Source organism: Roseomonas sp. KE0001 (genome assembly GCF_016107285.1).
Lineage (GTDB): Bacteria > Pseudomonadota > Alphaproteobacteria > Acetobacterales > Acetobacteraceae > Pseudoroseomonas.
Genome location: NZ_RCVQ01000004.1, coordinates 54,828 through 110,660 on the forward strand (window position 1 = coordinate 54,828; position 55,833 = coordinate 110,660).

Sequence of the window (55,833 nt, forward strand, 5' to 3'; positions counted from 1 at the left end):
CGCCATGCAGCGCGCCGACGGCGAAGCCATGCTTCGACAGGCTCTTGTAGAGCACGTCCACATCGCGCTTGCGATTGCAGAAGATCAGGGCGTTCTGCACGTCCTGCGAGCGGATCAGCCGCCGCAGCGCCTCGCGCTTGTCGTGCGGCTGCACGAAGGCGAGGCCGGCGGTGATGGTCGTCGCCACCGAGGCGGGGGCCGACACGGTGATGGTCTTCGGGTTCTGCAGGAAGGCGTCGGCCAGCTTGCGGATCTCGGGCGCCATGGTGGCCGAGAAGAACAGCGTCTGGCGCAGCGGCGGCAGCAGCGAGACGATGCGCTCGACATCGGGGATGAACCCCATGTCCAGCATGCGGTCGGCCTCGTCGATCACCAGCACCTTGCAATCGGCCAGCATGACGCGGCCGCGCTCGAACAGGTCGAGCAGCCGGCCCGGCGTCGCGATCAGCACGTCCACGCCCTTGTCGAGCACGTCGCGCTGGTCGGACATGCTCTCGCCGCCGATCAGCAGGGCATGGGTCAGCTTCATGTGCTGCCCGTACTTGACGAAGTTCTCGGCCACCTGGAGCGCCAGCTCGCGCGTCGGCTCCAGGATCAGGCTGCGCGGCATGCGGGCCTTGGCGCGGGAGCCGGCCAGGATGTCCATCATCGGCAGCACGAAGCTGGCGGTCTTGCCGGTGCCGGTCTGGGCGCAGCCGAGCACGTCACGGCCCATCAGCACGACCGGGATGGCCTGCTCCTGGATCGGGGTCGGGTGCACATAGCCCGCCTCGGCCACGCCGCGCAGCAGCGCCTCGGACAGGCCGAGATCGGCGAAGACGGCGCGCGGGCCGGCCTCCGGCGTCTCCCCTGGCTCCTCTCCCGGTCCATCCTCCGGGTCGGGCGGCTCGGCGGCGGCCACGGCCACGGACCCGTCCGGGTGCGGCGCGGCGGCATCCGCCGGCGCCGGGGCAACCGGGGCCGGGGTGGTCAGGGCGTCGGAATACTCATCTTCGGCCACGCGGTGCGCGGCCGCATCGGGCTGATCGCTCAAGGGCAGTCGGTTCCTTCGCCGGACATGCGGCGGGATGCGTGCCGGCGACCGCGCGGAGCCCGCGCAGCCCTCTCTCCGGCAATGGTCACGGGGATATGCGCCGACCGGCCCGGCTTGGCAAGGTTCTCGACGGCTTGCGGCCGCGCGGAGGGCGGGGTAGCGGAGGAGGGTGATGCCCGCGCGACACGATCTCCTCCTGCTGCCCGGCCTGCTCTGCGACGGGCGCCTCTGGCGCGACCAGGTCGCCGGCCTGGCCGGCCTCGCCGCCTGCCAGGTGGCGGACCTGACGCGCGACGACACGCTGCACGGCATGGCGGCACGGGCGCTGGCCGCCGCGCCGCCCCGCTTCGCCCTGGCCGGCCTGTCGATGGGCGGCTATGTCGCCTTCGAGATCCTGCGCCAGGCGCCGGAGCGGGTGACGCGGCTGGCGCTGTTCGACACCTCGGCCCGCCCGGACACCGAGGAGGCCTCGCGCCGCCGGCGTGGCCTGATGGCGCTGACCCGCACCGGCCAGTTCAGGGGCGTGACGCCACGCCTGCTGCCCAGCCTGCTGCATCCCGACCACGTCGCCGGACCGCTCGGCGCGGAGGTGCGGGCGATGGCCGACCGCGTCGGGCGCGACGCCTTCCTGCGCCAGCAGCTCGCCATCCTGCACCGGCCGGATTCGCGGCCCATGCTGCCCGGCATCGGCGTGCCGACGCTGGTGGCGGTGGGCGAACAGGACGTGCTGACGCCGCCCGAGCTGGCCGAGGAGATGGCCGCGGGCATTCTGGGCGCCCGGCTGGCCCGCCTGCCGGGGGCCGGCCACCTGCCCACCATGGAGCGGCCGGCCGAGAGCACCGCCCTGCTGCGCGACTGGCTGCTGGGCTGAGGCGGCCGGGCTGAAGCAGCTGGGCTGAGGCGGCGGGCCCCCGCCGATTCATGGTCTTGAAAGGCGGCCGGCCTAGCCTGCCGGCATGGTCCCGACCCCCACACGACGGCATTTGCTGAGTGGACTGACGCTGGCCGCGCTGCCGGAGCCGGCCCGGGCCACGCCGGGGATGCCCCGCGCCGGCACGGCGGCGCCGCCGGAAGGGCTCGCCGCCTGGGGGCAGTTCCGCCAGGCGCTGCTGCGGCCCGAGGGCCGGGTGGTGGACACCGGCAACCAGGGCATCTCGCATTCCGAGGGGCAGGGCTGGGCGATGTTCTGCGCCGAGCGCTGCGACGACCGCGCCAGCTTCGACCGGCTGTGGGACTGGACGCGCCGCACCCTGGCACGGCCGAACGACCGGCTGCTGGCCTGGCGCTTCCAGCCGGGCGCGCCGCAGCCGGTGGCCGACCGCAACAACGCCACGGACGGCGACATCTTCGCCGCCGCCGCCCTGCTGCTGGCCGCGCAGCGCTGGGCCGAGCCACGCTATGCCGAGGCCGGTGGCGCCATGGCGCAGGACGTGCTGCGGCTGCTGGTGCGGCAGGTCGCCGGTCGGGTGCTGCTGCTGCCCGGCCTGCACGGCTTCGAGGAAGCCGAGAGCATCATCGTCAACCCCTCCTACTACGCCTTCCCGCTGCTCGGCGTGCTGGCCCGCGCGGTGCCGGACCCGCTCTGGCTGCGGCTGGCGGCGGACGGGCTGGAACTGTTGCGGCAGGCGCGATTCGGCCGCTGGAACCTGGCGCCCGACTGGCTGCAGATCGACCGGCGCAGCGGCGCGCTCTGCCTGCCCGGACGCTGGCCGCCCCGCTTCTCCTACGATGCCCTGCGGGTTCCCTTCTATCTCTGCTGGGCGGGGCTGGCGGAGGAGCCGGTCTGCCGCGCGGCGGCCCGCTTCTGGACCGATCCCGCCCACCGGCATGTCCCGGTCTGGGCCGACCTGACCAGCGATGCCGTCTCGCCCTATCCGGCGCCGCCCGGCCTGCAGGCGGTGACGCGCTTCGTGGCGGTCCGCACCGGGCAGGGCTCCGGCGGCGGCCCCCCGCTCAAGGCGGAAAGGCCCTACCAGTACTACCCGGAAATCCTGCGGGTGATGGTCCTGCTGGCCGCTGCGGATTCACCGTCTGGTTGAATGATGCTGGAAATTCGCACGAAAACTCTAGCCCTCCTAGGGTTCATCACAATACATTCCCGCAACGGCTGTGTTAGAGGGGCTTATGAGCGCGAAACAGGACGCGGATGTGGATCGAATCGCGTCGATGTTGCATATGCCGTTCTGGCGCTACCGTTCCTATGGCAATCTGCCGGTGCGGCGGTCTCTCTCGCCCGCGCCCCTTCCGGATGCGCAGGTGCCGCCCGCCGGGACACCGGCTCCGGAGCCCCCGGCCCCGGCGGCTTCCCTTCCTCTCGCCGCCGCCACCGCCGAGACGCCTCCGCTGATGGCGCAACTGGCGCCTGTCCCCGCGAGACCGCCCGCCGGCGGTCCGCCGCCGTATCTGCAGGCGGTGCCGCCTGCCGTTCCGCTTCCTCCGCCCGCCTCCCAGGCCGTGTCCCCGCCCGCGGCCCTGCCGCTGCTGATCCGCCAGGGTCTGGCGGCACTGAGCGCCCCGCCGACGGCCCCGACCGAGCACCGCCGCGCCCCCGCCGGCGGCCCGGCCCTGCTGGCGCAGCTCCATGCCTCCCCGCCGCCGGCGCAGGGCGGCCTGCTGGCGGCGCTCGGCACGGGTCATGCCATCCCGGCGCCGCCCGAGACGGCGGTGCCGGCACCGCCCCGCGCCATGCCCAACGGTACACTCGAACTGCTCCGCGGGCTGCGCCAGCCCGGCCAGGCCTGAGGACAGAACATGCCTCTGATCATCTTCGCATCCCCCAAGGGCGGCGTCGGCAAGACCACGCTGGCGGCGAACCTGGCCGACATGCTGGCGCAGTCGGGCCGTCCCGTGCTGCTGCTCGACCTCGATCCGCAGAATGCCGCGCGGCTGCATTTCGGCCTGCCCCTGGCGGAGCCGGGCGGCTTCATGGCGGCGCTGGCGCGGCGCCCCGACTGGCGGCAGATGATCTGGCGCATGCCGAACGGCCTGATGCTGCTGCCGCATGGGGCGATGCCGCTGCGCGCCTCGCTCGAGCAGGCCCTGATGCTCGAGCAGGATCCCGGCCTGCTGCACCAGCCGCTGCGCGAGATGCTGGCGGATCCCAACCTGACGGTGATCGCCGACCTGCCGCCGGGGCCGAGCCAGGTGCTGGCCCTGACCGCGCCGCTGGCCGCCGTCATCGTGACCGTGCTGCGCAGCGAGGCGATCAGCGCCGCCATGCTGGGCGAGGTGGAGAGCGGGCGCTTCCTGGGGCATGGCACCGTCACCGCGCTCTTCGCCAACCGCCTGCACTTCGTCCTGAACGGCGTCGCCATGCAGTCCCGCCTGTCACGCACCGCCGCCGAGGCCGTGGCGCAGCATCTGGGGCCGCGCCTGCTGGGCGCGGTGAGTCAGGATGAGAGCCTGGCCGAGGCGCTGGCGCAGATGCGCCCGCTGCGCGAGGTGGCCCCGGCCTCCGCTGCCGCGCGGGACCTGCAGCATATCGCGCAGGCGCTGGCGGTGCTGTCGCAGGGGCCGGTGGCCGAGCCGGCGGTCCATCCCGCCGCCGCCTTCCCGCAGCCCCCCTTCGCGCAGCCCCCCTTCACGCCACCCTCCTTCGCCCAGCCCCAGCCGGCGCCGCCACCCTATGGCGGTCCGCCCTATCCCGCGCCGCCGCCCCATGAGGCACCGCCGGGACATGCCCTTCCGGCCCAGCCCTATGGTCCGCAGCCGCCCGCGCCGCACCAGGCGGCCCCGCAGGCGCCGGCCTGGGCCGGGTGGCGGGCATGAAATACTTCTTCCGGAGCACGCTGGCGCGCTCGCCCGCGCTCGGCATCCTGCTGGCCTCCCTCGGCGGCCTCCTGGGGCTGATCTTCATCGTCGCGCCGCTCGAGCCCGAGCAGCAGGCCTGGCTGGCCCTGGCCGGCTTCCTGGCCTTCCTCATCATCGGCCGGGCGCGCGGCCGGGGGGCGCTCTTCGTCCTGGTCGCGCTCTCGTGCCTGGTCTCGATGCGCTACGTCTACTGGCGCCTGACCGAGACGCTCGACTATTCCGGCTATATCGGCACCTTCCTCGGCACCGGCCTGCTGCTGGCCGAGATGTATGCCGTGATCGCCCTGCTGCTGTCCTACTTCCAGCAGCTCTGGCCGCTGGAGCGCAAGCCGGTGCCGCTGCCGGCCAACCCGGAGCAATGGCCCACCATCGACGTCTTCATCCCGAGCTACAACGAGCCGCTCGAGGTGGTGAAGCCCGCGGTCTTCGGCGCGCTGTCGATGGACTGGCCGCCGGAGAAGATGAACGTCTACATCCTCGATGACGGGCGGCGGGAGGATTTCCGCAAGTTCGCCGAGGAGATCGGCTGCGGCTACATGATCCGCCCCGACAACAAGGGCGCCAAGGCCGGCAACATCAACCACGCCCTGACCAAGACCTCGGGCGAGTACATCGTCATCTTCGACTGCGACCACGTCGCGACGCGGTCCTTCCTGCAGCTCTCGATCGGCTGGATGATGCGCGACCGCGGCATCGGCATGCTGCAGACGCCGCACCACTTCTACTCCTCGGACCCGTTCGAGCGGAACCTCGCCTCCGGCAAGCGCATCCCCAACGAGGGGCTGCTCTTCTACGGGCTGGTGCAGCAGGGCAACGATCTCTGGAACGCCACCTTCTTCTGCGGCTCCTGCGCCGTGCTGCGCCGCACCGCGCTGCTGCAGGTGGGCGGCGTGCCGACCGAGACGGTGACGGAGGACTGCCACTGCTCGCTGAAGATGCAGCGGCTGGGCTGGCGCACCGCCTATCTGCGCCTTCCCATGGCGGCCGGCCTGGCGACCGACCGCCTGCTCTCGCACATCGGCCAGCGCATGCGCTGGGCGCGCGGCATGGTGCAGATCTTCCGCGTCGACAACCCGCTGCTAGGCCCCGGGCTGAAGCTCTACCAGCGGCTCTGCTACCTGAACGCCCAGTGGCACTTCCTCTTCCCGCTGCCGCGCTTCGTCTTCCTCACCGCGCCGCTGGCCTTCCTGCTCTTCGGGCAGAGCATCATCGCCGCGTCGCCGCTCGCCATCTTGGCCTATGCGGGGCCGCATATCGTGCATTCGGTCGGCACCAACAGCCGCCTGCAGGGCAAGGTGCGGCACAGCTTCTGGTCGGAGATCTATGAGACGGTGCTGGCGCTCTACCTGCTGCCCGTCGTGCTGACCACGCTGTTCGACCCGAAGAAGGGCAAGTTCAACGTCACCGACAAGGGCGGCACGCTGCAGGAAGGCTATTTCGACTTCCGCGCCGTCTCGGCCAACTTCATCCTCGCCCTGGTGCTGATGCTCGGGCTGCTGTCCGGCGCCTATGGCATGCTCACCAATCCATGGGGCAGCCTGGAGTTCCAGGCCAACGCGCTGAACTCGATCTGGGTGGTGCTGTCGCTGGTCACGGTGGCCGCCGGCATCGCCGTCGGGCGCGAGCGGCGGCAGGTGCGCGAGCGCGCCCGCGTGCATGCGGTGGTGCCGGTGGTGGTGGTGCTGCCGGATGGCCGCCGCGTCGCCGGCCGCAGCGAGAACCTCTCGCTCGGCGGCGCCGCGCTGGCGGTGCCTCTGCCGGAGGATGGCGTGCCCGCCGGGCCGCTGGACATCGAGTTCGAACTGGGCGCCGACCGCGTCGCCATTCCGGCCGCGACGCTGCGCTGGGATGCCGGCCGGCTGCAGCTGCGCTTCACCCCGAGGGATCTGATGGACGAGGGCAATATCGTCCGCACGGTGCTTGGCCGCGCGGATGCCTGGCTGGACTGGGACCATGTGCGCCGGGACCGGCCGATGCGCGCGATGTTCGAGGTGGCGGTGAGCATCACCGGCCTGTTCCGCGGCGACAGCCAGATCTCGCTTCGCGGGCGGCGTGAGCGCCGCGCCCGGGCCCGCGCCGCCTCCGCCATCGCCAAGGCCGCGCCCGTGGCCGCCGCGCGCCCGGCGGAGCGGCTGGTGCCGCCGCCCACCGGCAAGGCGCGCCGCATCGCCGCGGTGGCCTGGCTGCTGGGCCTGGGCCTCGGCCTTGGCCTGGCGCCGCTCCCCGCCGCCGCGCAACGCCGGGCGCCACCCGCGCCCCCGGCCGCGGCCGCTCCCGAGCCCGCCCCCCAATCCCTGCTCCAATCCCCGGCCGCGCTCCAGTCGGCCCCCGAGACGGTCGCCGAGCCCGCCCTGGCGCCCGCCAGCCCGCCGGCCCTGGCCGCGACGGGCAGCGAGGCCCGGGTCGAGACGCGGACGCTGCGCCAGCTCGGCCTGACCGGGCCGATGCAGCTGCGCGGCACCAACGACCTGCAGGGCGTGCTCTTCGGCCTGCGCGCCAACGAGGTGGTGACCGGCGCCAAGCTGGTGCTGCAGGGCGCCAGCAGCCCGGCGCTGATCCCCGAGCTCAGTCAGATCGCCATCACGCTGAACGAGCAGTTCGTCGCCGCCGTCACCCCGGATCGGGCGCGGCCGAGCTTCGGCCCGCTCGAATTTCCCATCAATCCGGTGTTCTTCACCGATGCCAACCGGCTGAACTTCCGCTTCACCGGCCGTTACGCGGTGGAGTGCAACGACCCGCTCTCGGGTCTGCTCTGGGCAAATATCTCCGACCTTTCGGCGCTGCACCTGACGATCGAGCAACTGCCGCTGCGGCGGGATCTCGCCCGCCTGCCGGAACCCTTCTTCGACGCGCGGCTGCGCAACCAGGCGCTGAACCTGCCTGTGGTACTGCCGGAGGGCGCCGGCAACGAGCTGCTGCGCGCCGCCGCCATCGCCAGCTCCTGGTTCGCCGTGCAGGCCGATTACCGGGGCGCGAACTTCCCGGTCAGCAGCGCCGTGCCGCCGCGCGGGAACGCCATGGTACTGGTGGCGGGGCCGGAGGGCATTCCCGGCCTCGCCCTGCCCCGGCTGGACGGGCCGACGCTCGCCATCGTGCCGAACCCGGCCGATCCGGATGCCGTGCTGCTGGTGGTCGGCGGCCGTACCCCGGCCGAGGCGGTGGCCGCCGCCCAGGGCCTGACCGTCGGGCAGGAGGGGCTGGCCGGCGAGATCGCCCGCGTCGAGCCGCCGCAGCTCGCCCCGCGCAAGCCCTATGACGCGCCGCGCTGGATCCGCGACGACCGTCCGATGCGCTTCGGCGAACTGGTCGATCCCTCCGAGCTGCAGAGCTACGGCTTCTCCGGCGGCACCATCGCCGTGCCCTTCCGCACCGCGCCCGACATCTACACCTGGCGCGACCGGCCGTTGCCGGTGCAGCTGCGCTTCCGCGCGCCGCCGGGCCCGATCACCGACGTCTCGGTCTCTCGCCTCGACACCGCGCTGAACGGCAATTACCTGCGCTCGATCCCGCTGCGCGAGGCGGAGCCGACCTGGCCCTGGAGCTGGCTCGCGCGCCAGACCGGCCTCGGCCAGCCGGCCGAGGTGGGGGAGGGGCAGGTCGGCCTGCCGCCCTACCTGATCTTCGGCCAGAACGAGCTGCAGATGCGCTTCGACATGCGCCCGCTCAACCGGGGCGACTGCGTCGCCATCCCGAGCGACGTGCGTGCCGGCATCGATCCGGACAGCACCATCGACCTGGGCCGCGCGCACCGCTTCGCGGCCATGCCGAACCTTGCCTTCTTCGCCGGTTCGGGCTTTCCCTTCAGCACCATGGCGGACTTCTCCTCGACCGCCGCGGTGCTGCCCGACCGGCCGAACACGCTGGAGATCTCCTCCTTCCTGACGCTGCTCGGCAAGATGGCCGCCAATGTGGGCCATGCCGCGACCCGGATCGAGGTGGTGCGGCCGGGCGCGCTGAGCCAGGTGAGCGGGCGTGACCTGCTGGTGATCGGCGCCCTGGGGCGGCAGCCGGCCCTGTCCTCGCTGCTCGGCGGGCGGAGCCCGCTGCAGGTGGAGGGCAACCGCATCGCCGTCTCGCTGCCGACGGCGCTGGAGAACTTCCGCAACCTCTTCCTGGGCGACAGCCGCCCGGCCGAGCGGGAACGGCTGGAGGCCAGCCTGGCCTCGCCGGGCGAGGGCACCGGCATGCTGATCGGCTTCGAGAGCCCGCTCAGCGCCGGACGCTCCGTGGTGGCGCTGAGCGGCACCAATCCGCAAGGCATGGAGGCCATGCTGGCGGCGCTGCGCGATCCGCAGCAGCTCTCCGCGATCCAGGGCGACCTGGCGCTGGCGAGCGGCGGCCGCGTCACCTCCTACAAGATCGGCGCCACCTACACCCTCGGCCACCTGCCGCCCTATCTCTGGCCGCAGTACTGGCTGGGCAGCCGGCCGGACATGCTGCTGCTGCTGGCCCTGGTGGCGGCCGTGCTGGTCGCCATGCCCACCTACTGGCTGCTGCGCCGCCGCGCCGCGCTTCGCCTCAGGACCCGGACCCAATGAGCCGCCTCCGCGCCCGCCTGCTGGCGACTGCCCTGTCGGCCACGCTGCTGCCCCTGCTGCCGCCCGGGCCCGCCGCGGCGCAGGAGGGCGGCAATGCCCTCGCCGTCCTACTGGAGCAGGCGCGCTACTGGCGCAGCCAGAACCAGTCGGACCGGGCGCTGCAGGCGCTGGAGCGGCTGCTGCAGGCCGACCCGGACAATATCGACGCGCTGACCCTGGCCGCCGAGGCCGCCGCCGGGGCGGGAGACAGCGCCGGGGCGAACCGCTACCTCGCCCGGCTGCGGCAGCTGGCGCCCTCCGATCCGCGCCTGTCCGCCGCCTCGCGCCAGGTGCGCGGCGCCATGGCCGACCCGGCCGCCGTGGCCGAGGCGCGGCGCCTGGCCCAGTCGGGCCAGGCCGCGCAGGCCCTGGCGCGCTACCGTCAGATCTTCGGCGGCACCGTGCCGCCGGATTCCTACGCGATCGAGTACTATCAGACGCTGGCCGGCACGCCGGATGGCTATGCCGAGGCGCGCCAGGCCATGGAGCGGCTGACGCAGGAGCGGCCCAACGACACGCGCCTGGCCCTCGCCTATGCGCAGATCCTGACCTATCGCGAGGCCTCCCGCGCCGAGGGAGAGCGCCGCCTGCGCAACCTCGCGCAGCGGCCGGAGAGCGCCACCGCCGCCAATGCGGCGCTGCGCGACGCCCTGCTCTGGGAGGGGCCTAACCCGGAGGCGGTGCCGGCGCTGGAGGAGTATCTCCGGCGCAACCCCAACGATGCCGCCGTGCGGCAGCGGCTGGAGGAGGCACGCAACCCGCCCCCCGGCTCGGTGGACGAGGTGGGGGCGGCGCGGGTGCGCGGCTTCGCGGCGCTGAATGCCGGCCGGCTGGCCGAGGCGGCGCAGGCGTTCGAGGCGGTGCTGGCGGAGCGTCCCGGCGATGCCGATGCCACCGGCGGGCTGGGCCTGGTCCGGCAGCGCCAGGGCCGGACGGCGGATGCGCGGCGCCTGCTGGCCGAGGCCATCGCCGCCGATCCCGCGGAGGGCCGGCGGAAATGGGGCCGTGCCCTGGATGGCGCCAGCGCCGGGGTCGAGATGGCCCAGGCGCGGGCGTTGATCCAGCGGGGCCAGGTCGAGGAGGCCGAGGCGCTGCTGCAGCGCATGGCCCGCCGCGAGGGGGGCGACCGGCCGGATGCCGAGGTGCTGCTGGGCGATCTGGCGCTACGTCGCGACGATCCGGCGGGCGCCGAGCAGCGCTACCGCGCCGCGCTGTCGCGCCGCCCCGAGCTGGCGCCGGCCCTGGCCGGTCTCTACGAGGCGCTGCAACGTCAGGGCCGCTTCGCCGAGGCGGAGCAGCTGGCGCAGCAGCGCGGCGGCCGCTTCGCCGCCAGTCTCGCCACCCAGCGGGCCGAGGGGCTGCGCGCCGAGGCAAGCCGCGCCGGCGATCCGGCCTCCGCCGTCGCCCTGCTGCACGCGGCCGCGCAGGCCGATCCCGACAATCCCTGGATTCGCCTGGATCTGGCCAGGCTGCTGGCGCGGCAGGGCTCCGCCTATGAGGGCCGCGCCCTGGTTGACCAGCTGGCCGCCACCGGCAAGCCGGAGGCGGTGCACGCCGCGGCCCTGTTCGCCAGCGAGGAGGGGCGTTCGCAGGACGCCGCCGGCTGGATCGAGCGCATCCCCGCGCGGCTGCGCAGCGCCGACCAGAACCGGCTGTTGCAGCGCGTCCGCCTGCAGGAGCAGGTCGCGGCCGCCGCCGAGCCGGCGCGCTACGGCCGGCCGGACGAGGCGCGGCGCCGCCTGATGAGCCTCGCCGCGCGCCCCGACCCCTCGGGCGAGACGGCCGGGCTGGTGGTCGAGGCGCTGGCCGGGCTGGGCGATCGGGCCGCCGCGGCCGAGGCGGCGCGGGTGGCGCGCGCCGTCAATCGCGGCGCCCCGCCGGCCGGGCGGCTGGCGCTGGGCGAGGCCCTGCTCACCGCCGGGCTGGAGCAGGAGGCCGGGCTGGTCGTCGCCGACCTGGCGCAGGACAGCCGCCTGACCGCCGACGAGCGGCGCCGGGTCGCCGGCCTGCGGGGCGGCCTCGCCGTGCGCGCCAGCGACCGTCTGAACGAGGCCGGCGATCAGGCCGCCGCCTATGACCAGCTGGTTCCGGCGCTGCGCGAGAACCCGCAGGATCCCGGCGCCAACCTGGCCCTGGCCCGGCTCTACCAGGGCGCGCGCGAGCCGCGCGAGGCGCTGCGCATCGCCGAGGCGGTGCTCCGCCGCGACCCGGGCAACGCCGAGGCCAGGGCCGGGGCGCTGGATGCCGCCATCGCGCTGGGCGACCGCCGCCGCGCCGAGACCCTGCTGGCCGAGGCCCGTTCCCTCGCCCCGAACGATCCGCGCACCGCGATGATGGAGGCCCGGCTGGCCCGCGCCTCGGGCGATGCCCGCCGCGCCCGCCGGGCGCTCGAGCTGGCCGCCGAGCAGCGCCGGGCGCAGCTGGGCGGCGGCATGGCCGGGGCGGTCGCGCCGGCCGCCGCGGCGCCCGCCATGCCCTCCGGCGCGGAGAACCCGTTCCGCCGCGTGGCCCTGGCCGGGGCCGGCCTTTCCGTGGCCGGCGGCGGCTACACCATGCCGGCCACCGATCCGCTGCTGGAGCAGATCGACCGTGAGCTGGCGGTGGCCAGGGAGGAGGCGGGCACCCGCATCACCGCCGGGCCGGTGATCCGCAGCCGCACCGGCTCGGCCGGCCTCGACCGGCTGACCGAGTTCAGCGGCGAGGCCGAGGTCTCGACCGCGGTGGGCGGCATCGGCGGGCGCATCGCGCTGCGGGCTCGGCCGACCACCATCGACGCGGGCGACCTCGCGCTCGACACCGGCAGCCTGAAGCGCTTCGGCAGCAACGCGCTGACCGAGGCCGCCGCGGGCGAGGTCCTGCTCAACGCCGGGCTGCCGCGGGATTCGACCAATGCCCTGCCGGCCAGCCAGGCCCGGCAGTTCCTGCCGCGCGACACCTCGGCCTCGGGCGTGTCGGTCGGCCTCGCCTATACACGGGACAATCTCTCGGCCGATGTCGGCAGCACGCCGCTCGGTTTCCGCAAACAGAATGTCGTGGGTGGCGTGGAGTTCGCCCCGGCGCTGGGCGGCGGGGCGCGGCTGCGCGTCACCGGCGAGCGCCGGGCGATGACCGATTCGATGCTGTCCTGGGCCGGGATGCGCGACGCGACCACGGGCCGCGTCTGGGGTGGCGTGGTGCGCAACACCGCGCGCGGGCAGGTGGAGTTCGGCTCCGGCGACACGAACTTCTATGTCGGCGGCGGCTATTCGACGATCGAGGGCGATGGCGTGGCGGACAACAGCCGGGTCGAGGCGGGCGCCGGCCTCAGCCACGCCCTGTTCCGCCGCCCGGACGAGGAGCTGGTGACCGGGCTCGACCTGCTCTACCAGTCCTACGACAAGAACCTGCGCTTCTTCAGCATCGGCCATGGCGGCTACTACAGCCCGCAATCCTACATGGCGGCGACCATCCCCCTGGATTACCGCGCCCGTTCCGGCGCGCTCTCCTATCGCCTGGGCGGCACGGTCGGCTTCGCCTCCTGGCGGGAGGATCGCGCGCCGATCTTCCCGACCGAGGCGGGGGCGCAGGCCTATATGGAGGCGCGCGCCCGGGCGGACAGCCAGGTCAGCGCCTACTACCCCGGCCAGTCCCAGACCGGCTTCACGGGCGGGCTGCGGGCCGATGCCGAGTACCAGGTGACGCCGGTGCTGCGCCTCGGCGCGGCGCTGCGCTACGACCGCTCGGCCGACTGGAGCGAGGCGCGCGGGCTGATCTACGCGCGTTACCGTCTGGAGAACTGAGGCGCGGCGCGGCCCGGCGCCTTGCGGCGCCGCGGCCGCCCCGGCATGGTTCCCCTCCAAGAACAGTCTCGGAGGGTCCCGGATGCGCCTCGCGGTGCTCAAGGAACGGCGTGGCGGCGAAAGCCGTGTCGCCGCCACGCCGGAAACGGTGAAGAAGTTCAAGGCGCTCGGGTTGGAGGTCGTGGTGGAGAGCGGCGCCGGCCTGGCCGCCGGCCTGACCGACGGCGCCTATCGCGAGGCGGGTGCCGAGGTCGCGCCCGATGCCGCCGCGGCGCTGTCCGGCGCCGGAATCGTGCTCAAGGTGCGGGCGCCGCTCGGCACCGGCGAGGGGGAGGTGGACGAGCTCTCCCTGATCCCGCGCGGCGCGCTGCTGATCGGCGTGCTGGAGGCGCTGGGCGATCCGCAGCGGGCGCGGACCTATGCCGAACTCGGGCTGGATGCCTGCTCGATGGAGCTGCTGCCGCGCATCACGCGCGCGCAGAGCATGGACGTGCTCTCCTCCCAGGCCAATCTCGCCGGGTACCGCGCCGTGATCGAGGCCGCGGTCGCCTTCGACAAGGGTTTCCCCATGCTGATGACGGCGGCGGGCACCATCCCGGCGGCCAATGTCTTCATCATGGGCGCGGGCGTCGCCGGGCTGCAGGCCATCGCGACGGCGCGGCGGCTGGGCGGTCGCGTCTCGGCCACCGATGTCCGCCCGGCGGCGAAGGAGGAGATCCGTTCGCTCGGCGCCAGCTTCGTGGGCTATGAGGACGAGGAGAGCCAGGCCGCGCAGACGGCGGGCGGCTATGCCAAGCAGCTCTCCGCCGAGTTCTACCGCAAGCAGGCCGAGGTGGTGGCCGGGCATATCGCCAAGCAGGACGTGGTGGTGACCACGGCGCTGGTGCAGGGCCGCCGCGCGCCGACGCTGGTCACCGCCGAGATGGTGGCGAGCATGAAGCCCGGCAGCGTCATCGCCGACATCGCCGCCGATGCGGGTGGCAACTGCGCCCTGACCCGGCCGGGCGAGAGCATCGTGACGGAGAACGGGGTGCGGATCCTGGGCCACCGCAACTGGCCGGGCCGCATCGCCGGCGCCGCCAGCGCGCTCTATGCCCGCAACCTGCTGACCTTCCTGACCACCTTCTGGGACAAGGAGGCGGCGGCGCCGAAGCTGCCGCAGGAGGACGAGATCGTCCGCGGCGTGACGCTGACGCGCGGCGGGGCGGTGGTGCATCCGCAGCTCGCCCCGGCCCAGGCTGCCTGAGGAAACGGACCCGACCGATGAACCCCACCGAACTCGCCATCCAGGCGCAGGCCACCGCCGAGCGTGCCCTGGCGCTGGCCGCGCAGGCCCGCGCCGCCGCCGAGGCCGGGCTGGTCCAGGCCGCGCCGGTCGCCGCCGCCGCCGAGCCCTTCCTGATGCTGCTGACGATCTTCCTGCTGGCCTGCTTCGTCGGCTACTACGTCGTCTGGAACGTGACGCCGGCGCTGCATTCGCCGCTGATGGGCGTCACCAACGCCATCTCCTCGGTCATCATCGTCGGCGCCATCCTGGCCACCGGCCTGGGTGACAGCTGGATCGCCAAGGTCTTCGGCTTCCTGGCGGCGACGCTGGCGGCGGTGAACATCTTCGGCGGCTTCCTGGTGACACGGCGCATGCTCGCCATGTTCGCCGGCAAGAAGAAGGGCTGAGCCGATGGCGCAGACCCTCTCGACCCTGGCCTACCTGGTCGCCTCCGTCCTGTTCATCCTGGCGCTGCGCGGCCTGTCGCATCCGACGACGAGCCGGCGGGGCAATCTCTTCGGCATGGTCGGCATGGCGATCGCCATCCTCGCCACGCTGCTGCGGCCGGGGATGGAGTTCTCCGGCATCGTCATCGTGCTGGTCGGCCTCGTCATCGGCGGCGGCATCGGCACGGTGCTGGCGCGGCGGATCGACATGACGGCGCTGCCGCAGCTCGTCGCGGCCTTCCACTCGCTGGTGGGCCTGGCCGCCGTCTTCGTCGCGGCCGCCGCCTTCTACAATCCCGAGAGCTTCGGCATCGGCCACCCCGGCCACATCCATGGCGGCTCGCTGGTCGAGATGTCGCTCGGTGCCGCGATCGGCGCCATCACCTTCTCGGGTTCCGTCATCGCCTTCGCCAAGCTGCAGGCGCTGATGTCGGGCGCGCCGATCACCTTCCGCTTCCAGCACTGGCTCAATCTCGGCCTCGGCATCCTGCTGGTGGTGCTGGTCGTGGCCTTCGTCGCCACCGGCAGCGGCGTGCTGTTCTGGCTGATCGTGCTGCTGGCGCTGGCGCTCGGCTTCCTGCTGATCATCCCGATCGGCGGCGCCGACATGCCGGTCGTGGTCTCGATGCTGAACTCCTACTCCGGCTGGGCGGCGGCGGGCATCGGCTTCACGCTGCAGAACCTCCTGCTGGTGGTCACCGGCGCGCTGGTCGGCGCCTCGGGCGCCATCCTGTCCTACATCATGTGCAAGGGGATGAACCGCAGCATCGTCAACGTGCTGCTGGGCGGCTTCGGTTCTGAGGCTGGCGGCGCGGCGGCGGGCGGCGGCGCCGCGCAGCCGGCGCGGCCGGTGAAGTCCGGCAGCCCGGAGGACGCCGCCTACATCATGCGGAACGCGCAGAAGATCATCATCGTGCCGGGCTACGGCATGGCGGTGGCGCAGGCGCAGCAGGTGCTGCGCGAGATGGCGGACCTCCTGAAGAAGGAGGGCGCCACGGTGGAATACGCCATCCACCCCGTCGCCGGCCGCATGCCGGGCCACATGAACGTGCTGCTGGCCGAGGCCAATGTCCCCTATGACGAGGTGAAGGAGCTGGAGGAGATCAATCCCGAATTCGCCGAGGCCGACGTGGCCTATGTCATCGGCGCCAACGACGTGACCAATCCGGCGGCCAAGACCGACAAGGCCTCGCCGATCTACGGCATGCCGATCCTCGATGTGGAGCGGGCCAAGACGGTGTTCTTCGTCAAGCGCGGCATGTCCTCGGGCTATGCCGGCGTCGAGAACGAACTGTTCTTCCGCGACAACACCATGATGCTGTTCGGGGACGCGAAGAAGGTGACGCAGCAGATCGTGCAGGCGTTGCAGCACTAGGGCCGGGGATGGGCCGGGGCGAATGCCTCCGGCCCATCCCGGCCACCGATGCGGGGACAGCAGGGAGGGCATGATGCGCCTGACGCCACGGGATGCGGCCAACGGCATCGCCTGGCTCGGCATCCTCCTGCTGATCGGCCTGGCGGCTGTCCTGGTCTCGATCCTGGGTTTCCCCGGCGTTCTTCTCCTTGGACTGCTGACGACCCTGATCTGCGTGCGCGCCGAGCTCGCCGAAGCGGTGCCGACCTGGAGCCGCGCCATGTTCGAATCCCGCATGCGCGGCGCCTCGCCCAGGGGGGAGGCCGCGCTCCGGGAGGAACGAAGGCTTCATCGCGCGTCCCTGAGGTATTATCGGGGGTGCGGCCTGGTCCTGATCGCGGCGGGGCTGGCCGGGACCCTCTGGCAGATCTGGCGCTAGCCGCCCTGGCGGCCCCGACCGGCCGCCCGCCGCCACGTCCGGCGGGGGACGAGCACCCCGCCGCGGTGCGGCACCTTCCCCTGAACCTGCCGTCGCCGGAGCGGGGATCGCCTCCGGCCCCGATCGGGCGCGGCGCGCGGCGGCCCATCCCCGCTGGACAGGCGCGCCCCCGCCGCCGAGACTTCGCCGCCTCATGCGCGACCTGCGGACTCTCGAAACCTTCGTCTGGGTGGCGCGGCTCGGTGGCTTCCGGGCCGCCTCGGCGCGGCTGAACACCACCCAGCCCGCCATCTCCGCCCGCATCGATCAGCTGGAGCGGGATCTCGGCGTGACGCTGTTCCATCGCGGGCAGCGGCCGATCGGGCTGACGCCGGAGGGGGCGGTGCTGCTCGACCATGCCGAGCAGATGCTGGAGAAGCGGGCCGAGATGCTGCGCGCCGTGGCCAGCCCCGCGACCATGCGCGGCACGCTGCGCATGGGCCTGTCGGAGACGCTGGTGCACACCCTGCTGCCGCGCCTGGTGGAGCGGATCGGCGCGGCCTATCCGGCCATCGTGCTCGACATGGTGGTGGACATCACGCCGACGCTGCGCGCCGGGCTGCTGGCGGGGCAGATCGACATCGCCATGATGGCCGGCACGGTGGAGCCGGGGCAGGGGGTGAGCGAGCCGCTCTGCGACTATCCGCTCTGCTGGGTGGCGAGTCCGCGCCTCGGCCTGCCGGAGGGGCCGCTGCGCCTGGCCGAGCTGACGCGCTGGCCGATCCTGAGCTTCTCGCACGGCACCAATGTCTCGGCCGACCTGCGCCGCGCCTTCGCCGCCGCCCCGGCGCCCGGGCTGCGCCTCTGGGGCAGTGCCTCGATCACCGCCATGGCGCGGCTGGCCGAGCAGGGGATCGGCGTCTCGGTCATGCAGGAGGTGCTGGTGCGGCGGGAGCTCGCGGCGGGGACGCTGCGGCCGCTCACGGTCGCGGATGTCACCCTGCCGAGGGTCGGGTTCCACGTGGCCTATCTGCGGCGGCCCGACAGCCACCTCGCCGCCGCCGCGGCGCGGCTGGCGCATGAGGTGGCGGGGGAGCCGCTGCCCGACGAGGGGTGAAGGCCGGCTCCGATAAGAATTCCGGATCAGTCCGATCCAAAATGACAATTCGACAAGGCGCCATGGCTGGAGTGCGATGCGGCGATCATCCGGCGATATGGAGGGCTTCCGGCATGGACCACACCCCACCGCTGCGCGAGACCGGCTATGACCTGCGCCAGCGCATCCGGCGCAGCGCCTGGACCCGCACCACGGAGGGCCTGGCCCCCGGCTATGTCCAGGCCAACCTGGCCATCCTGCCGCGGGCCCTGGCGCCCGACTTCCAGCGCTTCTGCGCGCTGAACCCCAAGCCCTGCCCGCTGCTGGCGAGCTCCGAGCCGGGCGACCCCGCGCTGCCGGGCCTCGGCCGCGACATCGACATCCGCACCGACGTGCCGCGCTACCGGGTCTGGCGCGCCGGCGAGCTGGTCGAGGAGGTGGAGGACATCTCCGCCCTGTGGCGCGACGATCTGGTGACCTTCGCCATCGGCTGCTCGCATTCCTTCGAGGAACCGATGCTGGCCGACGGGCTGCGCCTGCGCCACATCGAGCGCGGCCATCCCGTCTCGGTCTACTACTCCTCGATCCCGTGCGTGCCCTCGGGGGTCTTCCACGGGCCGATGGCGGTCTCGATGCGGCCCTTCCGGCCGGCTGACGCGATCCGCGCCATCCAGATCACCTCGCGGTTCCCGGCTGTGCACGGCGCGCCGGTGCATCTGGGCCATCCGGAGCAGATCGGCATCCAGGACCTGGCGAAGGTCGATGACGGCCATCCGACCGAGGTGATGCCGGACGAGATTCCGCTGTTCTGGGGCTGCGGCGTGACGCCGCAGACGGTGGTGCGGGCCTCGCGGCCCGAGTTTTGCATCACGCATGCACCCGGCCATATGCTGGTGACCGACCTGCTGAACTCCCGCCTTTCCGTCTTCTGAGACCGACAAGGAGCACGACACGCTGATGCCTTCCGCACGTCTCGCCGCCGATATCGGCGGCACCTTCACCGACCTGGCGCTGGAGCGCGGGGCGGAGCGCTGGACCGCCAAGGTGCTGACCACGCCGGCGGCGCCGGAGCGGGGGGTGCTGGAAGGCATCCGCGTGGTGCTGGAGAAGGCGGGGATGACGCCCGCCGATGTCGAGATCTTCATCCATGGCACGACGCTCGCCACCAATGCGGTGATCGAGCGCAAGGGCGCCCGGACGGCCCTGCTGACCACCGAGGGCTTCCGCGACGTCCTCGCGCTCGGCAACGAGTCCCGCTACGACCAGTATGACCTCAACATCCAGCTCCCCCGTCCGCTGGTGCCGCGCCGCTGGCGCGTCGCCGTGCCGGAGCGGCTGGACAATGAGGGCCGCGTCCTGCTGGCGCTGGACGAGGCGGCGCTGCGCGAGCGGATCGCCTTCCTGAAGTCCGAGGGGGTGGAGAGCCTGGCCATCGGCTTCCTGCATGCCTTCGTCAATCCGGCGCATGAGCGGCGCGCCGCCGAGATCCTGGCCGAGGCATGGCCGGAGGTGCCGGTCTCGCTCTCCTCCGAGGTCTCGCCCGAGATGCGGGAGTGGGAGCGTTTCTCCACCACCGTCGCCAATGCCTATGTGCAGCCGCTGATGGCCAGCTACCTGCACCGGCTGCGCGACGGGGTGAAGGAGGCGGGCTTCGCCTGCCCGCTCTTCCTGATGCTCTCCGGCGGCGGGCTGACCACGCTCGACACCGCCGCGCGCTTCCCGATCCGGCTGGTGGAATCCGGCCCGGCGGGCGGCGCCATCTTCTCGGCCCATGTCGCGCGGCAGCGGGGCCTCGACAAGGTGCTCTCCTTCGACATGGGCGGCACCACCGCCAAGGTCTGCCTGATCGACGACTTCGCGCCGCAGGCCAGCCGCACCTTCGAGGTGGCCCGCGTCGGCCGCTTCAAGAAGGGCTCCGGTCTGCCGCTGCGCATCCCGGTGATCGAGATGGTGGAGATCGGCGCCGGTGGCGGCTCGATCGCGCAGCTCGACGCGCTGGGCCGCATCCAGGTCGGCCCCGAGAGCGCCGGCGCCGATCCCGGCCCGGCCTGCTACGGCCGCGGGGGCACCAGGCCGGCGGTGACCGACGCCAATCTGGCGCTCGGCCGCTACGAGCCGGCGCTCTTCGCCGGCGGGCAGTTCCCGCTGCGGACGGAGCCGGCGAAGGCGGCGCTCGCGGCGCATATCGGCGAGGCGCTCGGCCTCTCGCCGGAGATGGCGGCGCTCGGCGTGGTCGAGATGGTCGACGAGAACATGGCCAATGCCGCGCGCGTCCATGCCATCGAGAGCGGCAAGGGCTATGAGGGCCGTGCCGTGATCGCCTTCGGCGGCGGCGGGCCGGTGCATGGCTACCGCGTGGCCGAGAAGATCGGCGTGTCGCGGATGCTGGTGCCCTCCGGCGCCGGCGTCGGCAGCGCCATCGGTTTCCTGCGCGCGCCGGTGGGCTACGAGGTGGTCAAGAGCCTCTATCAGCGCTTCCGCAGCTTCGACGCCGTGGCGGTGAACGCGCTGCTCGCCGCCATGTCGGCCGAGGCGCGCGGCGTGGTCGAGCGGGGCAGCTTCGGCGCGGCGCTGGAGGAGAGCCGCATCGCCTATATGCGCTATGTCGGGCAGGGGCACGAGATCGCCGTCCGCCTGCCGACGCGGGACCTGGAGGGCGCCGATATCGCCGCCATCCGCGAGGCCTATGACACGGAATACGCCCGTTTCTACGACCGCCCGGTGCCGGGCAGCGATGTCGAGATCCTCTCCTTCGCCGTGACGGTGCAGACCGTGCTGCCGGAGGTGGCGCCCGCCGCCGGGGCCGCGCCGGCCGAGGCGCCGGCCCCGGTCCGCACCCAGGCCGTGCGCGACACCAGCAGCGGCGCCGTGGCCGAATGGCCGGTCTATGACCGCGAGGAGATCTCGCCCGGCGCCCGGCTCTCCGGCCCCTGCATCGTCGCGGAGGCGGAGACCAGCACCCTGGTCGGCCCCGGCTGGACCTGCCGGATGGATTCCCTCGGTTACCTCGAGCTGACGAAGGAGGCCGCGTGATGGACGCCCTCGAGACCATCCAGCGCCAGATCCAGTGGAACCGCCTGATCGCGGTGGTCGAGGAACAGGCGCAGACCATGATCCGCACCGCCTTCTCGACCACGGTGCGCGAGGCGGGCGATCTCTCGGCCGGCATCTTCGACCTCCAGGGGCGCATGCTGGCCCAGGCCGTCACCGGCACGCCGGGCCACGTCAATTCGATGATGGAATCCGTCGGCCACTTCCTCGTCAAGTTCCCGGCGGAGACGATGAAGCCGGGGGATCACTACATCACCAACGACCCCTGGCTCGGCACCGGTCACCTGCATGACCTGACCGTGGTCTCGCCCGCCTTCCGGGACGGGAAGATCGTCGGCCTCTTCGCCAACACCGCGCATGTCATCGATGTCGGCGGCCTCGGCATGGGGCCGGAGGGGCGCAGCGTCTTCGAGGAGGGGATGTACATCCCCATCGTCAAGTGCTTCGATCAGGGCGTCGCCAACGAGACCTTCTTCGACTTCATCCGCGCCGGCAGCCGCACCCCGGTCGAGCTGGAGGGCGATGTCTATTCGCTCTGCGCCTGCAATGACGCCGGCATCAAGCGGCTGGTCGAGATGCTGGACGAGTTCGGCATGGACAGCATCGACCCGCTGGCCGGCTACATCTTCGACAGTTCGCTGAAGGCGACGCTGGCCGAGATCGCGAAGCTGCCCGGCGGCACCTACCGCGCCGAGATCGCCTCCGACGGCTATGAGGCGCCGGTGACGCTGAAGGCGGCGATGACCATCCATGGCGATCGCATCGTGGTGGACTATGCCGGCACCTCGGGCCTCTCGGGGCGCGGCATCAACGTGCCGCCGGCCTATACGCGCGCCTATGCCTGCTTCGGCATCAAATGCGTCGTCGCGCCCGAGATCCCGAACAACTGGGCGAGCCTCGCCCCGTTCCAGATGCAGATCCCCGAAGGGTGCATCCTGAACGCGCCGCGGCCCTTCCCGGTCTCGGTCCGGCATGTGGTGGGCCAGCTCCTGCCGGACCTGATGATGGGCTGCCTGCACCAGGCGGTGCCCGATCGGGTGGTGGCGGAGGGCTCCTCCTGCCTGTGGAACCCGCCGCTGCGCGGCGGCGCCCAGGTCTCGGGCGGCGAGGCCGAGTTGCCGGACTTCGAGATCATCACCTTCAACTCCGGTGGCACCGGCGCGCGGCGCGGCTTCGACGGGCTGGACGGCACCGCCTTCCCCTCCGGCGTGCGCACCATGCCGGTGGAGGCGACCGAGAACGTGGCGCCGGTGATCTTCTGGAAGAAGGAGCTGCGGCCGGATTCCGCCGGGCCGGGCCGCACCCGCGGCGGCTTCGGGCAGGTGATGGAGATCGGCACCAAGGGCGAGGCCGAATTCGCCGTGAACGCCATCTTCGACCGCGTGGCCAACCCGCCGAAGGGCCGCGAGGGCGGCGGCGAGGGCGCGCCGGGCTGGGTCGGGCTGGCGGATGGCACGGTGCTGCGCACCAAGGGCTACCAGGTCATTCCGAAAGGGCGGCGCCTGTTGCTGAAGCTGCCCGGTGGCGGCGGCATGGGCAGCGCGCTGGAGCGCGACCGTGCCCTCGTCGCCGCCGATGTCGCGGACGGGCTGGTCAGCGAGGAGGCGGCGAAGCGCGACTACGGCGCCTGAGGCCGGCAGGGGCGGCCCCCTGTGTCAGGCGTGCCTGTCGGGGGGGCGGTGCGCGGCGGGGCCCCGGGCCCCGTCTCGAGACGATCGTCCCGGAGGAGTAGCGCGGCGCCTCAGCGCGGCCCGCGCTCGCGGTTGAGCGCCAGCTCCTCCGGCGTCAGCACGAAGCCGAGCCAGATGGTCTTGCCCGCCGCCTCCTGCGGATTGCCGGGCAGGCGGATCAGCAGTTCCTCGCCCTCGCTCCGCACCCGCGCGACATTGGGCGGGAACTCGACCTGCAGCACATAGGCCGCGCGGTCGCGGATGCTTTCACCCTCGGCCACGGCCACCATATAGGGGATCTGGGCGGTGCGGCCCTGGGCCGCCGGCCCGCGCTCGGCGGTGAAGGCCGGCGTCAGGGTGACGTCCAGCCCGGCATGCTTCGGGGCGTAGTCGCATTTCGCCTGGAAACCCGCGAGGGAGGCATTCAGCGTCATGGCCGTCAGATCGCGCCCGCCGCCCGGGCGGAACCGCGTCAGGTCCGCCGCGTCGGCCAGCACGGCCACATGCGGGCAGGGGGCGGTGGCCTCCGCCAGCAGTGGCGCCGGGCTGCCGCCGCACCCCGCCAGCAACAACAGCGCGCCTCCCGCCGCCGCCACGCCACCCCGGAGCTTCCATGCCTTGACCATGCCGCCTGTCTTCCCCTTAGTGCCGTTGAATCGCCGCCCGGCTTTCCGGCCGACCCTCGCCGCATGAATGACCACGCCCCCATCGAACAGGCTCGCATGACCGTCAAGCCCGCCCTCCACGTCCTGCTCGCCGGCCCGCGCGGCTTCTGCGCCGGCGTGGACCGCGCCATCCGGATCGTCGAGGAATCGATCCGCCGCTTCGGCGCGCCGGTCTATGTGCGCCACGAGATCGTGCACAACAAGTTCGTGGTGGAGAACCTGGAGGCCCAGGGCGCCATTTTCGTCGAGGAGCTGGACGAGGTCCCGGAGGACGCGCCCGTGGTGTTCAGCGCCCATGGCGTGCCCAAGGCGGTGCCGGCCGAGGCGCGGCGGCGGCAGATGATCTACCTGGACGCGACCTGCCCGCTGGTCAGCAAGGTGCACCGCGCCGCCGAGCACCAGGCGGCGGCCGGGCGTCATATCCTGCTGATCGGCCATGAGGGCCATCCGGAGGTGGTCGGCACCATGGGCCAGCTGCCGGAGGGCGCCTTCACCCTGATCGAATCGGTGGAGGATGCCGAGGCCAAGCCGGTGCCCGACCTGCCGCTGACCTACACCACCCAGACCACGCTCTCGGTCGAGGATACGGAGGGGATCGTGGCGGCGCTGCGCCGGCGCTTTCCCGACATGGCCGAGCCGACCAAGGACAGCATCTGCTACGCCACCACCAACCGCCAGGCGGCGGTCAAGGCGATCGCCGCCCGGTCCGAGCTGATGGTGGTGGTGGGCGCGCCCAATTCCTCCAACAGCGTCCGGCTGCGCGAGGTGGCGGAGCGGGCCGGCTGCCCGCGCGCCATCATGGTGCAGCGGGGCGCCGAGCTGGACCCCGGACTGGCCCGCGGCCTCTCCACCATCGGCATCAGCGCCGGCGCCAGCGCGCCGGAGGTGCTGGTGGAGGAGGTGCTGGACCGGCTGCGCGAGCACTTCGCCGTGACCACCGAGGAGGTGGTGGTGGCCGAGGAGACCATCACCTTCAAGCTGCCGCCCGCCCTGGTCAAATAGCCGCTTCCTGCGTACTGACACCTGCGGCGCGGTGCGGACCCCGCGCCGGGGCAACCAGCATGGGGCGCGGATGGCGGTCTATACCGAGGTCACGGACGAGGCGCTGCGCGCCTTCCTGGCCGATTATGCACTGGGCGAGCTGCTCGCCTTCCGCGGCATCGCGGAGGGTGTGGAGAACAGCAACTACGCGGTGAAGACCAGCCATGGCGACTTCATCCTGACGCTCTACGAGAAGCGCGTCGACGCGGCCGAGCTGCCCTGGTTCCTCGGGCTGATGCGCCATCTGGCCTCGCGCGGGGTGTCCTGCCCGCTGCCGGTGGCGGCGCGGGACGGGGTCGCGCTGCGCGACCTGGCCGGGCGGCCGGCGGCGATCTGCACCTTCCTCCCTGGCACCTGGCCGCGCCGGGTGCGGCAGCAGCACTGCGCGCCGCTGGGCGCCGCCCTGGCGCTGCTGCACGCGGCGGGGGAGGGCTTCCGCGCCGAGCGCCCGAACGGTCTCGGCCCCCGCGCCTGGGCACCGCTGCTCGACCGCTGCCGCGAGGCCGGTGACACGGTGCAGGCCGGCCTGATCGCCGAGCTCGACGGGCATCTGGCCGGCATCCAGCGCGACTGGCCGCACGACCTGCCGCGCGGCCACATCCACGCCGATCTCTTTCCCGACAACGTCTTCTTCTTGGAGGAGGAGCGCGGCACGCCGCGTGTCTCCGGCCTGATCGACTTCTACTTCGCCTGCACCGACTTCCTGGCCTATGACCTGGCGATCTGCCTCAATGCCTGGTGCTTCGAGCCGGACCTGTCCTTCAACGTGACCAAGGCGCGGGCGCTGCTCGGCGCCTACCGGGCGCTGCGGCCGCTGGGTGCGGCCGAGCTGGAGGCGCTGCCGGTGCTCTGCCGCGGCGCCGCCATCCGCTTCCTGCTGACCCGGCTCTACGACTGGACGCACACGCCGCCCGGCGCGCTGGTGACGCGCAAGGACCCGCTGGAATATCTGCGCCGCCTGCGCTTCCACGCCGAGGCCCGGGATGCCGCCGCCTATGGCCTCTGACGTCTTCGCGGAAGCCCCTTCCGAGGCCGCCGGCCGCATGGTCGAGATCTGGACCGACGGCGGCTGCAAGCCCAACCCCGGCCCCGGTGGCTGGGCCGCCATCCTGCGCTATGGCGAGGCCGAGAAGGAACTCTCCGGCCACGATCCCGCGACCACCAACAACCGCATGGAACTCACCGCCGCCATCATGGCGCTGGAGAGCCTGAAGCGGCCCTGCACCGTGCTGCTGCACACCGACAGCGAATACGTCCGCAACGGCATCAGCCGATGGATCAACGGCTGGGTGCGCAACAACTGGCGCAACGCCTCGCGCGACCCGGTGGCGAACATGGAGCTGTGGCAGCGCCTGCTGGCGGCGGCCAGGCCGCACCGGGTGGAATGGCGCTGGGTGCGCGGCCATGCGGGGGATGTGATGAACGAACGCGCCGACCGGCTGGCCACGGCGGCGCGGCAGAGCGGCGGGGCCTGAGCGGAACCGCAGCCGCCCGGGGCCGGTGCCGGAGCAGCTTCACCCGATCCGGTGCTTCCGCCTGATCGGGATCCGCTCTAGCTCCGCTTGCCGCGCTTGCGGGACGGGGCCTTGCCCTTGGGGCCGCCGGCCGCGCCGCCGGTCCAGAAGGCGGTCATCGCCTGCGCGGCGGTCCGCGCCGCCTGGGCCCGCTGCCGCCCGGCCTGGCCGGCCATGATGCCGCGCGCCGCGCCGGTCCAGGCATTGGCGCCGCTCAGCATCAGGCTCAGCAGCGGGTTCTTCTTCATCCAGGGATTCGGCACGGGACCTCCTGTCGCGGCGCCCCGGGACCCGGCCCGACGCCGCCGGACGGGAAGCGCCCGGGCGCGGGCAGGGTTGCGCCGCGCCGGTCACTTCCCCGTCGCCCGGCTCAGAGTGCGATGCGCGCCACGCTCTCCAGGTCCAGCGAGCCGCGCTTCGGCGCCGCCTTCACGGTGGCGAAGAGCGCCTTGCCCTGCTCGTCCAGCGCCAGGCTGTTGGGGTGCACCGGCAGCGGGACGCTGGCGCGCCGCTCGAGGCTGTCCAGCGCCAGCACGGTCACCGCCCCGCCGGCGCGGCTGCTGACATAGAGCTGGTTGCGCCCGGCATCCGCCAGAAGCGCCACCGGCCCCTCGGGCACCGGCCCCTCGGCCAGCAGCTTGCCGGTCTCCGGGTCCAGCGCCACCACCCGGTTGCCCGGATTGCGCGAGGTGAAGCCCGGCACGTTCTTCTCCTGCATCTTGCGGATGCCCTCGAGGCCCTGGTCGACCGCCAGCAGCCGCTGACGCGGCGCGTCCCAGGCGAGGTTCAGCGGCTGCTCGGCGCCGCCGGCGGCGAACTGCTTCACCACCGCCAGGCTCTCGGTGTTCACGGTGACGAGCTGGCCCGCCAGAGTGGAGACGAAGACGCGGTCGCCCGAGGGATGGAGGGCGATGCCGCTGGCGCCGGGCCCGATGCCGGAGACGGTCCTGGTCAGGCGCAGCGCCCTGGTGTCCACGACGTAGAGCACGCCCTCCTTGAGCGACAGGCCGGCGAGGTAGAGGCGGCCGCGGGCCGGGTCGAGCGCCAGGCGGCGCAGGCCATAGGGGGCCTCCTCCTTGCCGTCCTCGCCGCGCACCTTCGGCGCCAGGGTCAGCGTGCCGACCACGCTGTTCGCCGCGACGTCGATGGCGCTGACCGCGCCGTCGATCGCGTGGCTGACATAGAGCCGGCCGGCCGCGTCGTCGAGGATCACGCCGAAGCCCTTCAGCGGCAGCGGGATCTCGGCCTGCACCGCCAGCGTCTGCGGGTCCAGGCGGAAGACGCGGCTCGGCGGGGCGCCCTCGCTGAAGCCGCCGGCCGAGGCGACGAAGAGGGCGCGCTGGCGCGGGCTGTAGGCCAGCTCGTAGAGATGCGGGGCCAGCTCCTGCCGGGTGGCCAGGCGCTGCGCCAGGGCCGGGCGCGCACCCAGCAGCGGGGCCAGCAGGCCGGCCGCGCCCAGCCCGAGGGCGTGGCGGCGGGTCAGCGGGAACGGGTGGGAAGGCTGCGGCATGATGGGTCCTCCGGCGCCGGATGGCACGGTGTGCCTATACGATAATGATAATCATTTTCAAGCGGGAGCCGGCCTTACCCGCCTCGGCGGCAGACCAGCCTGGGCTGGCGCAGCGGCTGGTTCGGCGCCAGCCGCTTCGGCAGCGCGAGGGCCGGGCGCAGGCCGGGCGCGCAAAGCCCCTGGCCCAGCCGCGCCGGCAGCGGCACCTGCCCGCCGCGGCCCCAACCGGCGCCGAGCCGCGCCATGGCGACCCGGCGGCTATAGGCCAGGCCGCGCTCCGCCTCGCCCGAATGGTAGCGCGCGATGGCCCGGCCCCAGTCGCCATGCGCGGCATAGAGGCTGCGCAGGAAGCGGATGGCGTAGCGGACATTGGCGCGCGGCTCGAAACCCTCCTCCAGGCTGGCGAAGGCCTGGGGGTGGTGCATCAGGTTCACCTGCATGCAGCCGATGTCGATCGAGCGGGTGCCCCCGGCCAGCCGCGCGGCGACGGCGGCGATGGCGCTGTTCTTGCTCGGCGCGGTGAAGCCCTCACCGGCGGCGTTCCAGGTCCAGGGCCAGGAGGCCGGGCGGCCGGAAGGGTCGGTGCCGCCGCTTTCCACCAGGGCGATGGCGCCGAGCAGGCCGGGCGGCAGGCCGGAGCCCGGCTCCTCCGCCGCGATCGCCTGGCGGCAAAGCTGCCAGTCCGCGGCGGCGCGCTGCGCCCGGGCCGGGCCGGCGCTGAAAGCGAGGCAGAGCAACGGGGCCAGCAGGAGCGGCAGGAGGCGCATGGCCAGCAGATGCCTCGCGGCGCGCACCCGGGTCAAGCGTGGCGGGGGGGGCAGGTGTGGCGGGGGCCGGGCGTGGCCGGAGGGCGGCGCGGGCCGCCGTGCCGCGCGATCCCGCTTGCGCGGCGCTCCGCGCTCGGGCATGAGGGCCTGACCCGCTGATCCCACGCGGGAGAGAGTGGCGCATGCCATCGCCGAAGGCGCAACCGGCCCCCGGAAACGCTCAGGCACAAAGGGCCGCGTGGGGAAGGGGCCTCTGGAAAGCCCGGCGCCTGGCGACAGGCAATGGCACCGACGGAGTAAGGCGCGCAACGCCCGCGCTGAATCTCTCAGGTCATCGGACAGAGGGGGGCCACAACCCTGACCCGCCACGCGCGAGCGCGGCGCTGGAGGTTCCGTGGCCGAGACCCTGCTTGAAACGCCCCTGGCGTCCCTTCACCGTGAGCTCGGCGCCCGGATGGTGCCCTTCGCCGGCTATGCCATGCCGGTGCAGTACCCGGCGGGCATCCTGGCCGAGCATCTGGCGACGCGGCGCGGCGCCACGCTGTTCGATGTCTCGCATATGGGCCAGGCGGAGCTCCGGGGCGAGGGCGCGGCGGAGGCGCTGGAGCGGCTGACGCCCGCCGATGTGCGGATCCTGAAGCCGGGGCGGCAGAAGTACGGCCTGCTGACCACCGAGGCCGGCGGCATCCTCGACGATTTCATGGTCGCCAATCTCGGGGACCGGCTGTTCCTGGTGCTCAACGCCAGCCGCAAGGATGTGGACTGCGCCGCCATCGAGGCCGCGCTGCCCGCCGGCGTCACGCTGAACCGCCTGCCGGACCGTGCCCTGCTGGCCTTCCAGGGGCCGGCGGCGGTGCCCGCCCTGGCGGCGCTGGCGCCGGATGTGGCGGCGTTGCCCTTCATGGGCGTGGCCGCCACCCGCATCGGCGACATCCCCGTCCTGGTCAGCCGCAGCGGCTATACCGGCGAGGACGGCGTCGAGATCAGCGTTGCCGGCGACCGGGCCGAGATCCTGGCCCGCGCCCTGCTGGCCCTGACGGGAGCCGCCCCGGCCGGGCTGGGCGCGCGGGATTCGCTGCGGCTGGAGGCCGGGCTCTGCCTCTACGGCAACGACATCGACGAGACGACCAGCCCGGTCGAGGCCGGCCTGACCTGGACCATCGGCAAGCGCCGCCGCACGGAGTGGAACTTCCCCGGCGCCGCGCGCGTTCGCGAGGAACTGGAGAACGGTCCGGCGCGGCTGCGCGTCGGCATCCTGCCCGAGGGCCGCCAGCCGGCCCGCGCCCACACCGCCATCGCGGTTGGCGGCGAGACGGTGGGCGAGGTGACGAGCGGCACCTTCGGCCCCTCGCTGAACGGCCCCTGCGCCATGGGCTATGTGGCGCGCGGCCATGCCGCCGACGGCACGGCGCTCGAACTGATGGTGCGCGGCAGGGCGATTCCCGCCCGGGTCGCCGCCACCCCCTTCATCCCTCACCGTTACGCCCGATAAGGACCGCCACCATGGCCGAGCTGAAATTCTCCCGCGACCACGAATGGGTCCGGCTGGACGGCAATATCGCTACCATCGGCATCACCGACCACGCGCAGACCGCGCTGGGCGATGTGGTCTTCGTCGACCTGCCCGAGGCCGGGCGGCAGGTGGCGGCGGGCGACGCCGTCGCCGTGGTGGAGAGCGTGAAGGCGGCGTCCGACGTCTATGCCCCGGTCGGCGGCACCATCACCGAGAGCAACGCCGCGCTGGCCGACGACCCGGCCATGGTGAACAGCGCCGCGCAGTCGGAGGGCTGGTTCTTCAGGATGGAGGTGGCCGACCCCTCCGAGCTGGATGCGCTGATGGATGCCGAGGCCTACCAGGCCTTCGTCGACAGCGAAGCCTGAGCGGACGCGGAAGGGGAGCGGGCATGAGCAGCGCCATTGACGAGCTGAACCGGCTTGAGGACCATGCGGCCTTCGGCAGCCGCCATATCGGGCCCTCCGCGGCCGAGGTGGCGGAGATGCTGAAGCTGGTGGGCGCCGAGAGTCTCGAGGCGCTGGCCGAGCGGACCGTGCCCGCCGCCATCCGCGGCCAGGATTTTTCTCAGTTGCCTCCTCCGGTGTCGGAGGCGGAGGTCATCGCCGAGCTGCGTGGCCTGTCGGAGATGAACACGCCGCTGCGCTCGCTGATCGGCATGGGCTATCACGGGACGCATGTGCCGCCGGTGATCCTGCGCAACGTGCTGGAGAACCCCGGCTGGTACACGGCCTACACGCCCTATCAGGCGGAGATCGCCCAGGGGCGGCTGGAGGCGCTGGTCAACTTCCAGACCATGGTCTGCGACCTCACCGGCCTGCCGGTCGCCAATGCTTCGCTGCTGGACGAGGCGACGGCGGCGGCCGAGGCGATGGCGCTGGCGCTCGCCGCCACGCGCGGCCGCTCGCACACCCTGCTGGTCGCCGATGACGTGCACCCGCAGACGCTGGCGGTGATCCGCACCCGCGCCGAGCCGCTGGGGCTCACGGTCGAGGTCGTGCCGGTGAGCGGGCTCGCCGCCGCCTGCGGGGCGCGGAAGCCCTTCGCCCTGGTGCTGCAATATCCCGGCACGACCGGCGCGGTGCGCGACATCGCGCCCGAGATCGCCGCCGCGCAGCAGGTGGGCGGGCTCGCCATCGTCGCGGCCGATCCGCTGTCGCTCACGCTGCTGACGCCGCCGGGCGAGATGGGCGCCGATGTCGTCATCGGCTCCAGCCAGCGCTTCGGCGTGCCGATGGGCTATGGCGGGCCGCATGCCGCCTATATGGCGGTGAAGGATGCCTACAAGCGGCTGATGCCCGGGCGCCTTGTCGGCGTCTCGGTCGATGCCGCGGGGCGGCCGGCCATGCGCCTCGCCCTGCAGACGCGCGAGCAGCATATCCGCCGCGAGAAGGCGACCTCGAACATCTGCACCGCGCAGGTGCTGCTGGCGGTGATGGCCGGGATGTACGCCGTGTGGCACGGGCGCGAGGGGCTGACGCGCATCGCGCGGCGCGTGGCCCTGCAGGCGCGGCTGCTGGCCGATGCGGCGCGCCGCGCGGGCTTCACGCTCCGCCACGACGCCTTCTTCGACACCATCGCCATCGAGGCCGGTGACCGCGCCGATGCGCTGATGGCGGGCGCCCTGGCCGACGGCTTCAACCTGCGCCGCATCGACGCCACGGGCGTCGGCATCGCGCTGGACGAGACGGTGACGCGGCGCGAGCTGGAGACGCTGGTGGCGCTGCTTGGCGCCGTGGGCGGGGCGAAGCCGGCGATGGCGGAGCTCGAGGGGCAGGGCGGCATCCCGGATGCGCTGGCACGCCACTCGGCCTTCCTGACGGCCGCCGTGTTCAACACGCACCATTCGGAGCACGCCATGCTCCGCTACCTCAAGTCGCTCGAGGACAAGGACGTCGCGCTGAACCGCAGCATGATCCCGCTGGGGTCCTGCACGATGAAGCTGAACGCGACGGCGGAGATGATCCCGGTCACCTTTCCGGGCTTCGGCAGCATCCACCCCTTCGCGCCGGTCGATCAGGCGGCGGGCTATATCGCGCTGGTGCGGCGGCTGGAGAGCTGGCTCGCCACCATCACCGGCTTCGCGGGCGTCTCGCTGCAGCCCAATGCCGGCAGCCAGGGCGAGTATGCCGGGCTGCTCGCCATCCGCGCCTGGCACCGGGCCAATGGCCAGGGCGAGCGCGACATTTGCCTGATCCCCTCCTCGGCGCATGGCACCAACCCGGCCTCGGCGGTGATGGCGGGGATGCGCGTCGTCGTCGTCGGCTGCGACAAGGACGGCAATGTCGATCTGGCCGATCTGGAGGCCAGGATCGCGCAGCATGCCGGGAAGCTCGCGGCGCTGATGATCACCTATCCCTCGACGCATGGCGTGTTCGAGGAGGAGATCATCCGCATCTGCGACGCGGTGCACGCGGCGGGTGGCCAGGTCTACATGGACGGCGCCAACATGAACGCGCAGGTGGGCCTCACCGCCCCCGGCCGCATCGGCGCCGATGTCTGTCACCTCAACCTGCACAAGACCTTCTGCATCCCGCATGGCGGCGGGGGCCCTGGCGTCGGGCCGATCGGCGTGGCGAAGCACCTGCTGCCGCACCTGCCGAACCACCCGCTGCTGAAGGAGGCCGGGCCGGCGACGGGCTATGGGCCGGTCTCGGCGGCGCCCTTCGGCAGCGCCTCGATCCTGCCGATCAGCTACGCCTATATCCGCATGATGGGAGCCGAGGCGCTGACGCGCGCGACGCAGGTCGCCATCCTCAACGCCAACTACATCGCCCGCCGCCTCGAGGGGCACTTCCCCGTGCTCTACAAGGGCGCGCGCGGCATGGTGGCGCACGAGTGCATCCTGGACTGCCGCGGCTTCCAGCAGGGCGGCGGCGTGCTGGTCGAGGACATCGCCAAGCGCCTGCAGGATTACGGCTTCCACGCGCCGACCATGTCCTGGCCGGTCAGCGGAACGCTGATGGTGGAGCCGACCGAGAGCGAGCCCAAGGCCGAGCTGGACCGGTTCTGCGACGCCATGATCGCCATCCGTGCCGAGATCCGCGCGGTGGAGCAGGGCCGCATGGACAAGCTCGACAACCCGCTGAAGAACGCGCCGCACACCGCCACCGAGATCGCCGCCGCCGACTGGGCGCATCCCTACAGCCGCGAGCAGGCGGCCTATCCGCTGCCCTTCGTGGCGGCGAACAAGTACTGGCCGCCGGTCAAGCGGGTGGACAACGTGTATGGCGACCGCAACCTGGTCTGCACCTGCGCGCCGCTGGAGGATTACGCCCAGGCGGCCGAGTGAGCCGCCATGCCCGGCCGGGGGCGCGTCCCCTCAGCCGGGCGGCAGGGGGAGGCGGCTCCGGTCCTTCAGCCGGTCGAGCACGATCGAGGAGCGCAGCCGGGCGACGCTCTCATGCGCCAGCAGCTCCTCGTTCACCAGCCGCGACAGGCCGGCGAGATCGGGCACGATGGCCTTCAGCACGTAGTCGGTGTCGCCGGTCGGCGCATAGGCCTCCTGGATGGCGTCGACGCAGGCCAGGAGATCGCGGAAGCGGCGCGCATTGTCGCCGCTGTGCGCCTTGAGCGTGACCTGGATGAAGGCCTGGACGTGCAGGCCAAGGGCCGCGGCGTCGAGTCCGGCGCGGTAGCCGCGGATCAGCCCGGCGGCCTCGAGCGCCGCGCGCCGGCGCGAGCATTGCGAGGCGGAGAGGCCGATGCGCTCGCCGAGCTGCTGGTTGGTCAGCCGCGCATCGGCCTGCAGCGCCGCCAGCAGGCGCAGGTCGAGCCGGTCGATCTCGAAGCTTTCGTGCATGGGCCGCTCCTTCCCCGCGTCTTTCCCGCATCCTGGACCGGATCGGCCGCCGCTATGCACGCCCCTTGCCCGGGCGGAGGGCTAGCCTTGTGAATGAGAAACGCCGCAAGGAGGCCTCCGATGGGACCGTTCCCGCATGACGCGCCGCGCGCCGCCATCAGCGCGCGGAACCCGATGGGGACGGATGGCTTCGCCTTCGTCGAATACGCCTCGCCCGAGCCGGAGCGGCTGCATGCGCTGTTCCGGCAGATGGGCTTCACCGCCGTGGCGCGGCATCGCGGCAAGGCCGTCACGCTCTACCGACAGGGCGACATCGACGACCTGCTGAACGAGGAGCCGGGCAGCCAGGCGATGCGCTTCGCCGCCGCGCACGGCCCCTCGGTGCCGTCCATGGCCTTTCGCGTGGTCGATGCGGAGCAGGCATGGCGCCGCGCCCTTGCGCTCGGCGCCGAGCCGGCCGAGGCCGTGCCGGGCACGCCGGTGATGGCCGCGCCGGCGATCAAGGGCATCGGCGGCAGCCTGCTCTACTTCATCGACCGCAAGGCGCGGCTGCTGCTGCAGATCTTCTCCGCCAACGTGATCGGCCCGGTCTTCTTCGAGTTCATCGAGCGCAAGGGCGATGACGGCTTCGGCGAGGGCAGTTTCCGCGCCCTGTTCGAGAGCATCGAGGAGGACCAGCTGCGCCGCGGCGTGCTGTCGCGCGCCCGCGCCCCGGCGGACGAGGCGGCGGGCTAGCCATCCCCGTCCACCTCCCCCCGGGGGGGCCACCTCCAGCCGCTGCAACGGCCTTCCGTTCCCGACCACGGGATAGGCGGCATTCCGCCGTTCCCCCCTCCCCGGCGGCATCCTGACCGGGGAGTATTCCCTCCCGGCGCGGCGCCGCTTGCGCCCGGCATGGCAGCTGGGCCATGGGAGGGAATGCTCCGGCGGTTGCGCGGGGGAAGGGCCTGGAGCCGGCGCGATGGACGACGACGCGATTCCCGACTGGACGGTGCTCGGCAGCCGCAGCGTGCTGCGCGACCGCTGGATCGACATCACCGCCGACCGCTGCCGCGACGCGCGCGGCAATATCCTCGAGGACTTCTACACCTTCGCCTATCCGGACTGGGTGAATGTCGTCGCCATCACTCCGCGCGACGAGCTGGTGCTGGTGCGGCAGTACCGGCACGGCTGGCGGGGACGGGTGCTGGAGCTGCCGGCCGGCGCCATGGATGCGGGGGAGGACGACCCGGCCGTGGCCGGCGCGCGGGAGCTGCGCGAGGAGACCGGTTATGCCGCGCCCGGCTGCCGGCTGGTCTCGACCCTCAGCCCCAACACGGTGACGCACCGCAACCGCTGCCACGCCGTGCTGGCGCTCGGCGCCGAGTTGCGGCACCCGACGGCGCATGAGGCGGGCGAGGACATCACCGTCGAGCTCTGGCCGCTGCCCGAGGTGCTGGCGCGGCTGGGGGAGGGGCTGCTGCCGCAGGTGATGCATGTCTCGGCGCTGCTGCTGGCGCTCTCGGCGGCCGGGCGGCTCGATCTGCGGCTGCGGCCCTGAGGCGCGGTGCGGGTCCCGCCGCGCGGCGGGCCATGCGGCCGCCGCGCGGTTCGTGCCAGGCGCCTGGCATCAGCGCCGCGGCCCCTGGCCATCCGGAGGCAGGTCCATACCGGCAAGGGCGCCGCGCCGCGGCTGGGGGGCGGAGTAGAGGATCTGCAGGCCTTCCCCCTCGCTCACGGTCTGCGCCAGCATGGGAGGCTGCTCGGCGGCGGCGTCCCGGTAGGTGATGGCGCCGTTCTCGCCGCCCGTCACCGAGAGCACGGCGCCGCCGCCCACCATGTTGAGGCGGTGGTCCTGCCCGTAGAGGACGGTGAAGTTCTCGCCCTCGCTGAGCACGGAAAGTCCCGCCTGCTGGGCGATGGCCGGACCGCAGGCGGCGATCCCGGCGGCGATCCCGGCGGAGATCAGGCAGCGGGCGCGTGCGGTGATGAGGATTGTCATGACACGTCCTGGGTCTTGTCGCGCAGAGGAGGATCTCTGCGGGGCGGAACTTCGCAGGATGGGAAATGTAAGAATGTGTCTGGACGCACAAAGCGGAGTCGCCCCCGCCCGCCGACCCTCAGCCCGCCGCCCGCCGCAGCCGTCCGTGCAGGAAGGCGAGCACCGCCGCCTCCTCTGGCCGCAGCGCGGGGAGCGCCCCGCTCAGCTCCGCCTCCACCTGGCGCTTCACCTGCAGCAGCAGCGCGCCGGACATGTAGCCCTCCAGCACCTCGGGATGGACATAGCAGGTGCGGCAGATGGTCGGCGTGTTGCCGAGCCGGGCCGCTGCGCGCTCGATCGCCTGTCTGACGTTGCGCCGGGCGGCGGCCTCGGTGTCGGCGCGCTCGAACTCGCTCAGCGCCATGGCGGCGAGCACCGTGCCGGCCCAGGTACGGAAGTCCTTGGCGGTGATGTCGTGGCCGGAGATCGCGCGCAGATAGGCGTTCACGTCGGCGGAATCGATGCCCCGCCGCTCGCCCTCCCCGTCGATGTACTGGAACAGCGCCTGCCCCGGCAGCTCCTGGCACGCCCGCACGACCTTCGCCACGCGGCGGTCGCGCAGCGCCAGCCTCCACTCCTTTCCGCTCTTGCCACGAAAGGTGAAGCGCAGCTCGGTGCCCCGGACCGCGACATGGCGGTTGCGCAGCGTGGTCAGCCCATAGCTGCCGTTGCTCTCGGCATAGTCCTCGTTGCCGACGCGGATCAGCGTGGTGTCGAGCAGATGGACGACACTGGCCAGCACCTTCTCCCGCCCCAGGCCGGGCCGCGCCATGTCCTCCGCCACGCGGGCGCGGAGCCGCGGCAGGATGCGCGCGAATTCCAGCACATGCCCGTACTTCGTCTCGTCCCGCGCGGCGCGCCAGTCGGGGTGGTAGCGGTACTGCTTGCGCCCCTTGGCGTCGCGGCCGGTGGCCTGGATATGGCCGTTCGCCTGCGGGCAGAGCCAGACCTCGCGCCAGGCCGGCGGCACGGCGAGGGCGCGCAGCCGCGCCAGCACCGCCTTGTCGCGCACCGTGGCGCCGCGCGCATCGCGATAGCTCCAGCCCGTGCCGCTGCGCCGGCGGGTGATGCCCGGCGTCGCGTCGGAGACATAGCGCAGGCCGATGGCGCGCGCCTCGGCGGCCTCCGGCGGAGGTGTCGCGCGGGGCGACGCCGGGGCCGCCTCGACCGGAACGCTGGCCTGTTGCAGCATGATGGCGAAACGCGCGGCCGCCGCTTCCGGTTCCGCGCCGGCAGGAGGAGACATCATGACCGCCACATCGCCGCCGCAGATCGTGCCCGTGGCCGAGGCGCACCGCGCCGACTGGGAGCGGCTCTATGCGGGCTACGCCGCCTTCTACCGCGTCACGCAGACAGCCGAGATGCGGGCCCGCGTCTGGAGCTGGATCCAGGACCCGGCGCATGAGGTGAAGGGGCTGGTGGCGCTGGATGCCGGCGGGCGCGGTCTTGGCCTGGCGCATTACCGGCCCTTCGCCCGGCCGCTCTCCGCCAGCACCGGCGGCTTCCTCGACGATCTCTTCGTCGATCCGGCGGCGCGCGGGCAGCGCGTGGCGGATGCGCTGATCGGCGCGGTGGCGGCGATCGGGCGGGAGAAGGGCTGGAGCGTCATCCGCTGGATCACGGCGGAGGACAACTACCGCGGCCGCGCGGTCTATGACCGGGTGGCGCAGCTCACCCCCTGGAAGACCTACGACATCAAGCTGTGATCCGCCGGAAGCTGTGATCCGCCAGCCCGGCGCTTCCCGGTGCCGGGCATTCCACCCCGCCCGGCCCGCGTGGCAGCATGCCCGGAACAGCATGCCCGGAAGGGGGGAGGCGCGCATGACCTATGCCGAGTTCTGGCCGATCTACCTGCGGGCCCATGCGCGGCCGCAGACGCGGGCGCTGCACTACTGCGGCAGCCTGCTGGCCCTGGCGGCCCTGCTGACCGGGCTGCTCTCGCCGGACTGGCGCTGGCTGATCGCCGCGCCCCTGATCGGCTACGGCTTCGCCTGGGCGGCGCATTTCGGGCTGGAGGGCAACCGGCCGCAGACCTTCGGCCATCCGCTCTGGTCGCTCTGGAGCGACTTCCGCATGCTCGGCCTCTGGCTGGGCGGTCGGCTCGGGCCGCATCTGGCGGCGGCGGGGGTGGGGCGGCCGCCGGGCGCGCCCGGGTCCCGCCCCGGCGCCTGACCTCCGCCGTTCCGGTGGGCGGCCGGACGCCTCAGCGCGGCGCCAGCAGGATGGGCGTGCCCCAGGGGTCGGCCAGCGTCGCCGTGCCCCGCGGCGAGGCGGCCGCCAGGAAGGCGGGGTCGCAGCGCAGTTCCACCTCGGCGAGGCCGGTCGAGGGCAGGTCGCGCGGCAGGGCGCCCCGGCTGTTCCAGGTATTCGCCGCCAGGTGGTGATGGTAGCCGCCGGCGGCGAAGAAGCTGGCGCCCGGATAGCGGCAGGTGACGTCGAGGCCGAGCCGGCCGGCATAGAAGGCCTCGGCCGGGGCCAGGGCGCCGACCTGCAGGTGGACATGGCCGATGCCGCCCCCCTCCGGCATTCCCTGCCATTCGGCATCGCCGCCGGCGCGGGCCAGCGCCTCCAGGTCGAGCGGCGCGTTGATCATCTCGACCTGCCCCTCCCGCCAGCGCCAGGCCGAGGCCGGACGGTCGGCATAGACCTCGATGCCGTTCCCCTCGGGGTCCGCGAGGTAGAGCGCCTCGCTGACGGCATGGTCGGCGGCGCCGCTCAGCGGCACGCCGGCCGCCGCCGCCTGCCGCAGCCAGCGGCCGAGATCGGCGCGGCCGGGCAGCAGGAAGGCGGTGTGGAACAGCCCGGCCTCGCGCGGGCTCCGCACCCGTGCGGCGGCGTCGCGGCGCAGCTCCAGCAGCGGCCGGGACCCCACGCCGAGGCTCAGGCCGGCCTCGCCGCCCGCCAGCCGGTGCAGGCCGATGACCCGCTGATAGAAATCGCCCACGCGGACGAGATCGCGCACCGTGAGCACGACACGGCCGATGGCGACGGGACAGGCGGTGGTCATGGCGGTCTCCCTCCCGGAGCGGTGTGCCGCGGCCCAGCGCTTGGCACGTGTGTCGGTGCCGGTCAACGCGGGCAGGGGCCTTCCACGCGCCGCCGCCAGGGCCACATCCGGGGCATGAGGACCCCGCGCCGCGCCCTGCTGGCCCTTCCCGCCGCCCTCCTGCCGGCCCGGAGCCGCCCCGCCGGCGCCCGCCCCGCGCCGCGCGCGCTGAGCTGGACCGACGCCGCCCGGGGCCGCGACCTGCCGCTGCTGCTCCGCCTGCCCGGCGGGACGGGGCCGGCGCCGCTGGTGCTGGTCTCGCCCGGTCTCGGCGGCACGCGGCACGGCCTGGCCTATCTGGGCGAGGCGCTGGCGGAGGCGGGCTTCCTGGTGCTGCATCTGCAGCATCCCGGCACCGATGACGGGCTCTGGCGCGGCGCGGCCGACCGGCGCCTGGCCTTCGCCGCCGCCGCCAGCGATGCCGGGCGCGCGCTGGACCGGCTGCGCGACGTGGCCTTCGTGCTGGACGAACTGCCCCGCCGGACGGAGCTGGCCGGGCGGCTGGACGCGGCGCGCATCGCCATCGCCGGGCACTCCTACGGCGCCTGGCTGGTGCAGCACATGCTGGGCCAGCGCCTGCCCGGCGGCGATCGCGGCCTGGCGCTGCCCGACCCCCGGCTCGGCGCCGGCATCGCCCTCTCGCCCATGCCGGCCGAGGGCCTGCCGCAGCGCCTGGCCTTCGCCCGCGTCACCGCGCCGATCCTGCACGTCACCGGCACCGAGGATCGCGGCTGGATCGGCGGCACCCTGCCCGGGGACCGCCGCCAGCCCTTCGACGCCATCGCCGCGCCGGGGGCGCTGGCGATCCTGGAGGGCGCCGCGCATGGCAGCTTCGCCGGTGAGCCGGGGGCGGGCGGCCGTTGGGAGGAGGCCGGCTTCCACCCGCGCGTGGCCGGCCTTGCCCTGGCCTTCCTGCGCGGCCTATGGCTGGGCGATGCGGCGGCGCGGCGGGCGCTGCGGGCGGGAATGCCCGGCCTGCTGGAAGCGGGCGACCGGCTGGAGAGCAAGGGCCTGGGATGAATGCCGGACTACGCGCTGGAACGGGCGGCGGGGGGCCGCGTGGCGGGGGTGGACGAGGCCGGGCGCGGCCCGCTCGCCGGCCCGGTCATGGCGGCGGCGGTTATGTTCCGCGCCGAGCCGCCGGCCTGGCTGGCCACCCTGCTGGACGACAGCAAGAAGCTCGACGCGGCGCGGCGGGAGGCGGCGCATGACGCCCTGCTGGCGGCCCGCGCCGGGGGCCTGCTGGATTGCGCCGTGGCCGCCGCCAGCACGGCCGAGATCGGCCGGCTGAACATCCTGCGCGCCACGCAGCTCGCCATGTGCCGGGCCATCGCGCGCCTGCCCCTGGCCCCCGACACCGCCCTGGTGGACGGCAACGCGGCGCCGCCGCTGCCCTGCCCGGTGCGCTGCGTGGTGAAGGGGGACGGGCTCAGCCTTTCCATCGCCGCCGCCTCGATCCTGGCCAAGGTGACACGGGACCGCGCCATGGCGCGACTGGACGGGCGCTGGCCGGGCTATGGCTTCGCCCGCCACGCCGGCTATCCCACCGCGGCGCACCGCGCGGCCCTGGCCAGGCTCGGACCCTGCCCGCATCACCGCCGCGGCTTCGCGCCGGTGGATCAGCTCCTGCTATTCCGCGAGGCGGTCGCCTGAGGCGCGCCGGAGCGCCGCCTCGGCCCTTCCTTGACGGCACGACTCCGCCCAACGCATTGTCCCGCTTCGAGTCGCTGAGGACGGCAGGGGGTTTCGTGGGCGTGGGGACGGGGCTGGATCTGCCGGTGGATTGCATTCTGGAAGGGGATTGCATCGAGATGCTGCGGGCACTGCCCCCGGCCTCGGTGCATGCCATCTTCGCCGATCCGCCCTACAACCTGCAGCTCCGGGGCCAGCTCCGCCGTCCCGACGAGAGCGTGGTCGACGGCGTGGACGACGACTGGGACCGCTTCTCCGACCTCGCGGCCTACGACGCCTTCACCCGCGCCTGGCTGTCCGAGGCGCGGCGGGTGCTGCGCAAGGACGGCACCATCTGGGTCATCGGCTCCTATCACAACGTCTACCGCCTCGGCGCCGCGCTGCAGGATCTCGACTTCTGGATCCTGAACGACGTGATCTGGCGGAAGGCCAACCCGATGCCGAACTTCCGCGGCCGCCGCTTCACCAACGCGCACGAGACCATGATCTGGGCGGCGCGCGGGCAGGAGAGCCGCTACAAGTTCAATTACACCGCCATGAAGTCGCTGAACGACGACGTGCAGATGCGCTCGGACTGGTTCATCCCGCTCTGCACCGGCGCCGAGCGGCTGCGCGACGCGGAGGGGAAGAAGGTGCATCCGACGCAGAAGCCGGAGGCGCTGCTGCACCGGGTGATCCTCTCCTGCACCGCGCCGGGCGATGTGGTGCTCGACCCCTTCCTCGGCTCCGGCACCACCGCCGCCGTGGCGCGCCGCCTGGGCCGGCGCTGGATCGGCATCGAGCGCGATCCGGGCTATGCCGCCGCCGCGCGCGCGCGCATCGCCGCCATCGCGCCGCTGTCGGAAAGCGCCATGCTGGTCACGCCGACGAAGCGCGAGCAGCCACGCGTGCCCTTCGGCACGCTGGTCGAGCGCGGGCTGGTGGCGGCCGGCGCGAAGCTCACCGACCGGCACCGCCGCTTCGTCGCCGAAGTGGCGGCGGATGGCTCGCTGCGATGCGGCAAGGCGCAGGGCTCGATCCATCAGGTCGGCGCGGCGGTGCAGGAGGCGCCCTCCTGCAACGGCTGGCTGTTCTGGCATGTCGAGCGGCGCGACGGCACGCTGCGCCTGCTGGACGAGCTGCGCGCCGAGGTCGCCGCCAGCCTGACGGCGTGACGGCCGGGGCCGCGCCCGGCCGCCTCAGCCCAGGCGCGCCTGCAGCGCCGCGCGCAGCTCGGTCGACGAATAGGGCTTGCTGATCACCGCCACGCCGCGCAGCCGGTCGGGGAAGGCATCCGCCTCGCCATAGCCGGTGGCGAAGAGGAAGGGGATGCCGCGCGCCAGCAGGGCGTCGGCCACCGGGAAGCTGCTCTCGCGTCCCAGGTTGACGTCGAGCAGGGCGAAGGCGGGCGGCGCCTGTTCCAGCAGGCGCAGCGCCGTCTGCACGCCGGCCGCCACATCCACCTCGGCCGCGCCCAGGCGCCGAAGCTGGTCCTCGGCATCCATGGCGATCAGCAGATTGTCCTCGACCAGCAGCACCCGGCCGGAGAGCGTGAATTCCGCCGCCGGCTCGCGCGCCGGGCGCGCCGGCGCGGCGGGCGGCGGCGCCCCCTCGGCGCGCTGCACGCAATCGGCCGGCAGCAGGAAGCGGGCCTCGATCCCCTCCAGCCGGTAGCGCAGATCCGCCTCGCCGCCGAGGTCGTGCGGCACGGCGCGCTCCAGGATGGTGGTGCCGAAGCCCTGGCGGCGCGGCGGGCGCACCGGCGGCCCGCCGCGCTCGCGCCAGAGCAGTTCGAGCCCGCCGCAGGGCGTGAAATCCCAGCATACGTCCACCTCGCCATGGCGGTCGCAGAGCGCGCCGTACTTGGCGGCATTGGTGACCAGCTCGTGCATGACCAGCGCCAGGGTCGTATAGGCCGCCGGCTGCAGCAGCACGCCGGGGCCGCGCAGGTGCAGCCGCTCCGACTTCTCCTGCAGATAGGCCTCGGCCTCGGCCTGGATCAGCTCGGCGAGCGGCGCGGGCTGCCAACGGTCGGTGGTAATCTGGTCATGCGCGCGGGCCAGCGCCTGGATGCGGCCGCCGACCATGGCGGCGAACTCGTCCACCGTGCTGGCGTAGCTGCGGCTCTGCCCGACCAGGCCGCGGATCAGGCCGAGGATGTTGCGCACCCGGTGGTTCAGCTCGGCGATCAGGATCTCCTGCCGCTCCTGCGCCACCTTGCGCTCGCGCTCGGCGAGATCGGTCAGCTGCAGCACCACCTCGAGCAGCGTCACCCGCAGCCGCTCGGCCATGGTGAGGTCGCTCTCGCTCCAGGGCTGGCTGTGCCCCTCCACCGATTCGCGCCAGGCGGCGAAGCTCTTGCGCGGCGAGAGGCGCGGACCGTTCGGGCCGTAGCTCATCGTCTTGGCCGGCTCGCCGGCCCAGGTCACCGACTGGGTGACACCGCGCCGGAAGAACATGAGGTAGTCGCGCGGGGCGCGGGAGAGGGGGATGGCGAGCAGGCCGGAGGCGCGATGGGCATAGTCGCGCGCCGGCGGGTGCAGCTCGCCCAGCTGATGGGTGGACCAGACGCTGCCGGAGGCCGAGCGGTGCAGGAAGCGCGCGATGCCGACCAACTCCTCCGCCGTCGGCGTGTGACCGCGCAACGCCGTGCCGTCGGCGCTCCAGAGGCCGATGCCGTCGCAGGGGATGACCTCGGAGAGCGGCTCGAGGAACTCGGCGAGCGACCGGCTGCCGGGACGCATGGCGCCGAGCGCGGCCATCAGCCGCTGGTGCATCGCATTGGCCTGGGCGTCGCGCGCCTGGTCCTGCTCGCGCTCGCAGCTCTCCAGCAGCAGCGAGAAGATCTGGCCGAACAGCTCGGCGGCGGTGCGCCGCTCGAAGGGTACGCGCAGCGGCTCGTTGTGGTGGCAGGCGATCAGTCCCCAGAGCCGGCCCTTGCGCAGCACCGAGACCGACATCGAGGCGCGCACCCCCATGTTGCGGAGATACTCGACATGGATCGGCGAGACGCTGCGCAGCAGGCTGAGCGAGAGGTCCAGCGGCGCGCCCCGGCTGTCGAGCAGGGGCAGCACCGGCACCGAGGGCGCCTCGGTGTCGCCGATCAGCCGCAGCCAGTTGCGCTCATAGAGGCGGCGCGCCTGGCGCGGGATGTCGCTGGCCGGGAAATGCAGGCCCATGAAGGAGGAGAGGAAGCTTGCCGCCGATTCCGCGATCACCTCGCCGGCGCCGTCATGGTCGAAACGGTAGAGCATGACGCGGTGGAAGCCGGTCAGGCCGCGGATCTGCCGCACCGCCTCGCGGCAGAGCGCCTCGAAGCTGTCGGCGTGGTGCAGCCGGGCGATCATGCCGCGCACCGTGGTGCCGGCCTCCAGCGCATCCTGCAGGTCGGACGGCTCGCCCTCGACGACGATCAGCGGCCCGCTCTGATGCACGGCGAGGTCGTAGGGCGGCCCGCCCTCGCGCAGCGGCACGCCGAACAGGCGCTCCACGGCGTCCACCCCGCGCAGCAGATGCAGCCGGCCGCCGATCTGGTGCATGGCCTCGCGCGTCAGCAGCCCGGCCAGGGATTCGCCGCGCGCCGCCTCGGGGTCGAGCCCGAGATGCGCGGCGAGGTTGGCCGAGGCGCGCTGGATGAGCCAGTCGGCGCTGGTGGCGACGAGGAAGCCGGTGGGCTGGATGCCACCCAGGAGATGAATCGGCTCGCGATCGCAGTTGGTCAGATCGACGGCGCCGGTCAGGTCAGGCATTCAGCAAGGCTTCCTCGGTGTCCTCGCCCTGCAGGGCGGCCAGGAACTGGTTGAAGGCGGCACAGGCGCCGGCCAGCGCCTCGGGCCAGGCATCAGGCTCCGGCAGGGCCTGCTCCAGCATGGCGATGAAGGCTGGCCAACCGCCCGCGGCGGGAGCATGCGACAGATAGGCGGTGGCCACCCGCCCCGCCGCATCCCGGATAACGCCGCGCAGGAGCATTGCGTTGCCCAGGCGGGAGCCCTCCAGGACATAGGCGGCGCCGAGCGCCGCCGGCAGGCTGGCGAGGGCGCCGGCGGGAAGCGGCAGGGGCGGCGGCATCGGCTCGGCCAGCGCCGCCATGTCGCCGGCCAGGGCCGCGGTGCGCCGGCGCGCGGACCAGTCCGGCACCACCCGCTCCAGGCCCTGCCGGTCGCAGGCGGCCTCCAGCGCCGGCAGGGCGCGGGCATGGGCGCGCAGGAAGGCGCGATAGCCCGGCGCCGTCGCCAGCGCATAGCGGCCGCCCAGGGCATCGGCCCGGTCGTGCAGGGCCTGGGTGCCCTGGCGGAGGAACCAGCGGAGCCCGTCATGCCGGGGCCGGGAAGGGCGTGTCATCATGTCTCCTTTTGGGCCTGCGCGGCGGGTGGCGCCACCCCGGCGCGGATGGCGGAAGGGCGGGGAAGCGGTCCGTGCCGGTCAGGCATCTGGTCACCCGCGGGGGTCGGGAGGAGGGGCACGGGCGGCGGCGAAAGCGATCACCCGACCCTTGCGACCCGCAGCTCCCTCCCGTCAAATGGCCGGGAAGGCTGGCCCGCACGAGGCCGGCACATGGAGGAACGGAATGACCAAGCTATCCCGTCGCGCGACCCTGGCGCTGTTCGGCGCCCCGGCCCTGGCTGTGCCGGGAGCGTCCCTTCTGGCCCGCCCGGCCCTGGCCCAGGCCAGCTTCCCCAGCCGGCCGGTCCGCATGCTGGTGCCATGGTCGCCGGGCGGCACGACGGACGTGCAGATGCGCGCCTTCTGCGATGCCGCCTCCCGCCATCTCGGCCAGCCCGTGATCGTGGAGAACCGCGCGGGCGCGGGCGGCATCCTCGGCCCGCAGGCGCTGCTGAACGAGAGGCCGGACGGCTACACCCTCAGCCAGATGCCGATCAGCGTCTTCCGCTACCCGCACATGGCGCCCAAGCCGCCCTTCGATGTCCTGCGCGACTTCACCTGGGTCAGCCACCTGACCGGCTATACCTTCGGCGTGGTGGTGCGGGCCGACGCGCCCTGGAAGACCTTCGCGGAATTCCTCGACCATGCCAAGAAGAACCCCGGCAAGGTGACCTACGGCTCGCCCGGCGTCGGAACCTCGCTGCACCTGACGATGGAGCGGATCGCCGGGGAGCGCGGCATCGACTGGGTGCACGTGCCCTTCCGCGGCGTGGCCGACAACCTTACCGCCCTCCTCGGCGGGCAGACCGACGCCCTGGCCGACAGCTCGGGCTGGGCCGAGATGGTGCTGGAGGGACGCCTGCGCCTGCTCACCGTCTGGACGCCGGAGCGGGTGAAGCGCTTCCCCGACGTGCCGACGCTGCGCGAAGGGGGCATCGACATCGTCTCCACCTCGCCCTATGGCGTGGCCGGCCCGCGCGGCATGGAGCCGGCGGTGGTGAAGGTTCTGGACGAGGCCTTCCGCAAGGCGGTCAACGACCCGCAGCATGTCTCCATCCTGGAGCGCTACGACATGCCGGTGATCTACATGGGGCCGGAGGATTACGCCGCCTTCGCCGCGAAGACCGACGCGGAGGAGAAGGCGATGATCCAGCGCCTCGGCCTCAAGCTCTGAGGCCGGAAACACCCTTGCGTTTCGCGCCCATTCGCCGGTTTTGATGGCATGGCGGGCGGCTCCACGCCCATGCTCGCCCGCCCCTGGGAAAACAGGCCCGCCGCGCGCGATTCCGCGCCGGGCGGCTGTCCCGCTCCCGGGGATGGGGAGACATCACAATGGCATTCATCATGGGTCCCGCCGCCGGCGGCGCCACCCTCGCCGGCACCGGAGCGAATGACGTTCTTGTCGCGCGGGGCGGCGGGAACCTCATCATCGGCGGCGGTGGCGAGGATGACGTCATCACCAGCTGGCGCGGCATGGACACGGTGCGGCTCGGCGAGCCGGGCGATGGCGATTCGGGGCGTGACACCGTGCTGCTGGCGGGGAAGGGCAACGGCGTCATTGCCGGCGATGCCGGGCTGGACCTGCTCTCCTGGGGCGGCGGCAACACCGTCAGCCTGGGCAACGGCGACAACCGGCTGGAGTTCTGGGGCCGCCACAACAGCGTCAGCACCGGCTTCGGCGACAACGACATCCTGTTCCATTGCGGCGGCAACAGCGTCCTGCTCGACGGCGGGCTCTACCCCGGCAGCGCCGGCGAGACCTGGGTCCGCTTCGCCGGCACCGGCAACAGCTTCAGCCTGGCGGAATCCGCCTTCGCGCCGCCGCCGACCGTGAATCTTCGTATCGAGGGCGGAGCGGGGCAGGGCAGCTTCGACCTCGGCGGCCTCGGCACCGCCTCGCTCGACACCGGAGGCACCGGCAACCGGATCTTCCTGGGCCTTGGCGACTATGCCATCCAGCCGGGGGCGGGCGATAGCCTGGTGAGTTTTCCGCCCAGCGGGCGCGGCGCCGCCGCCGGGGAGGTCTCCATCACCCTGGAGGGGTATGGCGACCGCATCAGCGGCGCCGCCGGACATCTCGAGGTGCAGGGCGGCACGGGCGGCACGCGCGTCGAGCTGCTGGGCTTCACGGCCAATGACGTGGATCTGCGGCTGGGCGGCGAGGGCAACAGCGTCACCAGCCAGACCCTGGTGGAAGGGCACATCGCCTCGGCGGGTGGCCGGGCGCAGTACGATATCTTCGGCGTGGCCGCGGAGATCGTCCTGGCCGGAGCGGACAACCGGCTGCAGCTCGACACGCTGATCGGCGGACGGATCGTCGATGGCGGCGAGGCCACGCGAATCGACATCTCCTACAGCAACACCCTCTACGACTTCTCCGGCAGCATCCTGGATTTCGGCGCCGGCCGGGGCGGCGTGGTGGCGCTCGACGACGGCACCACCGGCTATGCCAGCGTCGCCGCGGTGCTGGCCGCGCTGGAGAGCGACGGTGCCGGCGGCAGCCTGCTGGCGATCGGCGGCGGCGCGCTGCATTTCGAGGGGCTCGCGCCCGCCGCGCTGGCGGCCGCCAACTTCGCCATCATCTGAGCCGGCCGGACCCGGAGGGAGGCGCCCTCCAGGCGCCGCCTTCCCGGCCGGCCGGACCAGGGGGTCAGGCGGCGCGCGACAGCGCCTTCCAGACCACCTCCGGCGTCGCCGGCATGTCGAGCCGGGTGACGCCATCCTCGCGCAGCGCGTCGATCAGGGCGTTCATCACCGCCGGCGGCGAGCCGACCGCCCCGGCCTCGCCGGCACCCTTCACACCCAGCGGATTGGTCTCGCAGGGGATCTCGACCAGCTCGACCTCGATGTCCGGCAGGTCGATGGCGCGCGGCAGGGCATAATCGTTCAGGCTGGCCGAGAGCAGCTGGCCGCTCTCGGGATCGTAGGCGGTGCGCTCCATCACCGCCTGGCCGATGCCCTGCGCCACGCCGCCATGCACCTGGCCGCGGACGATCATCGGGTTCAGCGCGAAGCCGACATCATCCACCACGATGTAGCGGGCGATCTCGGTATGCCCGGTCTCGGGGTCCACCTCCACCTCGGCGATGTGGCAGCCATTCGGGAAGGTGTGCGCCGGGATGGCGGCGATCTCGGCGGCATCCAGCAGCGTCACCGTCTCGCCCTTCGCCGCGCGGGCGCGCTGCGTCGCGGCCAGCTCCAGGATGCCGATGGCGCGGTCGGTGCCGGCGATGGTGAACCGGCCCTGCGCGAACTCGATATCGGCCGGCGCGGCCTCCAGCGCCTCGCCCGCCGCCTGCTTGCCCTTCTCGATCACGCTGGTGGCGGCGGCCAGCAGGGCGGTGCCCTCGGAATAGAGGCTCCGCGCGCCGCCCGTGCCGCCGCCGGTCGGGATGGCGTCGGAATCCCCCTGCACCACGCGGATCCTCTCGACCGGGATGCCGAGCTCATGCGCGGTGATCATGGCATAGGCGGTCTCGTGGCCCTGGCCGGTGGATTGCGTGCCGACCAGCACTTCGACGAAGCCGTCCTCGGCGAAGCGCATCTCGGCCCGCTCGGAGGCATCGCCGCCCGTGGCCTCCAGGTAATAGGCCATGCCGATGCCGCGCCGCTTGCCGCGCCGCGCCGCCTCGGCCCGCCGCTCGGCGAAGCCGGCCCAGCCGGACTTCTCCAGCGCCACGTCGAGCACCTTGTTGAAATCGCCCGAATCGTAGGTCTGCCCGACCGGGGTCTTGTGCGGCATGGCCGAGGGCGGGACCATGTTGCGGCGGCGCAGCTCGACGCGGTCGATGCCGACCTCGGCCGCGGCGGCGTCGATCAGCCGCTCCACCAGGTAGTTGCTCTCCGGCCGCCCGGCGCCACGATAGGCATCGACCGGCACGGTGTTGGTCAGCACGCCGAGGACGTTGGCGTAGATCGCCTGGAAGCCATAGACGCTGGCCAGCACCTTGGTGCCCGCGCCGCAGGGGATGAAGGGCGCGAAGGTCGAGAGATAGCCGCCCATGTCGGCGTAGTTCCTGGTCCGCAGCGCCAGGAACCTGCCGTCCTCATCCAGCGCCAGCTCGCCCTCCGTCAGGTTGGCGCGCCCCTGGGTGTCGGACTGGAAGGCCTCCATCCGCTCCGAGGCCCATTTCACCGGCCGGCCCAGCCGGCGCGCCGCCCAGCAACACAGCGCGTATTCGGCATACATGTAGAGCTTCATGCCGAAGCCGCCGCCGACATCGGGGGTGACGACGCGGAAGTTCTCCTTCGGCAGGTGGAAGACGGCATCGGCCAGGATGTTCTTCACCAGCCAGGAGCCCTGGGTGCCGGCATACAGCGTGAACCTGCCGCTGGCCGCGTCATACTCGGCGAGCGCGGCGCGGCCCTCCATGCTGTTCACGACGATGCGGTTGTTCACCACCGTCAGCCTGGTGACATGCGCGGCGCGGGCAAAGAGCGCCTCGGTCGCCGCCTCGTCGCCGGCCGACCAGTCGAAGCAGATATTGCCAGGCGCGCTGTCCCAGACCTGCGGCTGGCCGGGCTGGAAGGCCGTCGCCAGATCCACCGCGGCCGGCAGCACCTCGTAATCGACCATCACCGCCTCGGCCGCGTCGCGCGCCGCCTGGGGCGTCTCGGCGACGATGAAGGCGACGCCATCGCCGACATGGCGCACCACGTCGATGGCCAGGCCGTAGCGCGGCGTCTCGGCGCGCGGGCTGCCGTCGCGGTTCTTCAGCGGGATCAGGCAGGGGATCTCGCCGAGGCCGTCGGCCTTCCAGTCCGCCCCCGTCAGCACCGCCTTCACGCCGGGCAGGGCGGTGGCGGCGGCGGTGTCGATGGAGAGGATGCGCGCATGCGCGTGCGGGCTGCGCAGCACCAGGGCGTGCAGCTGCCCCGCCGCGCCGATATCGTCCGTGTAGCGCCCCTGCCCCTTGAGCAGCCGGGGATCCTCGATCCGCCGCATGGGCTGGCTGAAGCCGAACTTGGCCATGTCGTGATCCGCTTTCCTGATCGTCCCGGGGATATCATTGGCCCCGAGGAGGTGATTGGGAAGGGGCTTCCGGCGCGGCCAAGAGCGGGGCAGGGTGCCTCGATGGCCGATCTCGTCCCCCTGCTGCTGCGGCTGCACGATTCGCACGCCTATCCGGGCTGCCGCGCCAGTGCCGGGACGCTGCCGCCGCCGCCCTTCGCCGCGCGGCCCTGCCTGATCGAGTTCTCCGACGGCGCCGGCGCCTCCGGCGCGTTGTCCATGCCGGGGGCGGAGGAGATGCACCTCGCCATCGCCGCCTATCGCACCATGCGGGGGCACCGCATCGCCGCCAAGTCCTGGCTGCTGCGATCCGCGCAGAACCCGCCCGGGGAAGGCTGGAAGGTGGCGCGCCGGATGAGTTGAACCGCCGGGGGCGCTCCGAAGCGCGGCCTTTCGGCTCCGGCCGATCCAGCCTAGCCTCTCGCCACGCCTCGTCCCGTGGCGCGAAACTCCGGAGAAGCCCGCATGAGCCTGACGCGTCGTCACCTGATCGCCGGCCTTGGCGCCACGCCGCTCCTGATGAGCGCAACGGAGGCCCTGGCGCAGGGAATCCAGCCGAAGCGCGGCGGCATGCTGAACGTCATCCTGAACCCGGAGCCGCCGGTCCTGCAGATCGGCGTCAACAACCAGACGCCGACGCTGATCAGCGGCACCAAGATCACGCAGGGCCTGCTGAAGTTCACCCCCGGCCTCGAGCCCATGCCGGAACTGGCGAAGAGCTGGAGCGTCAGCCCGGACGGGCTCGAATACGTCTTCCGGCTGCAGGAGAACGTGACGTGGCATGACGGCCGGCCCTTCACGGCGGAGGACGTCATCTTCTCCGTGATGCAGTTCAACCGCGAGATCGCGCCCCGCCTGCGCGGCGTGCTCTCCGGCATCGCCGAGGCCACGGCGCCCGATCCGCTGACCGTGCGCTTCGTGCTGAAGCAGCCCTTCCAGCCCTTCCTGCTGTGCTTCGACGCCACCGCCCTGCCGATCGTGGCGAAGCACATCTATGGCGGCACCGATTTCCGCACCAATCCGGCCAATGCCAGGCCGATCGGCACCGGGCCGTTCCGCTTCGTCGAATGGCAGCGCGGCAACTTCATCCGCATGGAGCGCTTCGAGGGGTACTGGAAGCCGGGCCAGCCCTACCTCGACGGCATTCTCTGGCGCGTCATCCCCGACGGGCAGAGCCGCCGGCTGGCGATCGAGGGCGGCCAGGTGCAGATGAGCACCGCCACCGACATCGAGCCCTTCGACATCCCCGCGCTGCGTCAGGCGCCGAATCTCCAGGTCACGACCAAGGGCTGGGAGTACTTCTCGCCGCTCTTCTGGTTCGAGTTGAACCTGCGCGTGAAGCCCTTCGACGACCGGCGGGTGCGGCAGGCGATGAGCATGGCGCTGGACCGCAACTTCATCGTCAACCGGCTGTGGTTCGGCCTCGGCAAGCCGGCCACCGGCCCGGTGGCCTCGACCACGCGCTTCCACGAGCCGGAGGCGAAGGTGGCGCCCTTCGACGTGGCGAAGGCCCGCGCGCTGCTGGACGAGGCCGGGCTGCGTCCGAACGCGCAGGGCATCCGGGCTGCCTTCCGCTACGTCGTGCCGCCCTATGGCGAGATCTGGACCCGCATGGGCGAGTATTTCCGCCAGGCCATGCGGCAGATCGGCATGGAGGTGACGCTGGAATCGACCGATGCCGGCACCTGGGCCTCGCGCATCGCCAACTGGGACTACGAGGCGACCTCCAACGTGCTCTACCAGTTCGGCGACCCGACGCTCGGCGTGGAGCGCTCCTACGTGTCGTCCAACATCCAGAAGATCCTGTTCACCAACACCGCCGGCTATTCCAACCCGCGGGTGGACGAGCTTTTCGCCCGCGGCCGCAGCGCCGCCAGCGAGGCGGAGCGGCGCGCCGCCTTCTCCGAGGTGCAGAAGATCCTGGTCGAGGACATGCCGCTGCTCTGGGTGGTCGAAGTCAATTACCCGACCGTGATGGACAGGCGCCTGCACAACGCGGTGCAGCTCGGCACCGGCAACCATGCCAGCTTCGACGACGTGTTCCTGGCCTGATCAGCCGGGCCGCGTCACCGTCGCGCGGGTCCAGAAGGTGAGCGCCACCATGCCGGCGGCGGCGGTGAGGAAGGCGGCGGAATAGCCGCCGCGCGCCAGGATGGCGCCGAAGCCGATCGAGCCCAGTCCCTGGCCGAGGAACAGCGCCATGGCGAAGCCGGAGACGGCGGTGGCGCGGGCCTCGGGCAGGGCCTCGGTGCTGCGCGCCTGCAGCACGCCGTGGAACATGAAGAAGAACAGGCCCATCGCCGCCTGCAGCAGCGCCACCGCCCCCCAGCTCGGCGCCAGGGCGAGCAGGGCCAGGGCCGCGGCCAGCATCAGCCCGCCGGTGAGCAGCAGCCGCGCCTCGCCCAGGCGGCGCACCAGCCGCGCCGCCATGCGGGTATAGGCCAGGGCGCCGAACCCGAAGCCGGCGGCGACCAGCCCGGCATGCCAGGGCTCCAGGTGGAAGTCCTGGATCAGGTAAGAACCGATGAAGGGCAGGGCGCCGCCGAAGAGCAGCAGCCCGTCCAGGAAGGCGGCGAGCAGCAGCAGGCGGGCCGCCGGGCGCCGCAGCAGCGCCGCGTAGCTGCCGAAGCCGAAGCCCGCCGGGGGGGCGCCGGGCGCGCGGCGCCAGAGGCCCGGCCCGAGCGCCAGCAGGATGCCGAGCGCGACCGAGAGCGCCACCCCGCCCACCGTGACGAAGACGGCGCGCCAGCCGAAGCCATGGGCGATGGTGCCGGAGACCGGCCCGGTCAGGAGCTGCGCCATGACCATGCCGGTGAGGAAGCGGCCGAGCGTCGCCTGCCGTTCCTCATAGGGCACGTTGTCGCCGATCCAGGCCATGGCCAGCGGGATGATGGCGCCGCCCATGGCCCCGGTCAGCGCCCGCAGCGCCAGCAACTGCCCGAGCGAGCCGGCCAGGGCGCAGGCCGCCATGGCCAGCCCGTAGAGCAGCAGGCCCAGGGTCAGCACGCGCAGCTTGCCGAAGCGGTCGCCGAGCGGCCCGAGCAGGATCTGGCAGAGGCCGTAGGGCAGGGCGAAGGCGGTGATCAGCACCGCGATCTCGGCCACCGTCACGCCGAGATCGCGGGCGACCATGGGCAGCACGGGGTCCAGCATCCGCATGCCGGCGCCGGTCGCGAAGCCGGCGGCGGCCAGCAGCGGCAGGATGGCGAGAGGAGGCCGGGCAGGGGCTCCACCGGGTCGCGGAGCGCCGCCCCCGGCCGCGGCGCTCACGCCGCGTCGGCCTTCGGCGCCTGGGCGCGGCGGGCCCGCTCGCTCTCGGTCTTCAGCTGGCCGCAGGCGGCCAGGATGTCGCGCCCGCGCGGGGTGCGGATCGGCGAGGAATAGCCCGCCTCCATGACGATCCGGCCGAAGCGGTGGATGGCGTTGTTCGACGAGGTCTCGTAGGGGCTGCCGGGCCAGGGGTTGAAGGGGATCAGGTTCACCTTGGCCGGGATGCCCTTCAGCAGCCGCACCAGCTCGCGCGCGTCGGCCTCCGAATCGTTCACGCCCTTCAGCATGACGTATTCGAAGGTGATGCGCCGGGCGTTGGAGGCGCCGGGATAGCGGCGGCAGGCCGCCATCAGCTCCTCGATCGGGTACTTGCGGTTCAGCGGCACGATCTCGTCGCGGATGTCGTTGCGCACCGCGTGCAGCGAGACGGCCAGGCCGATGCCGAGCTCCTCGCCGCAGCGGTCCATCATCGGCACCACGCCGGAGGTGGAGAGGGTGATGCGCCGGCGCGACAGGGCGATGCCCTCGCCGTCCATGATGACCTTCATCGCCTTGGCGACGTTCTCGTAGTTATAGAGCGGCTCGCCCATGCCCATGATGACGATGGTGGAGAGCAGCCGCGGCGTGCCGTCGGTCGGGCTTGGCCACTCGCCATAGGAATCGCGCGCCGCCATGAACTGCCCGACGATCTCGGCGGCGCCGAGATTGCGCACCAGCTTCTGCGTGCCGGTGTGGCAGAAGCGGCAGGACAGGGTGCAGCCCACCTGGGTCGAGACGCAGACGGCGCCGCGGTCCTCCTGCAGGCCGGGGATATAGACCGTCTCGACCTTCTGGTCGTCGCGGAACCGGAAGAGGAACTTGCGGGTGCCGTCCTCGCTGGTCTGCTGGGTGTCGAGGCCGGGGCGGCCGACGACGAAGCGCTCGGCGAGCCTTTCCTGCAGGGTCCTGGCGATGCTCGGCATGCGGGCGAAGTCGGTCTCGCCCTGGTGGTAGATCCAGTGCCAGAGCTGTTTGGCGCGGAACGGCTTCTCGCCGATCGCGAGCATCTCCGCCGCCAGCTCCTCGCGCGACAGGCCGACCAGGTCGCGGCGGCCGTCCGGCAGCGTGGCCGCGGGCGGCGCGAAGAGCGCGGCCTTGGCCAGGATGCGGGCGCGCTCCGCCTCGGTGAGGTCGGGCGTGGCCGTCGCGGCGTGGAGGGGTCCGGCGGGGGCGGAGATGCTCATTCGGACTTTACCGGCGGCCCGCCGGACACTCCTTGCTGATGGCCTCATAGGCCGCGGTGAAGCCGGAGAGGGAGAAGGTGTCGGTCGCGGTGCCGCGGCCGCCGGGGCCGGGGCCCTTGGCAACCGCCGTCGCGCCGCCCCGGAAGGCGGACACGGCCCGCGAGCCCTCGCGGGCGAAGGCGTTCTCCTGGGCGGTGTAGAAATCGAGCGCGGTGCCGCCGACCGCGACCTCCACCTCGGCCTTGGGAGCGTAGCTGTAGCCCGGGCGCAGCGCCACCTGGTCGCGGCCCTGCGGGCGGTGCGTCACCGTCAGCATGACGTTCTGCCGGCTGCCGGCGCCCTCGCTCTTGCTGGCCCGGGAGAAGGCGTAGCAGACCTTCTGCGCGCCCGAGCCGAGGGTCGCGGCGGTCCAGTCCTGGAAGCTGCCGAGCGCCTGCGGGCGCGGCTGCTGGGCCTGGGCGGAGGACGGGGAGGCCACCACGGCGAGCGGCGCGCCGAGCAGCATCAGCAGAGGGAGGAGCCGGGTCATGGCGGTCACATAAGGGTTCGGGGTGCGGTGGGGCAACCGCGCAAAGCCAGGGCCGGATGCGCGGCAGGCGCGGGCGTGATGACATTTCCCGCGCCCGCGGGGAAGCCGCCGCGTGGCCGCGGGCGAGATCGTTCCGCTTGCGGCGCATGGCGCTCACGCCGCGCGGGGCGGCGGCCACAGCACCTTGTCGCCGTAGTTGCACAGGTCGCGCACCACGCAGTGCCAGCATTCCGGCAGCCGCGCCTTGCAGATGTAGCGCCCGTGCAGGATCAGCCAGTGATGCGCGTCGCGCAGCAGCTCGGGCGGGACGCGCTTCATCAGCGCGTCCTCCACCGCGCGGGGCGTCCGGCCGGGGGCGAGGCCGGTGCGGTTGCCCAGGCGGAAGATATGCGTGTCCACCGCCATGGCCTCCTCGCCGAAGGCGACGTTCAGGACGACATTGGCGGTCTTGCGGCCGACCCCCGGGAGGGCCTCCAGCGCCGCCCGGTCCGCCGGGACCTCGCCCCCGTGCCGCTCGATCAGCAGGCGCGACAGGGCGATGACATTGCGCGCCTTGGCCTTCCACAGTCCGATGCGGCGGATGTGCTCGGCCAGCCCCGCCTCGCCCAGCGCCACCATCTTCTGCGGCGTGTCGGCCAGCGGGAAGAGCGTGGCCGTGGCCTTGTTGACCGAGACATCGGTCGCCTGGGCGGACAGCGCCACCGCGACCAGCAGCGTGTAGGGGGAGGTGTAGTTCAGTTCGGTTCGCGGCGCCGGGTTGTGGGCGGCGAGGGTGCGGACGAAGGCGGCGGCCTGAGCGGCGGACATCTTCCGGGCGCGGCGCGGCGCCTCGGCCGAGCCATGCCGCGAGGCCGTCGGAGTGGCGCGCGCTGGCCTGGCGCGCGGGGTGGCGCGGGTAGCGGGCGGCGCCGTGATCTCGGGCGCCGTGACTTCCGGTGCCGTGACTTCCGGTGCCGCCTGGGGCGGGGCCATGGCGGGGGGAGAGGCGGCGCCGGCGGGAGCGGCCCGGCGGCGGCGGGAGGGGTTGGCGGTCATGGCACTCGCGGAGCTCCGCCGGGCGGGGCGGCAAGGGAGAAGAAAGGCCCCGCCGCCATCTGGCCGCGGTGCCGGAGCAGCCTATGTTTCCTGGCGATGACGGCAAGTCCCGAACCCTTGATCTTCGAGGCGATCAGCGTGCCGCACCGCAGCCTGCGGCCCCTGGCGCTCGCCCTGCTGGCGGCGATGTGCCTGGGCTGGGCCCTGATCGGCAGCGTCGTCTTCCTGGTGCTGGGCGCCTGGCCGGTGGTGCCCTTCCTCGGCGTCGAGACCCTGCTGGTCCTGGTCCTGGTCCTGCTGCACCACCGCTGGTCGGCCCGGGCGCGGGAGGT

At 72.9% G+C, this 55,833-nt stretch carries 48 protein-coding genes and 1 riboswitch (2 of these 49 running past the window's edge); of the genes, 32 read left to right on the forward strand and 16 right to left on the reverse strand.

The genetic code is table 11. The features are described 5' to 3' along the window. Window positions 1-1,033, reverse strand: the 5' portion of a protein-coding gene (locus tag D9598_RS09565; RefSeq protein ID WP_370591983.1) for a DEAD/DEAH box helicase. 794 nt of this gene lie to the left of the window's left edge; 1,033 of the gene's 1,827 nt are visible here — the first part of the coding sequence; it begins with the start codon at window positions 1,031-1,033; the stop codon falls past the left edge of the window. A 172-nt stretch (window positions 1,034-1,205) separates the two neighbouring features. Here D9598_RS09565 and D9598_RS09570 point away from each other — a divergent pair, with 172 nt between their 5' ends. The 14 genes from D9598_RS09570 to D9598_RS09635 all read left to right on the forward strand — a co-directional run bounded on the left by D9598_RS09570 (window position 1,206) and on the right by D9598_RS09635 (window position 22,462). Then, complete coding sequence (locus D9598_RS09570; RefSeq protein ID WP_198366250.1) at window positions 1,206-1,904, forward strand: alpha/beta fold hydrolase; 699 nt, start codon at window positions 1,206-1,208, stop codon at window positions 1,902-1,904. Window positions 1,905-1,989: 85 nt separating this feature from the next. Continuing rightward, window positions 1,990-3,072 (forward strand): glycosyl hydrolase family 8, encoded by a 1,083-nt coding sequence (locus D9598_RS09575; RefSeq protein WP_198366251.1) that lies wholly within the window; start codon window positions 1,990-1,992, stop codon window positions 3,070-3,072. A gap of 415 nt (window positions 3,073-3,487) precedes the next feature. Next, window positions 3,488-3,775, forward strand: a complete 288-nt coding sequence (locus D9598_RS09580; protein WP_198366252.1) for a hypothetical protein — start codon at window positions 3,488-3,490, stop codon at window positions 3,773-3,775. A 9-nt stretch (window positions 3,776-3,784) separates the two neighbouring features. Further along, window positions 3,785-4,801 (forward strand): cellulose biosynthesis protein BcsQ, encoded by a 1,017-nt coding sequence (gene bcsQ, locus D9598_RS09585; RefSeq protein WP_304621602.1) that lies wholly within the window; start codon window positions 3,785-3,787, stop codon window positions 4,799-4,801. Continuing rightward, window positions 4,798-9,381: a UDP-forming cellulose synthase catalytic subunit gene (gene bcsA, locus D9598_RS09590; RefSeq protein WP_198366253.1), complete on the forward strand. Its 4,584-nt coding sequence runs from the start codon at window positions 4,798-4,800 to the stop codon at window positions 9,379-9,381. The genes bcsQ and bcsA overlap by 4 nt, the downstream gene beginning before the upstream one ends. Beyond that, a complete protein-coding gene (locus D9598_RS21465; RefSeq protein WP_198366254.1) occupies window positions 9,378-13,199 on the forward strand; it encodes a cellulose biosynthesis protein BcsC in 3,822 nt (1,273 codons plus the stop codon). The genes bcsA and D9598_RS21465 overlap by 4 nt, the downstream gene beginning before the upstream one ends. A gap of 82 nt (window positions 13,200-13,281) precedes the next feature. Then, a complete protein-coding gene (locus D9598_RS09600) occupies window positions 13,282-14,445 on the forward strand; it encodes a Re/Si-specific NAD(P)(+) transhydrogenase subunit alpha (RefSeq protein ID WP_198366255.1) in 1,164 nt (387 codons plus the stop codon). Between the two features lie 17 nt (window positions 14,446-14,462). Continuing rightward, window positions 14,463-14,873, forward strand: coding sequence for a proton-translocating transhydrogenase family protein (locus D9598_RS09605; RefSeq protein WP_198366256.1), 411 nt, complete (start codon window positions 14,463-14,465; stop codon window positions 14,871-14,873). 4 nt (window positions 14,874-14,877) lie between these two features. Further along, window positions 14,878-16,287 carry an NAD(P)(+) transhydrogenase (Re/Si-specific) subunit beta gene (locus D9598_RS09610; RefSeq protein ID WP_198366257.1) on the forward strand — a complete coding sequence of 470 codons (1,410 nt, stop codon included), beginning with the start codon at window positions 14,878-14,880 and terminating at the stop codon, window positions 16,285-16,287. A 73-nt stretch (window positions 16,288-16,360) separates the two neighbouring features. After that, entirely contained in the window at window positions 16,361-16,705 is a 345-nt protein-coding gene (locus tag D9598_RS09615; RefSeq protein ID WP_232477093.1) for a hypothetical protein, read from the forward strand. A gap of 193 nt (window positions 16,706-16,898) precedes the next feature. Further along, the gene (locus D9598_RS09620; RefSeq protein ID WP_198366259.1) at window positions 16,899-17,801 is read left to right on the forward strand and encodes a LysR family transcriptional regulator; all 903 of its coding nucleotides are present in this window, start codon (window positions 16,899-16,901) and stop codon (window positions 17,799-17,801) included. Between the two features lie 113 nt (window positions 17,802-17,914). Continuing rightward, the gene (locus tag D9598_RS09625; RefSeq protein ID WP_198366260.1) at window positions 17,915-18,712 is read left to right on the forward strand and encodes a putative hydro-lyase; all 798 of its coding nucleotides are present in this window, start codon (window positions 17,915-17,917) and stop codon (window positions 18,710-18,712) included. Window positions 18,713-18,737: 25 nt separating this feature from the next. Next, the gene (locus D9598_RS09630; RefSeq protein ID WP_198366261.1) at window positions 18,738-20,813 is read left to right on the forward strand and encodes a hydantoinase/oxoprolinase family protein; all 2,076 of its coding nucleotides are present in this window, start codon (window positions 18,738-18,740) and stop codon (window positions 20,811-20,813) included. After that, window positions 20,813-22,462 carry a hydantoinase B/oxoprolinase family protein gene (locus D9598_RS09635; protein WP_198366262.1) on the forward strand — a complete coding sequence of 550 codons (1,650 nt, stop codon included), beginning with the start codon at window positions 20,813-20,815 and terminating at the stop codon, window positions 22,460-22,462. The genes D9598_RS09630 and D9598_RS09635 overlap by 1 nt, the downstream gene beginning before the upstream one ends. Window positions 22,463-22,572: 110 nt before the next feature. On the opposite strand, the gene D9598_RS09640 is transcribed toward D9598_RS09635, so the two are convergent. Then, a complete protein-coding gene (locus tag D9598_RS09640) occupies window positions 22,573-23,127 on the reverse strand; it encodes a hypothetical protein (protein WP_198366263.1) in 555 nt (184 codons plus the stop codon). A gap of 96 nt (window positions 23,128-23,223) precedes the next feature. On the opposite strand from D9598_RS09640, the gene ispH reads away from it, so the two are divergent. The 3 genes from ispH (at window position 23,224) to rnhA (ending at window position 25,682) form a co-directional block, all read left to right on the forward strand. After that, window positions 23,224-24,168: a 4-hydroxy-3-methylbut-2-enyl diphosphate reductase gene (gene ispH / locus D9598_RS09645; RefSeq protein WP_232477094.1), complete on the forward strand. Its 945-nt coding sequence runs from the start codon at window positions 23,224-23,226 to the stop codon at window positions 24,166-24,168. A gap of 70 nt (window positions 24,169-24,238) precedes the next feature. Continuing rightward, window positions 24,239-25,213, forward strand: a complete 975-nt coding sequence (locus D9598_RS09650; RefSeq protein WP_198366265.1) for a homoserine kinase — start codon at window positions 24,239-24,241, stop codon at window positions 25,211-25,213. Next, window positions 25,203-25,682, forward strand: a complete 480-nt coding sequence (gene rnhA, locus D9598_RS09655; protein ID WP_198366266.1) for a ribonuclease HI — start codon at window positions 25,203-25,205, stop codon at window positions 25,680-25,682. Before D9598_RS09650 ends, rnhA begins: the two co-directional genes overlap by 11 nt. 77 nt (window positions 25,683-25,759) lie before the next feature. Here rnhA and D9598_RS09660 read toward each other — a convergent pair whose 3' ends face one another. The 3 genes from D9598_RS09660 to D9598_RS09670 all read right to left on the reverse strand — a co-directional run bounded on the left by D9598_RS09660 (window position 25,760) and on the right by D9598_RS09670 (window position 27,998). Further along, the gene (locus tag D9598_RS09660; RefSeq protein ID WP_198366267.1) at window positions 25,760-25,984 is read right to left on the reverse strand and encodes a hypothetical protein; all 225 of its coding nucleotides are present in this window, start codon (window positions 25,982-25,984) and stop codon (window positions 25,760-25,762) included. Between the two features lie 107 nt (window positions 25,985-26,091). Next, complete coding sequence (locus D9598_RS09665; RefSeq protein ID WP_198366268.1) at window positions 26,092-27,231, reverse strand: YncE family protein; 1,140 nt, start codon at window positions 27,229-27,231, stop codon at window positions 26,092-26,094. 74 nt (window positions 27,232-27,305) lie between these two features. Further along, on the reverse strand, window positions 27,306-27,998 hold the full coding sequence (locus D9598_RS09670) for a transglycosylase SLT domain-containing protein (RefSeq protein ID WP_198366269.1): 693 nt from the start codon (window positions 27,996-27,998) through the stop codon (window positions 27,306-27,308). 156 nt (window positions 27,999-28,154) lie between these two features. Next, window positions 28,155-28,245: riboswitch (glycine riboswitch) on the forward strand. Between the two features lie 147 nt (window positions 28,246-28,392). Here D9598_RS09670 and gcvT point away from each other — a divergent pair. Genes gcvT through gcvP form a run of 3 tightly spaced genes read left to right on the forward strand, consistent with a single transcriptional unit; the run spans window position 28,393 to window position 32,803 of the window. Then, entirely contained in the window at window positions 28,393-29,490 is a 1,098-nt protein-coding gene (gcvT, locus tag D9598_RS09675; protein ID WP_198366270.1) for a glycine cleavage system aminomethyltransferase GcvT, read from the forward strand. 11 nt (window positions 29,491-29,501) lie between these two features. Beyond that, window positions 29,502-29,879 carry a glycine cleavage system protein GcvH gene (gene gcvH, locus D9598_RS09680; protein ID WP_198366271.1) on the forward strand — a complete coding sequence of 126 codons (378 nt, stop codon included), beginning with the start codon at window positions 29,502-29,504 and terminating at the stop codon, window positions 29,877-29,879. Window positions 29,880-29,902: 23 nt separating this feature from the next. Further along, the gene (gene gcvP / locus D9598_RS09685; protein ID WP_198366272.1) at window positions 29,903-32,803 is read left to right on the forward strand and encodes an aminomethyl-transferring glycine dehydrogenase; all 2,901 of its coding nucleotides are present in this window, start codon (window positions 29,903-29,905) and stop codon (window positions 32,801-32,803) included. 30 nt (window positions 32,804-32,833) lie between these two features. Here gcvP and D9598_RS09690 read toward each other — a convergent pair whose 3' ends face one another. Beyond that, window positions 32,834-33,313 carry an Lrp/AsnC family transcriptional regulator gene (locus D9598_RS09690; RefSeq protein WP_198366273.1) on the reverse strand — a complete coding sequence of 160 codons (480 nt, stop codon included), beginning with the start codon at window positions 33,311-33,313 and terminating at the stop codon, window positions 32,834-32,836. Between the two features lie 120 nt (window positions 33,314-33,433). Here D9598_RS09690 and D9598_RS09695 point away from each other — a divergent pair, with 120 nt between their 5' ends. Together D9598_RS09695 and D9598_RS09700 are read left to right on the forward strand one after the other, a co-directional pair. Then, window positions 33,434-34,048, forward strand: a complete 615-nt coding sequence (locus D9598_RS09695) for a hypothetical protein (RefSeq protein ID WP_198366274.1) — start codon at window positions 33,434-33,436, stop codon at window positions 34,046-34,048. A 226-nt stretch (window positions 34,049-34,274) separates the two neighbouring features. Further along, window positions 34,275-34,853, forward strand: a complete 579-nt coding sequence (locus D9598_RS09700; protein WP_198366275.1) for an NUDIX hydrolase — start codon at window positions 34,275-34,277, stop codon at window positions 34,851-34,853. 69 nt (window positions 34,854-34,922) lie between these two features. On the opposite strand, the gene D9598_RS09705 is transcribed toward D9598_RS09700, so the two are convergent. Together D9598_RS09705 and D9598_RS09710 are read right to left on the reverse strand one after the other, a co-directional pair. Then, complete coding sequence (locus tag D9598_RS09705) at window positions 34,923-35,294, reverse strand: hypothetical protein (protein ID WP_198366276.1); 372 nt, start codon at window positions 35,292-35,294, stop codon at window positions 34,923-34,925. A 118-nt stretch (window positions 35,295-35,412) separates the two neighbouring features. Continuing rightward, window positions 35,413-36,582, reverse strand: a complete 1,170-nt coding sequence (locus tag D9598_RS09710) for a DNA topoisomerase IB (RefSeq protein WP_232477095.1) — start codon at window positions 36,580-36,582, stop codon at window positions 35,413-35,415. Between D9598_RS09710 and D9598_RS09715 the strand changes: the two genes are divergently transcribed. Beyond that, window positions 36,581-37,039 carry a GNAT family N-acetyltransferase gene (locus D9598_RS09715; protein WP_198366277.1) on the forward strand — a complete coding sequence of 153 codons (459 nt, stop codon included), beginning with the start codon at window positions 36,581-36,583 and terminating at the stop codon, window positions 37,037-37,039. The genes D9598_RS09710 and D9598_RS09715 overlap by 2 nt on opposite strands. Before the next feature lie 115 nt (window positions 37,040-37,154). Further along, window positions 37,155-37,505 (forward strand): DUF962 domain-containing protein, encoded by a 351-nt coding sequence (locus D9598_RS09720; RefSeq protein ID WP_232477096.1) that lies wholly within the window; start codon window positions 37,155-37,157, stop codon window positions 37,503-37,505. Window positions 37,506-37,536: 31 nt separating this feature from the next. Here D9598_RS09720 and D9598_RS09725 read toward each other — a convergent pair whose 3' ends face one another. Further along, complete coding sequence (locus tag D9598_RS09725; protein WP_198366279.1) at window positions 37,537-38,340, reverse strand: VOC family protein; 804 nt, start codon at window positions 38,338-38,340, stop codon at window positions 37,537-37,539. 114 nt (window positions 38,341-38,454) lie between these two features. Between D9598_RS09725 and D9598_RS21470 the strand changes: the two genes are divergently transcribed. From D9598_RS21470 to D9598_RS09740, 3 genes are all read left to right on the forward strand, one after another. Further along, complete coding sequence (locus tag D9598_RS21470) at window positions 38,455-39,399, forward strand: acetylhydrolase (RefSeq protein WP_198366280.1); 945 nt, start codon at window positions 38,455-38,457, stop codon at window positions 39,397-39,399. Next, the gene (locus tag D9598_RS09735; RefSeq protein ID WP_198366281.1) at window positions 39,400-40,032 is read left to right on the forward strand and encodes a ribonuclease HII; all 633 of its coding nucleotides are present in this window, start codon (window positions 39,400-39,402) and stop codon (window positions 40,030-40,032) included. Between the two features lie 158 nt (window positions 40,033-40,190). Then, a complete protein-coding gene (locus tag D9598_RS09740) occupies window positions 40,191-41,225 on the forward strand; it encodes a site-specific DNA-methyltransferase (protein ID WP_198366578.1) in 1,035 nt (344 codons plus the stop codon). A 24-nt stretch (window positions 41,226-41,249) separates the two neighbouring features. On the opposite strand, the gene D9598_RS09745 is transcribed toward D9598_RS09740, so the two are convergent. Next, entirely contained in the window at window positions 41,250-43,799 is a 2,550-nt protein-coding gene (locus tag D9598_RS09745; RefSeq protein WP_198366282.1) for an HWE histidine kinase domain-containing protein, read from the reverse strand. Continuing rightward, window positions 43,792-44,391 (reverse strand): biliverdin-producing heme oxygenase, encoded by a 600-nt coding sequence (locus tag D9598_RS09750; RefSeq protein ID WP_198366283.1) that lies wholly within the window; start codon window positions 44,389-44,391, stop codon window positions 43,792-43,794. The genes D9598_RS09745 and D9598_RS09750 overlap by 8 nt, the downstream gene beginning before the upstream one ends. Before the next feature lie 226 nt (window positions 44,392-44,617). On the opposite strand from D9598_RS09750, the gene D9598_RS09755 reads away from it, so the two are divergent. Both D9598_RS09755 and D9598_RS09760 read left to right on the forward strand, forming a co-directional pair. Further along, window positions 44,618-45,607, forward strand: coding sequence for a tripartite tricarboxylate transporter substrate binding protein (locus tag D9598_RS09755; RefSeq protein ID WP_198366284.1), 990 nt, complete (start codon window positions 44,618-44,620; stop codon window positions 45,605-45,607). 158 nt (window positions 45,608-45,765) lie between these two features. Continuing rightward, window positions 45,766-47,019, forward strand: a complete 1,254-nt coding sequence (locus tag D9598_RS09760; RefSeq protein WP_198366285.1) for a hypothetical protein — start codon at window positions 45,766-45,768, stop codon at window positions 47,017-47,019. 64 nt (window positions 47,020-47,083) lie between these two features. Here the strand turns inward: D9598_RS09760 and D9598_RS09765 are convergent, their stop codons facing one another. Continuing rightward, the gene (locus tag D9598_RS09765; protein WP_198366286.1) at window positions 47,084-49,405 is read right to left on the reverse strand and encodes a xanthine dehydrogenase family protein molybdopterin-binding subunit; all 2,322 of its coding nucleotides are present in this window, start codon (window positions 49,403-49,405) and stop codon (window positions 47,084-47,086) included. Between the two features lie 102 nt (window positions 49,406-49,507). Here D9598_RS09765 and D9598_RS09770 point away from each other — a divergent pair, with 102 nt between their 5' ends. Together D9598_RS09770 and D9598_RS09775 are read left to right on the forward strand one after the other, a co-directional pair. Next, window positions 49,508-49,807, forward strand: coding sequence for a hypothetical protein (locus tag D9598_RS09770; protein ID WP_198366287.1), 300 nt, complete (start codon window positions 49,508-49,510; stop codon window positions 49,805-49,807). A gap of 102 nt (window positions 49,808-49,909) precedes the next feature. Next, the gene (locus tag D9598_RS09775; protein WP_232477097.1) at window positions 49,910-51,496 is read left to right on the forward strand and encodes an ABC transporter substrate-binding protein; all 1,587 of its coding nucleotides are present in this window, start codon (window positions 49,910-49,912) and stop codon (window positions 51,494-51,496) included. On the opposite strand, the gene D9598_RS09780 is transcribed toward D9598_RS09775, so the two are convergent. The 4 genes from D9598_RS09780 to nth form a co-directional block, all read right to left on the reverse strand. Beyond that, window positions 51,497-52,714, reverse strand: coding sequence for an MFS transporter (locus D9598_RS09780; RefSeq protein ID WP_198366288.1), 1,218 nt, complete (start codon window positions 52,712-52,714; stop codon window positions 51,497-51,499). Next, window positions 52,711-53,937, reverse strand: coding sequence for a 23S rRNA (adenine(2503)-C(2))-methyltransferase RlmN (gene rlmN / locus D9598_RS09785; RefSeq protein ID WP_198366289.1), 1,227 nt, complete (start codon window positions 53,935-53,937; stop codon window positions 52,711-52,713). Before rlmN ends, D9598_RS09780 begins: the two co-directional genes overlap by 4 nt. 7 nt (window positions 53,938-53,944) lie before the next feature. Continuing rightward, window positions 53,945-54,466, reverse strand: a complete 522-nt coding sequence (locus D9598_RS09790; protein ID WP_198366290.1) for an invasion associated locus B family protein — start codon at window positions 54,464-54,466, stop codon at window positions 53,945-53,947. Window positions 54,467-54,619: 153 nt separating this feature from the next. Then, window positions 54,620-55,273, reverse strand: a complete 654-nt coding sequence (nth, locus tag D9598_RS09795; RefSeq protein WP_198366580.1) for an endonuclease III — start codon at window positions 55,271-55,273, stop codon at window positions 54,620-54,622. Between the two features lie 324 nt (window positions 55,274-55,597). Between nth and D9598_RS09800 the strand changes: the two genes are divergently transcribed. Beyond that, window positions 55,598-55,833 carry the 5' end (the start) of a DUF2244 domain-containing protein gene (locus D9598_RS09800; RefSeq protein ID WP_198366291.1) on the forward strand. It continues 265 nt past the right edge of the window, so the window shows 236 of its 501 coding nt (coding positions 1-236); its start codon is at window positions 55,598-55,600; the stop codon falls past the right edge of the window.

What these genes read in the sequence shown, in the direction of transcription:
- D9598_RS09570 (WP_198366250.1), top strand. Translation starts at nt 1,206, where the DNA reads ATGCCCGCGCGACACGATCTCCTCCTGCTGCCCGGCCTGCTCTGCGAC.
- D9598_RS09575 (WP_198366251.1), top strand. Translation starts at nt 1,990, where the DNA reads ATGGTCCCGACCCCCACACGACGGCATTTGCTGAGTGGACTGACGCTG.
- bcsQ (WP_304621602.1), top strand. Translation starts at nt 3,785, where the DNA reads ATGCCTCTGATCATCTTCGCATCCCCCAAGGGCGGCGTCGGCAAGACC.
- bcsA (WP_198366253.1), top strand. Translation starts at nt 4,798, where the DNA reads ATGAAATACTTCTTCCGGAGCACGCTGGCGCGCTCGCCCGCGCTCGGC.
- D9598_RS21465 (WP_198366254.1), top strand. Translation starts at nt 9,378, where the DNA reads ATGAGCCGCCTCCGCGCCCGCCTGCTGGCGACTGCCCTGTCGGCCACG.
- D9598_RS09600 (WP_198366255.1), top strand. Translation starts at nt 13,282, where the DNA reads ATGCGCCTCGCGGTGCTCAAGGAACGGCGTGGCGGCGAAAGCCGTGTC.
- D9598_RS09605 (WP_198366256.1), top strand. Translation starts at nt 14,463, where the DNA reads ATGAACCCCACCGAACTCGCCATCCAGGCGCAGGCCACCGCCGAGCGT.
- D9598_RS09610 (WP_198366257.1), top strand. Translation starts at nt 14,878, where the DNA reads ATGGCGCAGACCCTCTCGACCCTGGCCTACCTGGTCGCCTCCGTCCTG.
- D9598_RS09615 (WP_232477093.1), top strand. Translation starts at nt 16,361, where the DNA reads ATGCGCCTGACGCCACGGGATGCGGCCAACGGCATCGCCTGGCTCGGC.
- D9598_RS09620 (WP_198366259.1), top strand. Translation starts at nt 16,899, where the DNA reads ATGCGCGACCTGCGGACTCTCGAAACCTTCGTCTGGGTGGCGCGGCTC.
- D9598_RS09625 (WP_198366260.1), top strand. Translation starts at nt 17,915, where the DNA reads ATGGACCACACCCCACCGCTGCGCGAGACCGGCTATGACCTGCGCCAG.
- D9598_RS09630 (WP_198366261.1), top strand. Translation starts at nt 18,738, where the DNA reads ATGCCTTCCGCACGTCTCGCCGCCGATATCGGCGGCACCTTCACCGAC.
- D9598_RS09635 (WP_198366262.1), top strand. Translation starts at nt 20,813, where the DNA reads ATGGACGCCCTCGAGACCATCCAGCGCCAGATCCAGTGGAACCGCCTG.
- D9598_RS09640 (WP_198366263.1), bottom strand. Translation starts at nt 23,127, where the DNA reads ATGGTCAAGGCATGGAAGCTCCGGGGTGGCGTGGCGGCGGCGGGAGGC.
- ispH (WP_232477094.1), top strand. Translation starts at nt 23,224, where the DNA reads ATGACCGTCAAGCCCGCCCTCCACGTCCTGCTCGCCGGCCCGCGCGGC.
- D9598_RS09650 (WP_198366265.1), top strand. Translation starts at nt 24,239, where the DNA reads ATGGCGGTCTATACCGAGGTCACGGACGAGGCGCTGCGCGCCTTCCTG.
- rnhA (WP_198366266.1), top strand. Translation starts at nt 25,203, where the DNA reads ATGGCCTCTGACGTCTTCGCGGAAGCCCCTTCCGAGGCCGCCGGCCGC.
- D9598_RS09665 (WP_198366268.1), bottom strand. Translation starts at nt 27,231, where the DNA reads ATGCCGCAGCCTTCCCACCCGTTCCCGCTGACCCGCCGCCACGCCCTC.
- D9598_RS09670 (WP_198366269.1), bottom strand. Translation starts at nt 27,998, where the DNA reads ATGCGCCTCCTGCCGCTCCTGCTGGCCCCGTTGCTCTGCCTCGCTTTC.
- gcvH (WP_198366271.1), top strand. Translation starts at nt 29,502, where the DNA reads ATGGCCGAGCTGAAATTCTCCCGCGACCACGAATGGGTCCGGCTGGAC.
- gcvP (WP_198366272.1), top strand. Translation starts at nt 29,903, where the DNA reads ATGAGCAGCGCCATTGACGAGCTGAACCGGCTTGAGGACCATGCGGCC.
- D9598_RS09690 (WP_198366273.1), bottom strand. Translation starts at nt 33,313, where the DNA reads ATGCACGAAAGCTTCGAGATCGACCGGCTCGACCTGCGCCTGCTGGCG.
- D9598_RS09695 (WP_198366274.1), top strand. Translation starts at nt 33,434, where the DNA reads ATGGGACCGTTCCCGCATGACGCGCCGCGCGCCGCCATCAGCGCGCGG.
- D9598_RS09700 (WP_198366275.1), top strand. Translation starts at nt 34,275, where the DNA reads ATGGACGACGACGCGATTCCCGACTGGACGGTGCTCGGCAGCCGCAGC.
- D9598_RS09705 (WP_198366276.1), bottom strand. Translation starts at nt 35,294, where the DNA reads ATGACAATCCTCATCACCGCACGCGCCCGCTGCCTGATCTCCGCCGGG.
- D9598_RS09715 (WP_198366277.1), top strand. Translation starts at nt 36,581, where the DNA reads ATGACCGCCACATCGCCGCCGCAGATCGTGCCCGTGGCCGAGGCGCAC.
- D9598_RS09710 (WP_232477095.1), bottom strand. Translation starts at nt 36,582, where the DNA reads ATGATGTCTCCTCCTGCCGGCGCGGAACCGGAAGCGGCGGCCGCGCGT.
- D9598_RS09720 (WP_232477096.1), top strand. Translation starts at nt 37,155, where the DNA reads ATGACCTATGCCGAGTTCTGGCCGATCTACCTGCGGGCCCATGCGCGG.
- D9598_RS09725 (WP_198366279.1), bottom strand. Translation starts at nt 38,340, where the DNA reads ATGACCACCGCCTGTCCCGTCGCCATCGGCCGTGTCGTGCTCACGGTG.
- D9598_RS21470 (WP_198366280.1), top strand. Translation starts at nt 38,455, where the DNA reads ATGAGGACCCCGCGCCGCGCCCTGCTGGCCCTTCCCGCCGCCCTCCTG.
- D9598_RS09735 (WP_198366281.1), top strand. Translation starts at nt 39,400, where the DNA reads ATGCCGGACTACGCGCTGGAACGGGCGGCGGGGGGCCGCGTGGCGGGG.
- D9598_RS09740 (WP_198366578.1), top strand. Translation starts at nt 40,191, where the DNA reads ATGCTGCGGGCACTGCCCCCGGCCTCGGTGCATGCCATCTTCGCCGAT.
- D9598_RS09745 (WP_198366282.1), bottom strand. Translation starts at nt 43,799, where the DNA reads ATGCCTGACCTGACCGGCGCCGTCGATCTGACCAACTGCGATCGCGAG.
- D9598_RS09750 (WP_198366283.1), bottom strand. Translation starts at nt 44,391, where the DNA reads ATGACACGCCCTTCCCGGCCCCGGCATGACGGGCTCCGCTGGTTCCTC.
- D9598_RS09755 (WP_198366284.1), top strand. Translation starts at nt 44,618, where the DNA reads ATGACCAAGCTATCCCGTCGCGCGACCCTGGCGCTGTTCGGCGCCCCG.
- D9598_RS09760 (WP_198366285.1), top strand. Translation starts at nt 45,766, where the DNA reads ATGGCATTCATCATGGGTCCCGCCGCCGGCGGCGCCACCCTCGCCGGC.
- D9598_RS09765 (WP_198366286.1), bottom strand. Translation starts at nt 49,405, where the DNA reads ATGGCCAAGTTCGGCTTCAGCCAGCCCATGCGGCGGATCGAGGATCCC.
- D9598_RS09770 (WP_198366287.1), top strand. Translation starts at nt 49,508, where the DNA reads ATGGCCGATCTCGTCCCCCTGCTGCTGCGGCTGCACGATTCGCACGCC.
- D9598_RS09775 (WP_232477097.1), top strand. Translation starts at nt 49,910, where the DNA reads ATGAGCCTGACGCGTCGTCACCTGATCGCCGGCCTTGGCGCCACGCCG.
- rlmN (WP_198366289.1), bottom strand. Translation starts at nt 53,937, where the DNA reads ATGAGCATCTCCGCCCCCGCCGGACCCCTCCACGCCGCGACGGCCACG.
- D9598_RS09790 (WP_198366290.1), bottom strand. Translation starts at nt 54,466, where the DNA reads ATGACCCGGCTCCTCCCTCTGCTGATGCTGCTCGGCGCGCCGCTCGCC.
- nth (WP_198366580.1), bottom strand. Translation starts at nt 55,273, where the DNA reads ATGTCCGCCGCTCAGGCCGCCGCCTTCGTCCGCACCCTCGCCGCCCAC.